Origin of the sequence: Methanolobus vulcani (genome assembly GCF_900100715.1) — an archaeon.
Classification (GTDB): Archaea; Halobacteriota; Methanosarcinia; order Methanosarcinales; family Methanosarcinaceae; genus Methanolobus; species Methanolobus vulcani.
The window spans coordinates 1-57,671 of record NZ_FNCA01000007.1 but is presented as its reverse complement, the minus strand read 5'-3'; the positions used below and the strand labels follow the sequence as shown (position 1 = coordinate 57,671).

Genomic DNA, 57,671 nt, shown 5'->3' with positions numbered 1-57,671 from the left:
TTTCTGGTTTCTATTGAAATCCCTCATTTATGTTTATAGATTACTTGAATATATAGAACACAAGGTAATATATAGGCACTTCCCCTTGCATAAAAATATATATTAGAGATTATATAATATCCGACTATGAGATTTTTGAGAATAAAACCGGATGATATGAAGCTTTTGAGAAAAATAATGCCATTCATATGTCTGGCCATACCATGGGAAGTTTACTTTTATTCTGCATATTCTCAAGGATGGGGAATCAAATTCTCTGTATTCTATGCTAATTTTGACATTATTTACGGGACGATCTTTGTCAGCATAATCAAGCAGATGACACTACTTTCAATGGGAGGGTTCCTGCCATCTATCAGGACACTTGGCTGGGTTATTGCATCTTTTATCTGTATAGGACTGGCTGCCTATGAACTTTTAAAAGATAATATTGAAAAAGAGATAGATACAAAGACCGCAGGGTACATACTCATAACATGCGGAATCCTTTCACTGATAAGCTCCCTTGCAGTATGGAACAGCAGTTTCAAAACACTACCAATAGCTCCTCTGTTTTTCGGAGCTTTCGGATACATTCTATTGCAAGCAGCAGGGAACGACACAATCGATTGAATTAATCCTGACTTTAATATTTGCAGGAGTTGTTTTTCTGAAGGATACTATCAATGCAGCAAAAGACATCCACCCTATCATGATGACTACCATTATACGCGGCCCATTTGCATGAAATGGGAGCTTTTTTACCTCATCAAGCAACCGGGAAGAAAAAGAGGATAAAAAAAGACCTTTCAAATGGATATACAGATTGCAGGACATCAACTATATAGTTGCATATAGAAGTAATGATTTCCTCATTTTCCGAACCCTTCAGGCAGAAATACAAGGACAGACCATAGACGTTTGAATTATAATAAGGAGCCACGCACCTGTTTTTAAAAGTTAAATCGCATACGGGAACTATATGCAAATCCAGAATATCATCTCCAATACCACCATACCATAATCCCGATGTTTAAAAATGGCAGATTTTAATGGTGTTACTCATATCTGCCAAATTTGCAAGCATGATGCAAAATGAAACTATTCGTATATATAGTAAATTTTCACTAACAATAGATTGATAGTTCTTTTTTTACTACCAGTATAAGCAACACCTACAAAAATTATATATACATAAATAATAATACCATAATAATTATAGAAGTTTACGAAGATGTTGCCTTAGTGGCATTCATATAACAGGTACAAACAAATAGTGCAGGCACTTTATAGCTGGTTCTTATCTCTGCCTGAACAATTATAGCGTTAGCTTTAGTAGTTCATTGATATAACATTATACTCAAAAAATAATATTAGATAGTTTGAGCCCTTTTATTGATATGAGCTCGAACTGCACAATAGGTCTTCCGGGTTTTTCAGTAAAGAAATACGAACAAAAATACAATCTGCCACGCATTAATCCGTCTCCTACGGTCAATCTTCTTAAAAGTTCCGTACTGGTCTCATTTTCAGGCGCATTGAGAATACATATTGCATTCCTGTTGCTCCATATACAATCAGTCTTTTTGAATTGTCTTGCAGGAGGATTGATAATTTATGCTGTCTACACTTTAGACAGGGCATTGGATTCCGAAGAGGATCTGGCCAACAGGCCGGAACTCAAGGGAGCTTCGAAAAAGACTGCCCTGATAATTTCACTGATCTGCTTTTTGGCCGGAGCTGCAATCCTTACGGTAAACGGTCTTATATTCTTCGCTTTTCTTCCTCTTGTAACAGGTTATCTTTACAGTAAAGGTGCAAAGATAGGTAAATTCAATCTCAAGCTTAAAGGCGGACTTGGGATGAAGAACATCGTTGTCGGCACAACATGGGGAGCTTTCATAGCAGGTATCGCAGGTATCTATGCAGCCGATCTGCTCGCACCTGCAATAGTCTTCCTTTATTTTGGCCTTAAGCTCTTTGTAAATTCTGCTATATATGATTTCAAGGACATAAAAGGTGACACACTGGCAGGAATCAAAACACTACCAGTTGTCCTTGGACAAAAGAAAGCAAAGATTATGCTGTTCAGTCTGCACATCCTGTCCCACATGATCTTGCTATTATCGATTATTACAGGAACGCTGGCATTTGAGCCTATAATACTTGGTTACAGTTTCATCATAGGATTGCTGTACATTAAGAGCTTTGCAGAACCTGTGAATGTTGAAACAAAGAACAGACTTGCCAGAAGACTGTTCATGATAGATGGTGAATCAACCACCATCGTCGGACTCAGAACAATTGCAAGCGGGCTTATAGCCTGAAGGATCAAATGGATGTGACCTTACGGGATTTACCCAGATAATAATCGAAAAGGTCACTTCCCCATTTTAATGCACCCTTATCATAGCCTACAAGATCATCTCTGGGATCATAGGTATCAGGATTAAAGAATAAGGACATGGAGAAGAACAGATCACTAACTACAAAAGCAAGCTTTACATCATCTATTACATGAAGCTCAGTTTTTGAAGCATTCAAATAGAACTCAAGTTTTTCACGGTGCTCATCCCTAACCTTTTGAAATACATTCTCAGTCAGTATCAAGGAGGTCGGCACATCCTTTTTAGCAAGCTCCACTACAAAATCAGGATATGTTGGTATGAAAATAGAGGAGACGCCTTTGATGGTTGATGATTTCAGGAGATTTTCCACAAATATCTTGTGAGACTCATAGATATTCTCTATGCTACCGGACACAACATTACACTCTTTCAAAGCTATGAGGTCGTTAAGCAAATGCTGGGGTATGTCATCCAGATAATGTTCTTCCCAGAAAGACTCATTTTTCTCTATTGTTTCAATAATATCCAGAAAAGGTCTGAAATGGTGGATTATAGCTTTACCAATGGGAGTTATTTGATAATCCTTATCTGTTTTTTCTATCAGGTTGTGCTCCAGCATTTCCTTAATTCGCGGGGAAATTTCCGGAGAGGATACGTTAAAATAATCTTTGATGTCGGATAAAGTACATGATTTTTCTTCAAGCAGGAATAATATATCCTTCCTTTTTTCTGAAAATGTCAATATACTTAAAAGCCCCTTAGACTTCAACTTTCCACCTCAATTTATATTGATTATGTATCCAACCAACCAATAAGCAAAACGTAACTAATTAATATAAAAGTTAGTTAATGAGTTATAAGTGTTTTTGCGTAAAAAGCAGCAGAAGACAATTTTTACATATTGTTTGTAAATTTTAATTGACATAGATATAAACTTTAATCAAAAGAAAAATGCAAAAAGCGCAAACTGCTGCTAAATAAAGATAACTTTAGATAGAATTTAGATAAAAAATAGAGAAACACTTCAATGCAAGAAGTGTCTCATTCCGGTGAATACCAATGATACGCCCAGTCTGTTAGCTGTATCAATGACTTCCTGATCCCTGATGGAACCTCCGGGTGAAAGAATATACATTATACCATTTTCTTCTGCGTGCACAACACTATCATCGAATGGGAAGAAAGCATCAGAAGCCATCACACATTTTGAGAAAACATCTTTGCAGTAATCCTCATATGACACATCTGGTTTGTCGCGATCATACATTACCTTGAGATTCTCGCGTGCTTTGGTTGCAGCAAGTTTTCTGATAGAGTCAACTCTGTTTGGCTGACCTGCTCCCATTGAAAGCATCATGTAGCAACCGTCATCATACTCATATGCAAGGGTAACTGCATTTGATTTGACACACTTACAAGCGTGAAGGGCAAACTCAGATACTGCACGAAGTTCTTCAGGATATGCAACATCGGTCACACAATCCCATTTGTCATAGATACCAACATTACATGACTGCTTCAGTATTCCACCAATAACGAACTTGTACGTGTCTTCAACTTCAAAAGGCTCGTTCAGTTCAGGCAGTTCAAGAAGACGCAGGTTTGCACTCTTATTTTTCAGATACTCAAGTGCATCAGGTTCAAATCCCGGAGCAAGAATGATCTCCACAAATTTGCCGTTAAGGAATTCTGCTGACTTCAGGTCAAAAACCTTATTCGAACAGATGATACTTCCATAAGCAGATATAGGATCGCCATCCCAGGCAGCACTGAGAGCCTGCAAAAGCGTTTTTCCGGTTGCAAATCCGCATGGGTTGTTGTGCTTTACAATCGTTACTGCCGGGTTGGAAGAAGAGAGCTCTTTTACGGTCTTGAGAGCATTGTCTGCATCAATATAATTGTTATAGGAAAGTTCCTTCCCATGAAGTTGTTTTGCATTTGCAAGTGAAGGACCGGTTATACCATCCTCTTTATAGAATTTCGCATCCTGATGCCAGTTCTCTCCGTATCTTAGAGTTACTCCATCTTTATAGCTTAGACGCAATACGTCCTCACCAAGAAGTTCCTTGCTAAGGTAAGTGTCTATGGTAGCATCATAATCTGCAGTGTGTCTGAAAGCTTTCACTGCGAGTTTTTCTCTTGATTCCTGTGACACAACTCCTGTGGAACGGATCTCCTTCAATATATGACCGTAATCGTCCGGGTCACACACAACACTTACATAACGATAATTCTTAGCTGCCGACCTGAGCATAGCAGGTCCGCCAATGTCAATGTTTTCAATAGCTTCATCAAGCAATACGCCTTCTTTTGAAACTGTTATCTCGAATGGATAAAGATTGACTACTACAAGGTCTATCATTTCTACTTCTGCTTTCTGGGCCTCTCCCATATGATCATGGTCATCTCTTATACTGAGAATTCCACCATGGATCCTTGGGTGGAGAGTTTTTACCCTGCCGCCCATCATTTCCGGGAACCCGGTTACATCAGACACGTCCATGACCTCAATACCTGAGTCACGAAGCATGCGGGCAGTTCCGCCGGTAGAGATAATCTGTATGTCAAGTTTCTCGAGTCCGCGAGCAAAATCTACAATTCCGGTTTTATCAGAAACGCTGAGCAGTGCTCTTTTTACCAAAAAATCACCGTATAAGATTGGCGAATATATACTAAAAGGTTTCTGGTCAGGATCAAGAATTGAACTTCACAACAGGACATACACCAATACATTCACCGCAATGTGTACATTTATCATTGATAATAGCCAAACCCTTTTTCATTCTTATAGATCTGTTCTGACACTTGCCCACACAAACACCGCAACCACTACAAAGAATAGCTCTTCTGACAGAAAGTTCCACTTTCTTCATGAGTTTGCGGGCATCCCTATCTGAATCAGCTCTGGCGGTCACACTACCTGAAGCAAAGACCTGAGCGCGATTCTCACCTTCAGTAACCATTGCAACGCCTTCCATGTATGAGGTATTTCCAACAGCTTCCAGCATTCCGGTGAGTTCCAGTCTGTTAATGTCAACAGGACCATCAAAACCACCTTCTGCGGAGATGCCACCCTGCTTGCATGGACGATAGCCAGTTGTCACAGTGAAATGCAGATTATGTTCGTTCTTGCATTGTGGAACAAGATTGATCTCCTTTTTCTTTGCAATCTCTTTCAAAGGAGCAGGCAGGTCCTTCCATCTCCAGAAGCCATGCTTAACCCATTCCTCGGAAAGACCCATACGTTCTGCATAGGAAAGCAGGTAGTTGTTAAGCTTTTTCTCCATTTCAGGGTGAGTTTCCTTGAGTCTGTAAAGATCGGCAACGGAACATGAAGGACACAACCAGCAACCAATTCTGTCAAAACCCTCAGCATAAAGTGGATTGTAAAGCAAATCATTCTTGAAAATATAGAGCCAGACATGCATTGCAGTCCAGTTCTGTATAGGAGCGGCTGCTACCTGATTGCCTACCCATGGATTCTTCCAGACACGTTCGCTCTTTGCCCTTGTGTCAGACTCATACTTTCTCTGTCCGATGAAAGTGAGACATCCGTTATCGTAATTATCATTGATTATCTGGGTAATCGGTCCAAGTTTACACACTTTACAGCACCAGCGAACCTCGACACTTGGTGGACCGAAACTGTCAACTGAATCCCAGAAAGCGTTTCCTGAGTCCAGCATATTCAGAGGTCTGCCATAAGCCTCTGCAACATCATGTACATTCTTAACGGTTTCAGGGAACTCAATACCTGTATCTGCAAACAGAAGGTCGTACTCATCAAGACACTCACTTACAAGATGCAGAACTGCAAGACTGTCTTTTCCTCCTGAATAGGATACTGTGACCGGACGATCTACTGATGAAGATACATTTTTAATGAATTTGTGGGAACGTTCAATGAAATCATTCATGTAGCTCTCGTTGGCTTTTACAACATCATCCCAGGTCTGTCCACCCTCTGGAACTTTAATTTCAGCGGGTTCCTCCTTGAACCTCACTTTTACACCAACGCCCTTTCCTCTTTCGAGCATCTTCTCCCCGGTCATGCGGGTGCGGCCTACACCAAGGACTTTCCCTTCATGTGTAAGGACAACTACTTCTTCAGCTTCCAATATAGAAGGATCAGCATCCTTTATACCTGGAGCAAGCACACTGGAGCCACCGAGAATGAACTTCTCGGCACCTGCATCAATCATAACCCAGTTACTCAGGGTCTTGTGATCCGCATTACCAAATATGCGTCTAGCACCATTAATTCTCAGAAGAAGGGTCCATTTAAGCTGCTCAAGCTCAAAACGTATGCTGCCTATGACCTCACCATCTACAATAACCTCTTCCATACGGTCGTCATAGGGAGACTTGTTAAGTACAACTGTGCGCTGGTCTGTGATAAGCGGTGCATTGAACTGTTCAACAGAGATCTTATTGATAAGCTCAATTTCATACGGAAAAGCAGGTCTGATATCTCCCGGAGGAGTAATAGTTACCTGTTTTGTCTTTGCCCCGCAGGAGCATTCTTTTCCAAGTACAGGAACGTTACATGAAGGGCACCAGTAAAGGAGCAGTTCACCAAGGTAAAGAGGTTTGGACATTCTGTCATCCTAGATATTTAAGTCTTAAATGCTTTTTGGCAAATTCAGCTTTATAGATATCCGGCCATTATATTCTATCAGTATATTGTGAATTACTTGAATGATCCCGAAGGGTCCGGCGAAGCCGGCACTTTCCAAAAAGACAAAACAAAATAATCTGCAAATACCTTGTACTTTCTTCTTAGAACTTCTGTAGAATTCTCTGTATAAAGGCAATAGTCTTTGTAATAATCTTCTGCGCAGCAGCATCGGAATACACCGCCTTCGGCGAATGGTTACTTTGTATTAGATTATAGGTTGTTTTTATGGAAACAAAAATGAGCAACATTTGTGTCACTCATATTTACATGGTTTTTACAGAGCAACAAACCCTAAATCAATAATTTTGCTCATCTGAACTTCCGATTCAAAGATTCATAATAACTTAGAAACAAGTGAAGCTTTCACGTTGCACATATCTGAAAATTCACAACTGGCGCACAATGCACTCTCATTTTTGTCCGGCATTTTACCATCTTTTATTTTCCTTGCACGACTGATTCCTTTTAAGACCTGCCTTCTGTCATTTGAATGGATGTTTACCTTTCTGAAATTACCTGATTTTGCATAGATCACAAGACCGGATTTTATAGGAATTCCATGCTTTTCTTCCGCAAGCATTGCAAAGGATGTAACATGTAATCTGTCGTTGTTCCAGACACCATTTTCAGGAGCTTTGGATGTTTTTATCATCACAGGAACAAAGAATCCATCAATGATGAGAAGCCTGTAAGGAACTCCTGTAACATTCAGCTTTTCAGACTGGAGATATGGTTCATCATCTGAAGAAGAAATTAATTCTGCAATTTTGGATATTTCCGGGTTTTCTGTCTGCTCAGAAAGATTCTCTTGAATCTCTGGCAAATAAGAGCGAACATTTTCAGCAATTTCGTTCATTTCTTCCGGCGTGACTCCTGAGACTTCATCAGGATAGATCATACTCAAGTCATCCATCACCTGCAAAAGCAGGGAATCTAAGTCTGTGGATAACACATCGTCTTTTGACGAAGAGCCATTCAACACCTCGGAATACCTCATAGCCATTTCCTTTAATACAAGGTGTTCTATATAGCTAAGAGAGGAAGAATGGAACTGCTCGTGGCCGCGGCATGAATAATATAATTTCCTTTCACAGGAAAAATACATGGATAATTCGGACACAGTTATTTTTATTTTTTCGTTTTTAAGAAACATATTTTTATAGTTGATATATAACATACTATAAATAAGGAAATGGTTTGAATCGAAATACATCGACAATAAACGAACTTGTATTCGTTAAATATATATGGTAATCAACCCTTAGGAATATAAAGCATGAGTGAAGACGAATCGCATGATATGGTTCGCCAGCGTCTTGCAGAAAAGATGGCAGGCGAGATTACGCTGTCAGAGAAGCCTGGCGAAGCCCTGAAAAAATGGCGATTGAACTTCGAGATCGCACAGACCGACCTTTCGGGTTATCTGAGTGTATCTCCTTCGGTCATCAGCGACTATGAAAGCGGCAGGAGGAAATCTCCGGGAACGCTTATTGTGAGCAGAATAGTCGATGCGCTCCTCGAAATTGACGCACAGAGGGGAGGACAGAAAATTCATGCTTATGAGGGGATACTTTTCGCAGACAAAAAGTCTAAGGCCATTTACGCCACCTACGAATACACATTTCCCATGCAGGTTGCAAAACTTGCCAATATCATTGAGGCAGACATCGTTAACAAAGGAATAGAGAAACCACTTTACGGTTTTACTGTTGTTGACAGTAAAAAGGCTATTCTTGAACTTTCATCCCATGAGTTCCAGAAACTCTACGGATGGAGTACTGAACGTGCAATGATATTCACCAAGGTCACGACTGGAAAATCACCAATGGTCGCCATAAGGGTTACAAACCTGAAACCCGGGGCTGTTGTAATACATGGCCTGCGAGGAAACGAAGTGCATCTGATGGCTAAAAAAATGGCTGAGATTGACAGGATCCCCCTACTTGCAACGACAATGGATATTGACGATATGGTAGAAGCGCTGAAGAAATACAGTGAATACCATGTAATCGAGTAAATACCACTAAATGCACATTTGAATGGTGTTAAGATGAGTGTAGGGATAGTCTCATATGGTGCCTATGTACCAAAATATAGAATAAAAGTAGATGACATCGCCCGCGTATGGGGAGACGATGCAGAGATTCTCAAAGCAGGACTGATGGTCAACGAGAAAGCAGTTCCTGATGTTGATGAAGATGCAGCTACTATTGCAGTGGAGGCTGCAAGGGCTGCAGTAAACAGGTCAGACATAGATGCGCAGAGAATAGGTGCGGTATACACCGGTTCTGAAAGCCACCCTTATGCCGTAAAACCTACCAGTACTATTGTAGCAGAAGCAACAGGAGCAACTCCGGTGCTGACTGCAGCTGATTTTGAATTTGCCTGTAAGGCAGGAACCGCAGCAGTCCAGGCATGTATGGGTCTGGTCAGCTCAGGAATGATCGATCTTGGACTTGCCATCGGTGCTGATGTGGCACAGGGTGCACCGGGAGATGCACTTGAATATACCGCAGCAGCCGGTGGTGTAGCATATGTCATCGGTAACAAGGAATCTGAACTTGTGGCAATTATCGAGGACACATACTCTTTTACAACTGACACTCCTGACTTCTGGAGACGTGAAGGAATGCCATACCCGGAACATGGCGGAAGATTCACAGGGGAGCCAGGATACTTCAAGCACGTAACAAACGCTGCAAAGGGACTCATGAACAAGCTGGAAACAAAACCTGAAGATTATGACTATGCAGTGTTCCACCAGCCAAATGGAAAGTTCCCAAGCCGTGCAGCCAAGATGCTTGGATTCAGCAAGGAACAGATAAAACCAGGACTTGTTGTTCCAAGACTTGGAAACACATATTCCGGCTCATGTATGATGGGAATTGCAGCAACACTTGACCAGGCAAAACCAGGAGACCGTATCTTTGCAACTGCATTCGGTTCAGGTGCCGGTGGAGATGCTTTCAGCATAACAGTCACCGACAAGATAGATGAGATACGTGACAATGCACCGAAAGTCGAAGAGCTTCTTGCAGACCCGATCTATGTAGACTACGCAACGTATGCCAGGCATAAGGGTAAGATAAAGATAGCATGAGGTGTGGAAAATGAGAGATGTAGCAATCATAGGTGTTAAGAACACAACTTTTGGTGAACTGTGGGACCGTTCTTTCAGAGACGTTGTAGTTGAAGCCGGTGTAGGTGCTGTAAGTGATGCCGGTGTTGTAGGTGAGAAGATAGATGCGATGTTTGTCGGTAACATGAGCGGCGGACAGTTTGTAGAGCAGGAACATATCGGTGCTCTTATTGCTGATTATTCGGGCCTTGCAAAAGACATTCATGTGCCTTCAACCCGTGTAGAAGCTGCCTGTGCTTCAGGTGGACTTGCACTCAGACAGGGAATATATTCTGTGGCTTCAGGAATGGATGACATCGTTATCGCAGCAGGAGCTGAGAAGATGACAGATGTACCTTCACCAAAGGCATCATCAGCTCTTGCAGCAGCAGCAGACAGGGAATGGGAAGGTATCATGGGTGCAACGTTCCCAGGACTTTATGCAATGATCGCAAGAATGCACATGCACAAGTACGGAACAACAAGCGAACAGCTTGCCCGGGTTGCTGTAAAGAACCACCAGAATGGTCAGCACAACCCTATTGCCCAGTACAAAACCCCAATTACAGTTGAGTCAGTACTCAAATCCATCATGGTGGCAGACCCACTTCATATATTCGACTGCTCGCCAATCACAGACGGTGCATCTGCTGTTGTGCTTGCACCTGCAGACGTGGCACACGAATACACAGATACTCCTATTTATGTGAAGGCAACCGCACAGGCGTCAGATACAATTGCACTGCACGACCGCAGGGACATTACAACCCTTGATGCAAGTGTTGCAGCAGGAAAAAGAGCATATGAAATGGCAGGTCTACAGCCAAAGGACATTGACCTTGTAGAAGTGCATGATTGTTTCACAATAGCTGAGATCTGTGCAATTGAAGACCTTGGCTTTGCTAAGAAAGGTGAGGGTGGAATCGTAACACAGAACGGTGAGACCGCAATTGGTGGAAGGATACCTGTAAACACATCAGGAGGACTCAAATCATGCGGACACCCTGTAGGAGCTACCGGTGTTAAGCAGGCTGTTGAAATCGTAGAGCAGCTTCGCGGAGAAGCAGGAAAACGTCAGGTTGACGGAGCAGAGATTGGAATGACCCACAACGTGGGAGGTTCCGGTGCGACTGCTGTTGTACACATATTCTCGAGGAACAGGTGATCATCATGTCAGTACCAAGATTTTGGAGAAAACAGATAGCCAGGTACAACCTTGTAGGTACGCACTGTAAGAAATGCGATGAATATTTCTACCCGCCACGTAACATGTGTCCTGCTTGCAGACGTGAAGGTGAGATAGAGGATTACAAATTCTCCGGCAACGGAGAGGTTGTGACGTTCACCGTGATCCACACTGCTGCTGAAGGTTTTGAGAACCAGACACCTTATGTCCTTGGAATTATCAAACTGGATGAAGGACCAAGCCTCACAAGCCAGATCATATGCGAGCCTGAGACAGTGAAGATAGGCATGAAGGTCAAACCTGTGTTCAGGAAGCTTGGACAGGCCGGAGAACGCGGTATGATCTACTACGGTACTAAGTTCGTACCAGAATAAGAAGTTGCACAAATGTTAGAAATTGAAGTTAAAGCCCGTGCCGACCACCAGCAGGTAAAAGAGCAGTTGTCGACCATGGGTGCTGTTTTTGTGGGTGTCCAGCACCACTGCGACACCTATTTTAATTCCCCGGACAGGGATTTTGCCAAAACGGATGAAGCTCTTAGGATACGCTCCGTTGATGGCAGGTCTGTCATGACCTACAAAGGCAAAAAACTGGATACTCTATCCAAAACAAGAGAAGAATTCGAGACCGAAGTAGACGGTGGAACAACCCAAAGCATCCTGCTTGCGCTTGGATTCCGTGAGTCCGGTGTTGTCAGGAAAACAAGAGAGATCTACAAGTACAAGGGTATGACCATCTGTCTTGACAAAGTCGAAGGACTTGGCGAATTCATGGAAGTGGAGATAGGTGCCGAATCCGATATAGAAGGCCACCGAAAACAGATATTCTCATTTTTGGCTAATTTTGAGATGGGAGAAGAGGATTCCATCAGGACATCTTATCTTGAGATGGTTTTGGAGGAAAAGTGAGACCTCAGGAACAAAAAAAATGAGAAATATCTGAAAAAACCCAACAATATCAGAAAAGGCAAGTTTGTTTATGTTGCTGATTTTTCAGAGCGTTATAATAGAAGTAACGAAAAAAGTAAAATATTTATAGAATGATCAGAGAAAAATCATTCTTTGCTCTCATAGATATCTTCCAACTCTTCCTTTGTTAAAGGACATTTTATTAGGTCATGTAACTGTTCTTTACTAAGATGAAGCTGGTTTTTCATTCTATTTAACAGAATATTACCATACTCCTTTTTTCCATGACTTATAAATGTCCTTGAAGCTATCTTTCCATCTTCTAAATAATAAACATATAAACGATGATGACTGTCCGGTTTAGCATGGAAACCTTTTTTAGATAACGCAGTTTCAATGTCCTTAGGTTTAAAGGTAACCACTAGAACCACCTGCAATTGATTTTAGTTTTTCTGAAAGAATCTCTCCGCTATCTGCTAGTTTATCATCAGTTAAAACATATTCTTTATAGAGTATAAACAACTGTTCTTCAGCTTCTTTTATTACGCCTTTCATACTATTACTTACAGCTAGAATTCCTAAGTCATCGTTTGAAGCAACATAACAGTCATCTTCTCTTTCCATCAAAAGTAGTACATCTTTTAGAAGTGTTTTCAGCTCATCTGTTACTCTCATTTGCTTAAGGGAATAATCAGTGCATTCTTCAATAGAGTCTTCGCTGTCAATATACATAGCATAATATTTATTATGCGGTTTCATTGTCCCCTTCACACTTACAAACTTACCAATATATTCTCTAACATCATTTTCTATTTCGCTATCATAGAAACAGTTTATTTGTCCCTCAGGAGTATCAACCATAATCTTCTTTTGTTGATCAACTCTCAAATCAAATACCCAACCAAATATTTCTTTTTCATATTCTTCGGCTGGTTTATTCATTAACTCATGTAATTTTTCTTTATGATAGGATGAAAGTTCAGTCGGAGTCTCACCACAAAAACCAATTGAAACTGTTTTGGATGAGCCTGTATCCGGACATATTGAATAGAATTCTTTTAGTAATTTATTGAGACGATGAGGGTCGTTTATTATAGGATACAATTCTTCTTTTGACATACTTTTTTTTGATATGGCTTTGAGAAGATCATTTGTGGCACATATTGCCATCTCCCCCAACGTCCCATCATCTGTAATACTAATTTGTTCATCGCCAATTATCAGCTCTGCATCAACACTGCCCATTTTGATATCTTTAAAAAGTAGAGTGCATGAATCCTTGACTTCCTGAGGAAAAACACCACTTGTACGACATCCATTTCCAAATACATAATCTCCTACATGATAAAGGATATTTTGCAGATGTTGAAGTGAATTAATGAAATCAATCGCTGGAACTTTTTTTCCACCATCGAGATACAAAGTTACATTTCTTTTCTCAGTACTCAAAGCCATACGTATACCTACTTATAACATGTTATAGATATATTTTTAGTTTTTGATTTTTGAAGAGATTACATAAAAAATTTTCACATATTATGCATAGGTTCTATAAAAAATAGAGATATAAATAAAAAATAGGATTCCGGAATTTGCAGAAATATCATTCATTCCCATCAACAGGAATCTCAAAGTAGAAACAAGAACCTTTACCCAGTTCACTTTCCACCCACACAATGCCATCATGCATTTCCACAAACTTCTTTACAAGAGCAAGTCCTAGTCCGGTTCCCTGATACTTGCGATTATGGGCAGAATCCACCTGAGTGAATTCGTGGAAAAGAGAATTCAGGTCAGACTCTGATATACCAATGCCTGTATCCTTTACTGAAAATATAGCATATTTTCCACTTTTTCGAACATCCACGATAACATTTCCATTCTCAGGAGTAAACTTCATCGCATTGCTCAGGAGATTGAGAAGTGTTTGTCTGATTTTAGTTCTGTCAGCTTTGATGATTGTCAGTTGCTCATCAATATTAGACTTAAGAGAGAGATTCTTTCTAACTGCGAGAGAGGAAATATTTCCTATAACCTCATTCACTAATTCAGAAACATCAACATCATCGGTATTCATCTCCATCATACCTGCCTCTATCTTAGACAGGTCAAGTATGTCATTAATTACATTAAGAAGGTGTTTTCCACTGCTTGAAACATTGTTAAGGTAACGTTCCTGCTTTTCATTGATATCACCAAATGACTTCAGGAGAAGCATGTCTGAAAAACCGATAATTGAATTCAAAGGAGTACGCAGTTCGTGGCTCATATTGGCAAGGAACTGGCTTTTTGCATGGTTAGCAGCATCAGCTTCGATCTTTGCATTCAACAAAGCTTCTTCATAAACCTTAGTTTCAGTTATATCCCGGATAATCACCTGAACCGTACCTTTTTCTTTATCAATCACCGAAGAACTGATACCTGCATGAATTTCTCTTTTGCTGGAAAGTTTCAGTTTAATCTCTGACCTGACAGAACCATCCCTAATTGTCTGCTCATAGATATCAGCCAGATTAGGAGAATATCCCTCGGGAGACAAAGAAGTGATATCAATCTCAAAAAGCTCAGGTTTCTCGTATTCAAGCAATTCAGAGGTCTTGGAGTTTGTATCAACCAGTGAAGCTCCCCGGCCAAAAATAATGATTGCATCATTTGACTGTTCAAAAAGAGAATGGTATTTTCCTTCCTTTTCTTCAAGTGATGTCAACATATTATTGATATCACCGGCCAGCCAGTTGACCTCATCATCACCTTCTATTTCAATTCTGGATGTGAGGTCCCCACTCTTCTGAATTTTTCCAAGTCCGTGAATAAGCTGGTTGAATTTGGCATAATTCATATTCTTTGCCAGATAGATATGAATATAAAGTTCAATAGAACTTATAGCTAATAATGAAAAAGCCAGTAGAGAAATCAATTGAATTCCTTCGGCTTCTGTCTGCCCCATTGTTCCTACTTTTAACATTTTGACAGGATGCCCCATGATATCATATAAAGTAATCATTCCTGCGGGACTTCCTTCTTCAAAACTACCAACAGAAGCTTCACCTGCTATATTACCTGGTACTTCTCCATTCATCTCAAAATGAGGATCGATATCTTCCAAAGCAATAGAAATTGCACCGTCTTGAGTAATACCTAATTTATTCAGATCAATTGTATGACAAACAACCATTACCATACTTGTTCCATTTGTTCCACTTCCAGAAGAAAAGCATTTCATTGCAACTACCAAGGTTCTTTCTGGAAGAAAGACAAGACCTGAAATTGAGCCAGTATCCATACATTTAGAAAATACTTCAGGATGGGATACTAAATAAGTTTCAAGATCTGTGGGAGAAGGAACTTCATCGATAGTATACTCAAAAAGAGGAGATTTCGAAGTCGTATTATAGATCAATAAAGATTCTACATTATGATTTACAAGCAATTCATTATTATACAGCGTATCCTCAAATTCATTGAAATCCGGGCCTTGTATTTCATATTGTGCATAAAGTGCCAAATTTGAAGCGCTTGACCTAAGAACCTGCACCTGGTCATCTTCTATGTCATCGATTACCATATGCGTATTATGCATAGCATAACGCTCCTCAATATTGTGAAAACTGGATGAAAAGATAAGATAACTGAAAAGGATCATCAAAAGAACTGAAGATACAAAAAGAATTATATGAAGGACAAGGTCCCTTTTTTCCATTTCCATTTTTGTAGCCTCAGTTAATCAATAGAACATAAAAAGAAGCAAAAAGAGCAACTTTGTAATTGTTCCGCATTAGTATATGCATTATATAAATTATTCATAAATAAAAATATCATACCAAAGAATAATACAAAGATTTATAGAAACTAAATTAAAAAGAGAAAATAAAGATAAATAGGTGCGGAATGCACCCCTGCCAAAAAGACAAAATTATCTGATGCAGGAACCGGGTCCCATATCCTTGTCAGTTGTCAGCAGTGAAACTCTCTCACCGGCATCTGCTGCCAAAAGCATTCCCTGTGATTCAACGCCACAGAGCTTTACAGGCTTCAGATTTACAAGAACATTCACTACCTTACCTACCATCTCTTCAGGCTCGTAGTACTCTGCAAGACCTGCAACAACCTGTCTTGGTTCCTCATCTCCTATATCAACCTGAAGACGCAGGAGTTTCTTTGATTTCTTGATCTTCTCAGCGGTAACGATCTTACCAACCCTGATATCAAGTTTTGCAAAATCATCATATTCTATTTCGTCTTTATATTCCATTATTTCTACTTCCTTAATGCCTGCTTCTTTTGCCATTGCTGCCTTTACGCGCTTTGATGATATTGCTTCCATCTGTGCTATCTTGTCATCCTCAAGCTTGGTGAACAGAATTTCAGGCTTGGCGAGTTTTGTTCCGCTTACAACAGGAACGGTTGCTTCCTCGTATGTAACTTCATGGACATCTGAATCCATGCCTATCTGCTTCCATGCAACTTCCATGCTGCCTGGTGTCATTGGTTCAAACAGCAGGATCAGTGCCTTAGCAAGCTGGATACAGTTCTTTACAACCTTTCCGCAGGCGGCTTTATCTTCTTTAATGAGCTTCCAGGGTTCGTTTGACTGGAAGTATGAATTTCCGTATGATGCAAGGGCCATTGCAGTATCAGCAGCCTTCTTGAACTCATATTCAGAGTTTGCTCTTATTACTTCTTCAATGGTTGAATTGATCTTCTCTATGACCTCCAGATCAATATCTCCCTCAGGAATCTCACCGAAGTTCTTGAAAGCGAAGAGCAGGTTCCTGTACAGGAAATTGCCCAGCACACCAACAAGTTCAGTATTGATCTTGTCCTGGAATATCTTCCATGAGAAATTGACCTCTTTGGTGTGTGAAGTGTAACTTACAAGATAGTACCTGAGAAGGTCCGGGTGGAAACCATGGTCAAGGTAATCTTCCTCAACCCATACAACATATCCGCGGCTCTTGGAGAATGTCTTGTCCTCAATTTTTAGCATACCTGATGCAACAACTGCAGATGCCTGGCTGTAGTCTGCTCCCTTGAGCATTGCCGGCCAGAAAATGCAGTGGTGGTAAATGATGTCTCCACCAATGAAGTGAACTATCGGACAGTCACCTTTCCAGAATTTCTCCCAGTCTCCACCGGTTGCTTCTGCCCACTCTTCTGTGAAAGCCATGTAACCAATAGGTGCATCAACCCAGACATATACGACAAGGTCATCGTGTCCCGGGAACCTTACACCCCATTCAAGGTTTCTGGTAATACACCAGTCTGTAAGTTCCTGCTTTATCCAGCCCATTGCATAATTACGTGCGTTCAGTGTGCCACCAAGGTTCTCAAGGTGTTCCATGAGGAAGTCCTTGAACTCGGACAGCTTGAAGAAAAAGTGCTCCTGTTCCTTGTATTCAGCAGGACCTTTACATATTGTACAAACGGGCTCCTTAAGCTCTCCAGGCTCCAGGTGTTTTCCACAACCCTGGTCACACTCATCTCCACGTGCTTTCTCACCACAGTGAGGACATGTTCCTGCAACATACCTGTCAGGAAGGAAACGGTCACATTGAGGGCAATAAGCTATCTCGATGACCTTTGGATACACATAGCCTTTATCAATAAGCTTGTCAACGATCTCAGTTGTACGGTTGTGGTTCTCTTTATCATCGGTTGTTCCGAATGCATCAAAGTTCACACCCATCTTCTTGAAAACTTCATCAAAATGAGTATGGTACTGCTGCACAAGCTCTTTAGGTGTGAGACCAAGTTCCTCTGCATTCACAACAATAGGAGTTCCGTGGGTATCAGAACCACATACAAATGTTGTTTCCTGTGAGTTCTTCTGGAGAGATCTCACAAAAATATCTGCGGGAATGTATGTTCTAAGGTGCCCCACATGCGCTTTTCCGTTCGCATACGGAAGACCACATGTCACAAGCACGGGTTTATCAGAAGGAATGTTTGACATTTATTATCTCCACTAAAAATATGATCAATATATAGTGTGTTGCATTGCGTGCAATTATAAAATATATTTCGCTCGCTAGCCACAAGGGAAGCTTTTTGAATGTGCAAATACATTTTATATGCGGGATGGAGCGAATAGATGAACGGAGATAATTCAGAAAAAAACACAGAAGATGATGTCGAATATCATCTTTACCCGTATAGTTATGATAAAAACGGGAACGACGAGATCCAGACCAACGTCGTATCCGAAGATACTGAAATAGAAGCAAGTGCTGAAGATGAGTCGTCTGTTAGAGTTGAAACTTCTGAACCTGTTCGGGTAGAAGCTGGAACTCAGGCGGAAAAGAAGACTTCAAACGACATTAAGAGTAGTGAAGCTGTAAATGCTGCTTCAGAAACTCCTGTAAAGGAGAAATTGGCAGAACCTACAACAAAAGCAGGAAGAGGTTATTACGAACCATCCCGTGAAACTCCTGTCGTTAAGAAGAAAAGCCGTAAATGGCAGTATATTGCCTTTGTCCTGGTTCTCCTGTTCGTCATCGGCGCAAGTTTTGCAGTTATTTACCAGTCATTCAACGGCAGCCTTTATTCTTCAAACGATAAGATAGCTGTTATTTACATAGAAGGAACTCTGGTTACTAGCAGTGTACCAGGCGGACTTGGCTACGCCAGCTCGGAAGATATCTCTGATAACATCAGAAAAGCACTGAATGACGGAGATGTGAAAGCCATAGTATTGCGTGTCAACAGCGGAGGAGGAGCTTCAACAGCTGGTGAAGAAGCATACGAAGAAGTTAAAAAAGCAAGTGAAAGCGGAGTGCCCGTAGTTGTCTCAATGGGAAGTACAGCAGCCAGTGCAGCCTACCACCTCTCATCACCGGCAGACCTGATCGTTGCTAACCCGTCAACAATGACCGGAAGTATAGGTACTATATGGCAATTCCAGAATCTGTCAGAATACTATGACAAAGAAGGCATACAATACTACATCGTAAAGTCCGGTGAGTTCAAAGACATGGGAAATCCTGCCAGAGGACTTTCCGATGATGAAAAAGAATACGCCAACAAGGTTGTAGAGGAAGTTTACAGCAATTTCGTCGCGGATGTGGCAGAAGGCAGGGATATGAGTGTCAGTGAGGTCAAAAGTCTTGCAGATGGTAGAATTTACACTGGCAGAGAAGCAAAGAAACTTGGGCTTGTGGATGAACTGGGTAATTTCTATGATGCTCTTGACATTGCAGCGGATCTTGCAGGAATAGAGGATCCGACAATAGTCTACATGAACAAGCCAACGCTTTCAAGTATGCTTTTTGGCTCAGAGACAAATGCAGATTCAACCTCTGAACTGGCGTATTACTATGAGGACAGCCCTTACGGATACATTACCTGATATGAATGCCCTTCACACCTTTTCATTTAGGACCGGCCTTTCTCCTCGGAGAACTCTTCGAGAAAAAGGTCAACCTTTTTTCTATTTTGCTTGGCAGTATCATAATTGATGTACGTGCAACTTACTGTCTTTTTACGGGCTGTCGGTCTTTGCATGGACCGTTTCATACTTTCCTGGCTGCAACTATTGTAGGATTAATACTTGCATGGGTCATTTTTTCGCAAAGAAGAGGGTTGCAGAAGATAACTGAAAAATTGAGAATCGAACAGAGTTACTCTTTAAATTCAATCATACTGGGTTCAATTATAGGAACATGGAGTCATGTACTACTGGATTCTCCTCTGTACACCGACATAACTCCACTCTGGCCTATGTCAGCCAATCCGCTATTATGGATCATGAATTCCGGTACAATATACGCACTATGTGCAGTTTCTTTCCTGCCTGCAATTGCTATATTTATTTACAGGTACCAGAAAAGAAAGCCAGGAAAGCAAAAAGAATGATCACTGCATTTTCCGGCATTCTTCATACCTGAAGCAATCCACCACATGGTCATTTACCATTCCCACAGCCTGCATGAAAGCATAGATTATCGTAGGACCCACAAAATTAAATCCTCTCTTTTTCATGTCCTTACTTATCTTTTCTGAAAGCTCGGTTTTTGCAGGAATATCCTGCATGGATTTCCATGAGTTCTGTATTGGTTTTTCATCAGGAAGGAATGTTCTGAGATAAGAATCAAATGAACCGAACTCATTCCTAGTTTCAATGAATGATTTTGCATTATTGACAGCAGAACGCACTTTCAGTTTGTTTCTGATGATCCCGGGGTCCTGCAAAAGTTCGGCAATTTTCTCTTCATCGTAAGCAGCGACTTTGTTGTAGTCAAAATCATCGAAGGCTTTCCTGTAATTCCCTCTTCTTTTCAGGATGGTGTCCCAGCTAAGTCCTGCCTGTGCGCCCTCTAGTATCAGAAACTCAAAGAGCCTTCGGTCATCATGCTCAGGAACTCCCCATTCCGTATCGTGATATGCAATTTCATGTTCGTTGGCTTCAGCCCACTCACATCTAACTTTCATATATTTCAAAGAGATATCAAAGCTTTTATAGTTTCTTTTAGAGAATCCTGTATGGGAATGGTGGGCATGAAAAAAACCGTTTATGACATCCATGCTAAGAACTATGATAGCTGGTACGACAGGAATTCGGCTGTTTACGCTTCTGAAATTGAAGCCATTCAAAAACTGATGCCATCCTGTTCTGGAAAAAACAGTATTGAGATAGGAGTTGGTACAGGTAGATTTGCGTCGAAACTGGGGATCAACTACGGAATCGATCCTTCTGTCAGTATGCTGGAAATTTCAGCATCCAGAGGAGTAAGATGTATAAAAGGAGTTTCAGAATGGCTTCCTGTTAAAAGTTCATCCATGGGACTTGCACTGATAGTTACAAGTTTCTGTTTAATGGATGCAAACATGACACTGGAAGAAGTGCATCGAATCCTGAGTACTGAAGGATACTTTATTATCGCTTTTGTCGAAAAGAACGGTATTCTGGGTGAGAAGTACCGTAAAAAAGCATCAAAAAGCAGATTCTACAGAAATGTTGTTTTTCGTACTACAGAGAATATAATATCAATGTTGAAAGAACACGGGTTCGGTGATATAACTGTCATGCAGACACTTTTCAAGCCCCTGAATCAAATTCAGCGGCCCGAAGAGGCAGAGGAAGGATTTGGAAGAGGTTCCTTTGTAGTTATAAAAGCAAAATGTATAAAGAACGGGTAGATAGTTAGTATGAGAACAGTGGGAGGATAGTATCTTGGGGAAAATTGGGAAAGAATTCATGGAAAAAACACAGTACCGGTATCTTGACAAATCAGATCAGTCAATGGGATATCCTAACCCTGATCTGGAACTTGGAACAGAAGAGAAGGACAAAATAATTGGTCTTCCTTGGCCAGGAGAAATTGAAATTGAAGACATCAATCTCAGAAAAGCTATTGAAAAGAGAACAAGTGTCAGAAATTACAGTTCTGAGCCGCTTTCACTGGAAGAGCTTTCCTATTTGCTCTGGTGTACTCAGGGAGTGAAGGAAGTTGTCAGGAATGAAGCTACTTTCAGGACAGTCCCGTCAGCGGGAGCGAGACACGCTCTGGAAACCTACATTCTCGCAAACAATGTCAAAGGACTTGAAAAGGGTCTTTACAGGTTCCTTCCAATTGAACACAAGCTTGTAGAAATAAACACTGAAAAGGATATTGCCACAAATATCAGACGTGGATGCCTCGACCAGCCTTTTGTCACCAGCAGTGCTGTAACTTTTATCTGGACAGCGGTTCCCTACAGGATGACATGGAGATATGGACAGAGAGGTTACAGGTACCTGCATCTTGATGCCGGTCACGTGTGCCAGAACCTCTACCTAAGTGCGGAATCCGTGGGCTGCGGAGTTTGTGCCATTGCAGCATTCCTTGATGAAGAGATAAATCCTGCAATGGGAATTGATGGCGATAACGAGTTTGTTATTTATGTTGCGACAGTGGGTAAAAAGTGATATTTGAGGAAGCCACGATGAAAGCAAAAAATGCGGATTCCAGAAATGAAATTGAAAACTATAAAGCCATTACAAAAGAACTAATAGTAATTCCCGGTGTTGGGAAAAAGATAGCTAACGACCTGTGGAATCTCGGTATCCGCAGTGTTTCTAACCTTAAGAACAGAGACCCGGAGGAACTCTACCAGCAATTATGTGATTTTCAGGGGATGCATTTAGACAGGTGCGTGCTCTATGTTTTCAGAGAAGCGGTTTATTTTGCATCCAATGAAGATCATGACCCTGAACTTCTAAAATGGTGGAACTGGAAAGACTGAGACTTTCCAGAAACTTGTAATTAGAACCAGAATGGTTTTTAAAGCTTAGATTCTCAGATTTGCATTTCAAGACCCAGATAATCCCTGAGAATTGTGAAAGCCATCGCAGGTGGGAAAGCACCGACTTCAGTGATTATGAGGTCAATATATTCTGCCGGAGTTACATCAAAAGCAGGATTTTTTACTTTGACATTTGGGAGCTCTTTGAGGATTTCAGAATCAATTACTTCATCACTTGCACGGTCCTCAATTTCAACCATCTCTCCAAGAAGAGTTCTGGGACTGAATTTATAGGTCTCTGCAGCCACAATCACATTCCTGCGGGCTTCCTGAGCTGCCATTGCAAGCTGTGATGTACCTATTTTATTTATGAGAGCACCGTTAACGGAAATAGAATCTGCACCGACAACAACAAGGTCAACTTCCTTCATGGTCAGCCTTACAGCCGAGTCAACGATAAGAGTTGTAGGAATTCCATAATCATTCAGTTCCCGGATTGTAATAAAGCCCTGTCTTCTGGGCCTCGATTCGGTGGCTATGACCGATATATCCTTTCCCTGATCAAAGGCTTTTTTGATGATTGAGAGTGCTGCATGGGAATTGCAGTGTGTCATAATGACATCGCCGTCATGGATACGCTCAGCACCTATCTTCCCAATTTTACCAAGTGCCTGCTCTGCATTTGTTATGAACTTCTCGGCGTTCTTTGTGATCTCATCAATTGCATCATAAACATTGGTTGCGCTGTGCCTTTTTGTAAGGGCAACTGCATTTGGGAGAGAGACTGCTGTAGGTCTGGTATCAACAAGTATCTTTGCAGCTTCTTCAAGTTTGACGTTGAACTCACTCATAGGTAATGATTTCAGTGACATTACATAAGCCCTGAGTGCTGCAGAAGCTGCAACTGCAATTCTTCCGGCACCCCTGATCTCCATCGTCTTTATCTTCTCTGCTGTAGTATTCAGGTCTTCCATAGCATTCATATTTATAAGTCGTAGTCAAAGAATTTATATTTAGCCAGTCAATCAATGGTAAAAAACGGAGACATGAAGCATGTACCAGCCTGATTTCCAGTATAACGACAGAATAGTGCGGTTACTAGCACGAATACATGCAGCAAGAGAGATAATTCTCAACACACATGTACCTCCTGCATGGGAAAGAAGACTGCAGATCAACAATCTTTTCAGACTCACATATCATGCCACAAGTCTTGAAGAAAACGGACTTTCCATCAGGCAGGTTACAAAACTGGTAAACGGACAGGATATTTTTGGAGATGAGAGTGATAAAAAACAGGTATTGAACTTCCTGGAACTAAATCAATACCTGCAGGAAATGGAAGATGAAGAAATTACCGAGGATACGATATTCGCACTCCACAGGATAGCCATGAGAGATATGGCTCCTGATGACGAGATAGGAAAGTATCGTACCACTATTGCAGAAGGTTTCATGGAACCGGAGAGAGTGAGATATTGCATCAGGGACCTTCTGGAGTGGGCATACGGAGAAGAATCTGAGGACATACTCCCAACACTGAAAGCGGGTATTGTCCTTTTTGAACTTTACCGGATGCATCCTTTTGAAAAAGGAAGCTGTACCATTGCCACAAATATTTCATCTTATATGCTTTCTCAGAATTTCAGAGAAGCAAAGAAGCTGTTCACCATAGAGGAGTTCTTTAACCAGAGAAAAAGAGACTTTTTTGAAAAACTTGAAGGAAGGAGCGATTGTAAACCTGACATCAATGAATGGTTGGAGTATTATCTCTACGGACTTGCTCTTAAGGTATCAAGGGTTGAGAATGCCGTACTGAACATCAGTCGTGATTACGGAACCGTTGGAAAATATATCCAGACAGGACTGAAAGACCGCCAGCTGGAAGCTATCAGGTTTGCCCGTGAAATGGGGAAGATCACTAATAAGGAACACCAGAAATTGTGTAATCTGAGTGTTTCAACCTCAAAACGTGACCTACAGGATCTGGTTCAGAAAAAAATCTTCATACAGGTTGGAAGAACCGGAAGAGGAACTTATTATAAACTCAGGTTTGACCATCTTGATGAACTCATATGAATATAGGTTTGAGATTTGAAAAATAAGATAAAAACAAACAAAAATGAAATTTAGATTACAAGCATTCTGTAACTATGCTTGTGTATATCTTGTTCATGAGAGTATAGTACCCTGAAAGTTCCTTGTATATTTCTTCTGCAACATCCTCATGGTATGTGTGAGTTGTCATGTTCCTGTCATCGGTCATGTATAATGCCTGCATACTTTCATTTTCATTTATAAGATGCATTTTGAAAGCTTCACGGAAGCATGACTTTGGAGAATTGCATATGACTCCTTCTCTTTCCAGAAGGTATTCTTTTACAAGTTTCCAGATGGCTTCAAAAGTGTATTCAAAACGCTGGATAGCAGCGTCCCTGATTATTACGGAATATGGTTCATCCATGATTTCCTGAAGAGTTTCAAGAGCTCTTTTTGCAACCTTTGCTTTCATTTCCAGTTTGTGCTGCCTTTCCCTTTCCATACTTCTCCCTCATTAAGCACCTGCTGCCTGAAATCCTCTGAAACTGTGGAAAGGTCTACAAGATCCACAGTATAGGGAATGTTCATCTCTTCTAATTCTGCTCTCAAGGCAGTTAGCTTTTTTCTGTCAAAAAAGCCTGATGGAAGGATTCCAATATCAATATCGGATGTACTGTGAGCATTTCCCTTTGCTCTTGAACCGAACAGGAATATTTTAACATCCTCATTTTCAAAAGCCTGAAGAACAGCAGCTTTGACTTTTTGGATGGACGTTTCGAATACTTCTGATATTTCAGGCATTTTGATTCCTATGATGAATTTGTAAATAAGATTATTATATTCTTTAGAAATTACAGCTTTAAATTATTTCCCGGCTGCATATGCAAATAAAAATACTCAAAACCGATTTTAACTAAAAGTCACATAGAATTATTGAAGATCATGTCTGGCAGAATCCCAGTTTCTGATGACTCCATCCTGACACGCTGGATGAGAATTGAAGTAGGAAAACTAAATGATGGACTTGTTTCCGAACGTAAGAGCCTTGCCCAGTTACTAACGGAAGAAAGACCTGTATCCAGAACAAAAGCAGGAGATGAACATGTCTTTGATAAAGATATACTGGAAGAACTGGGAAATAAACTGCCAACCGACCTGCAAAGGAACCTAAAGATACCCATCATCTTTTTTTCAGATAACAGGGTTCCTGACAGTTGTTATCTCAATGACCCCATAGCTCTTGAAGCTTTACAGATCTTAGGAGAAATGAGTAAAATGAGAAGGATGCAACAGGGAAAATTATGGATTGGCAAGTCCATAGCTTATACAATTATGAAGAAGTATTTGAGTGTTGTACAGATAGCTATGATGTAAGAATTAACCAGCAAATTAATAGATACTATTTTTCAGATCTTGTGTTAACACCGTTAAACAAAATAACGTCGTTGTTATTTCATACGCCATAATTAATAAAAATGAAATTAATTGATATAACTTGCAAACATAGAAAGGAAATGGAGTATGGGACTAAACACATGGGGAGTGGGTTTAGTGTATATTGATCATATAACAAAACCAGGTGGTACGGGGTTATATGATCAATATGCTTCAATTTAGTCTGATAGAGGGATTATAACATGGATAATACCAACCAACCAACCAACCAACTATCTGTGGTCTACACCAACCTCTATCAGACATATCATTCATTACTGCCTTATGGGGAAGAAATGTATTGTCCTCAGATACTTATAACAACCAACTTTTCCCACATAAGGCAACTCTTTTGATCTTGCGCAGACACTTTAACCATGTAGATGTAATCTGTGTTCTCTGGAATCATCGTGCAAATATTGCAATTAAACTCAGAGGATTATGTCAGATTGAGTTGTCTTAAAGAATAGATATTTATACATTATGTAAAGTATGTTTTACATAGCGATCAATATGAAAAATCAGGAAATCATATTATTAATAGCAGGACTGGTTTTATCAGGATTCGGGATTTACATTAAGATTTACGAGCCTGCTTGGGTTTCAAATACTGAAGATCCAGGTGGAGGACTTATTGGTGCAGGGGTTGTGCTCATATTAACTTCACTGAGAAATCGCCATTATAAAAAGAAAGGAATAATAACAGAAGATGAAAGAGACTACAGAATTGCAGAAAAAGCAAGCTATAGGTCATTTCAGATAATATTTATACTTCAGGGGTTTTTATTTTTCATTCTTGGAATCTCCGATATTCAACTAACAGCACAGTCTGTAATAGGAGTTCTCTTCGCAGCTAGCGGAATAGCTTATATTGGGTCCTTTTATTGGTATAGGAATAAAATGTAATTTGAGGAAAAAATGAAAAATAACATGAAGGTCTGGCGCGCTAAAAATAATCTGACACAGGAAGAATTAGCAAAAAAACTTAGTGTTACCAGACAGACTATTAATGCTATTGAAAGGGAAAAGTACGATCCAAGTCTGGAACTGGCTTTCAGGCTTGCATTCTTCTTTGAATGTACCATTGAAGATATTTTTACGTATGAGAAATAAACGGAGGATTATATTAAAAATAGATCTATTCTTAATTGCATTCAACAATAGCAAATATGTAAGATTTCAATCTAATAACATCAGAGGATTTACCATGACCACAATCTCATCCATTAACCCCACAACAGGAAAAGTTATCAGCGAAGTTGAAATGCATACCGATGAACAGGTGAGTCGGATGCTCAAGAAATCTGCTGAAACGTTCAGGGAATGGAAAAGAACTGATGTCTCAGAGCGTAATGAGCTTCTGAAGAACTTTGCTGAGATACTGAGAAAAAATAAGGGCAAATATGGAAAACTCATCACTACTGAGATGGGGAAGGTCATGAAGCAGGCTGTTCCTGAGGTTGCAAAATGTGCCGCTATGTTCGATTACTTTGCTGACAACGCAGAGAAGATGCTTGAACCTGAGCCTGCGGAAGAAGGTGCATGTGACCAGATGATCCATTACGAACCAATGGGAACTGTGCTTGCGATAAAACCATGGAACTTCCCGTTCTGGCAGGTTCTCAGTGCAGCAGCACATGTGCTGGCTGGTGGAAATGTAATGCTGCTCAAACATTCCAGTTATGTACCCCTGTGTGCACTTGAGATAGAGAATATTTTCCTTGAAGCCGGATTTCCTGAAGGTGTCTTCCAGACAATGATAGTTGATGGAAAGAACGCATCCTCACTTATTTCACGGGATGAGGTGAAAGCCGTGTCTTTTACCGGAGGATACGATGCCGGACAGAAAGTTGCTGAGCTTGCAGCCCATAATATGAAGAAATTCGTGCTGGAACTTGGTGGAAGTGACCCGTTCATAATTCTTGATGATGCAAATGTCGATATGGCAGCAAAAGTTGGAGTTCCAAGCCGCTTCATCAACACCGGGCAGACATGTATTGCAGCCAAGCGTTTCATAGTTATGGAAGAGCTTGCTGAAGAGTTCACGGAAAAATTCGTTGAAGGAACTCTTAATCTGCAAATTGGCGACCCAATGGACCCTGAAACAGATATTGGTCCAATGGTCAGGAATGAGCAGATGCTTGTACTTGAAGATCAGGTAAAGGACGCAATATCAAAAGGTGCACAACCTCTCGTACCTGGTGGAAGAATGGCAAGTCAGGGATTCATGTATTCTCCAACTGTTCTCAGTGGAGTTACAAGAGACATGAAAGTCATGACAGAGGAGACTTTCGGACCTGTGGCACCGATTATTACTGTAAAAACCGAAGAAGAAGCCATCGAACTTGCAAATGATTCAGAGTTCGGACTTGGTGCCAGTGTCTGGAGCCAGGAACGTGACAGGGCTATGAGAGTTGCATCAGAGCTTGAAACCGGAATGGTTGGAGTGAACTCATTCTGCACACCGCAGGCATGCCTGCCATTTGGCGGAGTTAAGAAAAGCGGAATGGGCAGAGAGCTTTCAAAGCACGGGTTCCTTGAGTTTATGAATATCAAGTCTGTTAAGATTATGTAAAGAGACTTTAAGCCTCATTTTTCTTTTATTATAAGTAACCGCACGCACTATATTCAGAAATGTTATTCGGCGTGAGCTCTACAATTTCAATACCACTCATTTCCCTTTCTCCACATAACCCGAAGATGCATAATTAGAACATTGTTGTAAAAAAGAAAAATGAAAGAAACAAAGATTTACTCACAGTCATAAGATTGTGTTAATCTTTTAAAGTCCTTGTCTCAGTGAAATCTATAGATGACATTAGATTCCGTGGAAGGTTAAAGGCTTGCTAAGCAATTATATATCATGCCAACTATTATATAAAAGATTGAATCTGGCTTGTAAAAGCCTTTATTGCAATAATAAGTGAGAGGAATTCCAATTGGGGAAAATTAAGTCTGTTAATCCTGCAACAGGGGAATTGAACGAAGAATTTGACCTCTATTCTCAGCAGGTTGTGAATCAAAAGATAGGAGATTCCCGAAAAGCATTTGCTCAATGGAAAAACGAACCTCTCTGTGAAAGAACTTTTTCTATCGAATGTGTAGGTGAGGTTCTCAGAGACAGAAAAGAAGAGCTTGCAGAGCTCATTACAAAAGAAATGGGCAAACCTATCAGGGAATCACTGTCAGAAATTGAAAAGTGTGCATGGACATGTGATTATTTTGCGAAGAACGCTGAAAGCTTTCTTGCATCCGAATTTGTGGAAACTGATGCTGAAATATCCGGGTACGTCTACGAACCTTCAGGTGTTATACTCAGTATCATGCCCTGGGATTTTCCATTCTGGCAGGCATTAAGATTTGGTATTCCAGCTGTTGCTGGTGGAAATACTGTGCTGCTGAAGCATGCCAGTAATGTTCCCATGTGTGCTCTTGAAATAGAGAATATTTTCATTGAGGCGGGATTTCCTGAAGGAGTTTTCCAGACACTCCTGATAGATGGCAATACCGCATCTTCACTGATCTCAAGGGATGAGATAAATGCTGTTTCTTTTGCTGGCAGCCGTCCAGGAGGAGAAAGAGTAGCAGGAGCCGCAGGAAAAAGCATCAAGAAATTCATCCTTGAACTTGGTGGCAGCGATCCTCTGATAGTGCTAGAAGATGCAGATGTCGATAAAGTTGCTAAAGCGGCAGTTATTGCCAGATTTCAGAACTGTGGACAAAGTTGTATTGCAGCCAAACGTTTACTTGTTGATGAGAAAATTGCTGCAGATTTCACAGAGAAATTTACAGAACACGTAAGAGATCTCAAAATCGGAGATCCAATGGACAATGCTACTGATATGGGACCTATGGCAGGTGAAAAACAACGCAACATCCTGGAAGAGCAAATACTACTTAGCAAAAATAATGGTGCAAAAGCCATTCTTGAAGGTGGCAAAACAGACGATGAGGGATATTTTTACAAACCCAGTGTCCTCAGCAATGTCAGCGAGAAGGCCCCTGTTGTTGTAGAAGAAACCTTTGGCCCTGTTGCACCTATAATAACTTTCAATAATGAGGAAGACGCTATTAAAATAGCCAACAACACTGAATTCGGGCTTGGAGCCAGCATCTGGAGCAAGGATAAACAGAAAGCTATGAGGATGACAAAACACATCGAAGCCGGTGTCATAACTATCAATAACATTGTGTCATCTGACCCAAGGCTTCCCTTTGGCGGAATGAAAAAAAGCGGTATCGGCAGAGAGATGTACCGCCACGGGATGCTGGAATTTATGAACGTGAAATCCATGAAGGTGTATTAAAAATGAAAGCAAGCGATCTTTTTGTGAAATGTCTTGAAAATGAGGGAGTAGAATACATATTCGGAGTTCCGGGAGAGGAAACAATAGACCTTACCGAATCACTCAGAAAATCAAAGATAAAATTCATCCCGACAAGACATGAGCAGAGCGCTGCTTTTATGGCAGACATGTATGGAAGGCTCACACACAAACCAGGAGTGTGTCTTGCAACACTGGGACCGGGAGCCACAAATCTTATTACCGGTATTGCAGATGCCCAGCTTGACAGGGCGCCACTTGTAGCAATTACCGGACAGTCCGCCCTTGAGAAAACACACAAAGAATCGCATCAGTATATCGATATTGTCACAGCTTTCAAACAATTCACAACATGGAACTCCAAAGTCACAAGACCTGATTTCATTCCAGAGATCGTTCACAAGGCTTTTGATATTGCAGCGGACAGACCAGGAGCCACTCATATTGAGCTCCCTGAAGACGTTGCAAAAGAAGAGACATCAAAGGAACCAATATCAAAGAAGCACTATCCTCATATTAGTCTTCTTGATGAAAGTGAGCTTAAGAAAGCTGCAAAGATGATCAAAGAAAGTTCAATGCCAATAATCCTTGCTGGTAATGGAATTTTCAGAGAGGATGCAGCCAGTGAACTCAGCAGACTTGTCCAGTTCTCAGGACTTCCCGTTGTTACAACATTCATGGGAAAAGGTGCAATACCTGCCGATGATCCTCACTATCTCGGTTCGATGGGAATCAAGGACCACGACCACATAATGTGTGGTTTTGAAATGGCAGACCTTGTAATATGTGTTGGTTTTGATTACGTTGAATACACACCAAAATTCTGGAACCCTGACAAATCAAAGAAGATAATTCACATTCATACCGACCATCCGGAAGTTGATGAGACCTACATTCCTGAAATACTTCTTGTCGGAAGCATCAGGCAGACGCTTTTCAGTCTCAGGCAGCAATGTGATTTTGAAAAGGAAATGCATGAAAGGTTCCAGAAGGTCCGTGCCAGAATGAAGGCTGAAATTGAGGATTATGCTGAAGACATGTCTTTTCCTATGAAACCACAGAAGATACTCTCCGATGTAAGAGATACAATGGACCGTGGAGATATACTCATCAGCGATGTTGGTGCCCATAAATTATGGATAGGGAGACTCTTCCCTGCATACGAACCAAATACGGTTTTCATTTCCAATGGACTTGCAACCATGGGATTTGCACTGCCAAGTGCCATTGCAGCAAGTATGATCAAACCTGAAAAGAAGGTCGTGGCAATTGCAGGGGACGGTGGTTTCCTTATGAACCTTCAGGACCTTGAAACTGCTGTAAGACTTGGATGCAATTTTGTTGTTGTCATTTTTGATGACTCAAAATACGGACTCATCGAGTGGCATGAGAGAAAAGCCTTCAATGAGACCATGGGAATTGATTTCACAAATCCTGATTTTGTTAAGCTTGCTGAGAGTTTTGGTGCAAAAGGTGTCAGGCTTGAAAATGCCGAAGATTTAAAACCAAAACTTGCCGCGGCTCTTGAAGCAGGCGGTGTCTGGCTTCTGGATGTTCCTGTGGATTATTCTGAGAACATAAAGCTTACAGAGAAATTGAAACATAATTTCTGCGAAATATAAGTTAAATTTAACATATGAGATCCACATATTTAAAATATCGAATATGGGGAGATCTCGATGAAAGAAGAATATGATGCTTTTGTGATCGGCACTGGGGCTGCCGGGACAACGTTTGCATATAAATTGAATGCTGCCGGATGGAAAGTAGGAATCGCCGATAACAGAGAATATGGTGGGACCTGTGCCTTAAGAGGATGTATTCCAAAGAAAGTACTTGCAGGTGTGTCCAATATAGTTGATGAACACAACAGAATGCTTGATAAGGGTATTAAAGGCAATAAAATTTTCATTGACTGGTCATCACTTGTAGATTACAAAAGAACTTTCACAGAGGCGCATCCTCAGCAAAGTGAAAAAGGATACATTGATGCCGGAATCGATACTTTCCACGGAACCGTACATTTTGAAGATGAATCCACTTTGTCCGTGGGAGAAAAAAAGATCACTTCCAGATACATAATTATCACAACCGGTTCAAAACCTCGCAGACTGAACATCCCGGGTGAGGAATATCTTGTAACAAGTGAAGAGTTCATGGAACTCGAAAAACTTCCGAAGAAGATCATTTTTGCCGGTGGAGGTTACATTTCCTTTGAATTCGCTCATATCGCAGCAAGAGCCGGATGTGATGTGACCATATTGCAAAGAGGAGACAGGGTCCTGAAAATGTTCGATGCCGATCTTGTGGACATGCTTGTCAAAGCTTCCGAAGATGCAGGCATCAATGTGGTCACAGGTAAAGAGCTCAAAAATATAGAGAAGACATCTGATGGCTTTAAGGTAACAACCTGCTGTAAGGACAGTGAAAAAGAGGAGACTTTCTTTGCAGATATGGTCGTTCATGGTCTTGGAAGAGTTCCGGCCATAGAAGAGCTGGAACTTGAGAAAGGAAATGTTGCCCTTGAAAAAGGAAACATAGCCCTTAACGAATATTTCCAGAGCGTTTCCAATCCCAGAGTATATGCAGCAGGTGACTGCATACGCCCGGGTCCTGCCCTTACTCCTGTTGTGAGTCTGCAGGCAGATATTGCTGCTACGAATATACTTGAAGGTAACAAAGAAAGGGCTGACTACACGGTCATACCATCTACAGTTTTCACGATACCTCCACTTTCAAGTGTTGGTATCACCGAAAATGAGCTATCAGAGGATCAGAAGGTACTTTTCTATGACATGAGCCAGTGGTATTCTTCCAGAAGGATAAATTCAGGATATGCTGCCTCCAAAGTAATAATAGATGAGTCCAGCGATCTTATACTTGGAGCGCATTTGCTTGCACCAAATTCAGAAGAGGTTATCAATCTTTTTGCAATGGCCATGAGATATGGCCTGACAGCAACTCAGTTAAAGTCAATGGTTTTCTCATATCCAAGCGTAGCATATGATTTAAACTACATGTTAAAATGACCAGCAATTTCCATAGAACATTAATATCCGAAATTGTTTTGGACAAAATCGGGAGGAAATAACAATGGCAATTGATTTGGAAGTGATTTAGCATGACACGGCATATAGTTCTTGGAAACCAGTCTCTTCTTGTAAACATTGACAAATGGTTACAGGTCAGGGACATATATTTTCCCTATGTCGGACAGGAAAATCACTTATCAGGGCATGCACAGAGGATCGGAGTATATGTTGACGGGAACCTTTCATGGATAAATGAGCCCGGATGGGAAAGAAAACTTGCCTACCGTAAAAGCACACTTATATCAGAAAACCATGCCATAAATCGGGATATTGGAATTGAGATTTTACTTGAAGAGTGTGTTCATTTTGAACATAATATATTCCTGCGTAAAGTAATCATAAAAAATATACGGGACTATCAAAGGGAAATACGCCTTTTTTTCAACCAGGATTTCCACCTTTATGGAAACGGCATCGGAGATACAGCGATCTACCAGATGAATCACAATGTAATTGTACATTATAAGAATTCGAGATACTTTCTCATAGGAGCACTGAAATCGAACAGAAGCGAAGATATTACAAGCGATATTGACGATTTTGCCATCGGACAGGCAGAATACAAGGGTCTACAGGGAACATTTAAAGATGCGGAAGATGGAATACTTTCCAAAAATCCAGTGGCACAGGGAACTGTTGATTCTACCATAGGCATTCATTTTGAAATACCTGCTGATGCGGAAAAAACCGTGTACTATTACATTATAGCAGGTGAGGATTTCCAGGATATATATGAACTGAACAGTTTCATCAAGGAAAACGGACCACAAAGCATTCTGGAAGAAACTGAGAAAGACAATCTTTCATGGTTATCCAAAATATCAATAGACTTCTCTGATCTAGATCGTGATATATCTGAACTATACAAACGTTCTCTTCTTACAATAAAAACACAAACCGATAAGGGAGGAGCTATTCTTGCTGCAAACGATTCCGATAACATGCAATTTAACAAGGACACATACAGTTATATGTGGTCCAGAGATGGGGCACTGACTGCTGTTGCAATGATAAAAGCAGGTTATCCTGAATTCACAAAGCCTTTTTTCCTTTTTTGCAGAGATGTACTCTGGTGGCCAGGTTGTATGCTTCATAAATACAATCCCGACAGGACACTCGGAAGCAGCTGGCATCCCTGGGTAGAATTTGATAAACCCTCTTTACCAATTCAGGAAGATGAAACAGCACTTGTTATCCATGCTCTCTGGCAATACTACGAAACAACAAAGGATATTGAATTTATAACGGAACTCTATGAACCTTTGATTAAGAAAGCGGTCTATTTTATGAACAGTTACCGCTATCCCAATGAACTGCCTCGTGAAAGCTATGATCTATGGGAAGAAAGAAGGGGTGTTTTCACATTCACTGCTTCCGCTGTCTATGCAGGACTAACGGCAGGAGAGAAACTAGCTGACCTCTTTGAAGACCACGAAACCTGTACTATTTGCAGGGATACTTACCTGGGTTTAAGGAGTGCTATAATCGATGAGCTGTATGATTCTGAAAATAAGATTTTCCTGAGAGGGATCAACTACACGGATGGTGACATCGGTAAAAAAGTAGTGGACAATACTGTTGATAGCAGTGTCTATACTGTTTTTGATTTCAATGTTCTGCTAGCAGATGATCCCAGAGTGGAAAGTACAATGATAAATCTGGAGAAAAAACTGTGGGTGGAGCAAAAAGGCGGCCTTGCACGGTATGAGAACGATCAGTACTATCGTCAAAGTGATACTATTCCCGGCAATCCGTGGGTAATTTGCACTCTATGGCTTGCAAAATGGTACATCGCAAAAGCCAAGGATCCCGAAAGTCTTGCAAAACCAATTGAACTTATCAAATGGGTGGCAGACTGCTCCCTTGAGACGGGAATTATGCCTGAACAGGTGCACCCTTTCACAGAGGAACCTTTGTCGGTAGCTCCTCTGACATGGAGCCATGCAGAATTTGTGGATACTGTAAATAAATATATTGAAAAACAAAAATCGTTTGTCTGACTCGATCTCACCAGATGATTATACATTAATAGATATTGGGAGGTGAAGATTAATGGAAACAAATACACATAATAAAGGAAATAAGTTTGAATGTGAAGTCTGTAAGATGACATTCCCCACTAAGGAAGAATATGAAAAACATATGCGAGAAAATCACAATCAATAAAAGGAGAATCTGACATTGGAATTTTTTCAAAATTAACATCCTGAAAATCAGATACCTTTATAAAAAGTGTACTTAATCTATCTTATAGGGAAGTCGTTGTGGTAATACGGTTACGGTAGGAAACGATTTTCGGGGAGGTTAACAATGAGAAGATCTATTCTGATACTTTTAGTTTTGGTTGTGGCCCTGGCTGCCAGTGGTTGTACAGATACCCCTGTTGATAACGGACAGGAAAAGGGAACGGTAGTTGTCGGTTCTAAACTTTTTCAGGAATCATATATCCTTGCCCATATGACAGCTCTTGTCCTTGAAGATGCAGGATACAAAACAGATGTAAAACAGGGTCTTGGTGGAACATTTGTGAATTTTGAGGCTTTGAAAGCAGGCCAGATACAAACTTACGCTGAATATACAGGCACTGCTTACAGCCAGATACTGAACCTGAGTCAGCTGGACAACTGGGACAGACAGGTCGTTTACAACATGACCGAGAAAGGTCTCAAGCAGCAGGACGGAGTAATGATAGTAAGCAATCTTGGTTTTGAGGATGCATACGCCATTGCCGTAAAAGAGGATTGGGCTGCCGAACACAATGTTACAAAGATAAGCGACCTTGAACCATATGCTGCAGAAATGACTATCGGTACAGATCCTGAGTTTGCTACCCGAGAAGATGGACTTCCACGCATTCAGGAAGTTTACGGTTTTGGCTTCAAGGATTATAAACAGGCTGTTGCTACTGTAATGTACGAGGCCATCAAGAACGATGAAGTTGATGCGATCTCAGCATATACAACCGATACCAGAAATGAGGTATTCAACCTGAGAGTTCTGGAGGATGATAAGAACGCACTGCCACCTTATGATGCTATCCTGATAGTTACAGAGGAATTTGCACAGAATAATCCTGATGCTATTACTGCAATGCAGAAACTTGACGGAGCTATCAGCACCGATGAAATGAGACAACTGAACTACCAGTTCGATATCGATCAGAAGGAACCAGGGGATATAGCACATGATTTCCTCGTTGAGAAAGGTATTATAGAGGGATAATTCTCCCTCATTTATTCCTAATTAAAATTAAACCGGGACTCACACATGCAAACAGAAAGACTGTTTGACAGGATTGATTCTATCCAGCTCAAAGGGATCACAAAGAAATATGGGGAAGGATTCGCGGTAAAAGATCTGGATCTGGAAGTAATTGGTGGAGAACTTCTGATCCTTATCGGGCCCAGTGGTTCCGGAAAAACCACAACTCTACGTATGATCAACCGCATGATAGAGCAGGATGAAGGTTCGGTCACTATCAACGGGATTGATACAAAAAACGTTGACCCTGTGCGTCTGCGCCGCAATATTGGTTATGTTATACAGAACATTGGCCTGTTTCCTCATATGACAATTGGAGAGAACATCGGACTTGTTCCCAAACTTGAAGGCTGGAACAAAAAAGAAATTGAAGAGCGTGTGAAAACGCTGCTGGAATTTGTTTCACTTCCTCCTGATATGTTCATGAACCGCTATCCAAAACAGCTTAGCGGAGGACAGCAGCAGAGAGTCGGTCTTGCAAGGGCCATGGCAATGGACCCTCCACTGTTCTTAATGGATGAACCTTTTGGTGCACTGGACCCTATATTACGCAAACAGCTCCAGAAAGAGTTCCTGAAAATAAAAAATGAGATCAACCGTACCATTGTTTTTGTGACCCATGATATTGAGGAAGCACTTGTACTCGGTGACAGGATAGCCATAATGGACCAGGGAGAACTCGTTCAGGTTGGTCCTCCGGAGGAACTCATATTCAATCCTGCAAACGAACTTGTTGCAGATATTGTTGATAATCAAAGAAAATTCAAGCACATGGATACTCTTAAGGTAAAGGATCTGATGTCACCTTTTGAAGATAAATATGTACTTCAAGCAAAAACAGAAGCATGTGATGCTGTTGATGAAATGACAAAGCGGGACCTTGAAACTGCTTTTGTATTTGATGAAGATGCACTTCTGGGACAGGTGGAAATTGTAGATCTTATGAAATGCAGGCACAGGGAAGAAAAACTCAGTGAACTTGCAAAACCCATCAAGACCTTCCAGCCAATGGATTCGGTTGCATTTGCATTATCAGAAATGAAAAACAGCGGGGAATACCTTGCAATTGTCATGAATTCAAAACATCCCGTTGGTATCCTTGTGTCTGATGAAGTATTACTGAAACTGATCTGATCAGATAAAAGCGGAGAACAGGTTATGTTGTCAATACAGGCTATAGCAAATGTCTGGGAAAGAAACCTGATGACAATGCGAACAATCGAGCATCTGCATATGTTCAGTATAGCCCTGCTCCTGTCGATAATAATTGGAGTCTCAGTTGGTATTTTCATCTACATGAAACCGAAAACTGCAAATCCTGTACTCAATTTCCTTAACATTGTTGAAACAATTCCGGACCTTGCACTGATCGTGCTTCTCCTGCCAATACTCAAACTCGGAGCGGGACCCACAATTGCAGCATGTGTACTTTATTCCATTCTTCCTATTGCAAGAAATACCTATACCGGACTGAAAAACGTGGATGAGCAATACACCTATGTTGCACAGGCAATCGGACTTTCTCCAAGAGAAGCATTGTTGAAAGTGAGAATTCCCATGTCACTCCCTCTTATTGCAGGAGGAATCAGGATCGCACTTGTGTTTTGCATGGGTGTTGTGACACTTGGAGGACTTGTTGCTGCAGGTGGACTTGGAACAGTACTGCAGAACGGTATCCAGCTTTACCAGAAAGATGCAATTCTTGTTGCTGGACTATGGACAGGACTACTTGCTGTTTTACTGGACGGCTTTGCAGGTCTGATCGAGAAAAAACTCCATGAGAGGTATGGAACATGGTAGTCCTTGAAACCGTTATTAATGCTACATGGGAACATATAGTCCTTGTTTACACCACACTTTTTGTAAGCATAATCGTTTCCATACCGCTTGCTTTTGGAGCAGTTTACAGCAAGAAACTGGAATTTGTTATAATGAAGTTTGCAAACCTTGTTCAGGCAGTTCCAAGCTTTGCTGTTGTTGCTATAATGGTCCCGTTCCTTGGGATCGGATTCACACCTGCAGTTGTTGCAATAATGCTGCGTGCCCTGCTCCCAATTATCAAAAATACATACATAGGTCTGAGCAACATTGATCCTGCGCTAATTGATTATGCAGAAGGTGTTGGTCTGAGTCAGTGGCAGATACACAGGTATATAAGACTTCCAAATGCATATCCTGCGATGTTTGCAGGAATAAAGTTTGCAGGAATTCTTGCCAACAGCATTGCAGTACTGACAGCTTTCATCGGTAGCGGTGGTCTTGGAGAGATAATATTCCAGGGACTTATAGGCTACAACACAAGCACTCTTCTTGCAGGTGCTATACCTGCCATCATGCTTGCAATTTTGATAGATACAACATTTACTATTCTGGAAAAAAAAGTAACTCCCGGTCATTCCAGTGAATAACACCGGGAAGGAAGCAATACTTTTAATCCTTCATTGCGTTAGAGCAAAAAGACAGAAAAATGAGTCTTAAGGATGATTTGAAAGGGATTATTCCTGAAAAAGAACTTGAAATCTTACCCAATCGTTTCGATATAATAGGTGATATTGCTGTTGTATCTATACCGGATGAACTGGTATTGTATAAAGAAGATATTGCCAGTGCTATTATGGGAAAGATGCAGAACATCAGAAATGTGCTGAACAAAGTCTCAAAACTTGAAGGAAACAGGAGAGTTGCAGATCTTGAGATAATTGCAGGAAACAGCACTGAAACTATCCATAAAGAGTTCGGATTCTCTTACAAAATTGACCTCAGAGAATCTTTTTTCAACGGAAGGCTCTCTTATGAGCGAAAAAGAGTGGCATCCCTTGTAAACGCAGGTGAAAAAGTACTTGTGCCTTTCAGCGGAGTAGGACCTTTTGCCATACCTGCAGCAAAGTCTGCAGATTATGTAGTTGCAGTGGAAATGAACGGGGCTGCCTGCAAATCTTTTACAAAGAACTGTAAGCTCAATAAACTTGAAAATAAGATACATATTATCAACGCTGATGCCAACAGCATACCTAATCTACTAAAAACTGAGTTTGAAAGGGCAATAATCCCGACACCTTATGGAATGGATCGTTTTCTTAAAACTATTTCTCCGCTTGTAAAACCCGGAGGATTCATTCATTTCTACACCTTCAAACCGAAAGAAGAAATTAAGGAACTCATTGGGAAATATGAGGATATGGGATTTGAAGTTCTGTTCCATCGAAGATGTGGCAATGTGGCACCTGGAATCAGCAGGTGGGTTTTTGACCTTAAAAAATGAGATTTGATTTAAAAAAGAAATGATATGAGAAAGATTCACTTTCTCACATTGATTCCGGTGCGCCGATACCAAGAGTATCGAGAGCATTTGCAAGGACTATCCTTGCACAGTTCACAAGAGCCAGCCTGCTTGCCCTTATGTCATCCTCTTCAGCACTTACAACAGGAACGAATCTGTAGAACTGGTTGAATGCATCTGCAAGTTCCCTGGCATAGATAGCTATTGTGTGTGGTTTTAAGTCCCGTGCGCAGACATCTATTATGCTGTCAAAGGCTGCCATCTTCTTGATAAGGTCAACCTCGGTATCCTCGGTCAGAAGTGAGGGGTCAATTTCCTCTGCAGGATTCCACTTACCTTCCTCTTCTGCCTTTTTGAGGATATTGCATGCCCTTGCGTGTGAATACTGAATGAAAGGTGCTCCCTGCTTCTCAAAGTCGAGCGCTTCCTTCCAGTCGAAGACTGTGGATTTCTCAGGCGATACCTTCACGATATCGTATCTTACAGCACCGATACCGACCATGCTTGCAACCTCTTTCTTGAAGTCGTCTTCCATCTCAGGTCTGCGCTTGTCGACCTCAGCATAAGCACGCTCCTCTATCTGGTCAAGCAGGTCATCAGCGGAAATGAACTTTCCACGGCGGGTGCTCATGGAACCTTCAGGAAGTGAGACGAATTCGAAGATAACAATTTCAGGCTCCTTCTTGCCAATTGCATTGAGAGTTGCTTTAAGCTGTCCTGATATGAGTTTGTGATCTGCACCCAGAACATCGATCATCCTGTCTGCACGCTCGCCTTTCCATTCATGGTAGGCAAGGTCACGTGTAGTATAAAGAGAAGTCCCGTCACTGCGCTGGATAACAAGAGTTTTTTCAAAGCCGTAATCTTCAAGATCTACTACAAGAGCACCGTTGTCATCTGAAGTTCTTCCTGTTGCTTTTATTTCCTCAACGATCCTTGAAACTGCACCGTTGCGGATGAAACCTGATTCATGTGGGAAACTGTCATGACTGACATTCATTCTCAGAAGAGTCTGTTTGATACCTGTTACAGCAAACTCCACTGCCTTATCAAAGCTCTGAATGGTTTCCTCATCACCGCTTTCAACAAGCTGCATGCGTTTGTCTATTTCTGCAACCTTGTCAGGTTCTTCGTTAAGAATTACATTTGCTTTGATGTAAACATCTGCTATGGCATGGTCTGGCTTTTTTGATGTATCGAACTCAAAAAGTGAGAGTGCCCATGAAACAATAGCAATCTGACGACCCATGTCATTGACATAGTACTGGGTCTCGACTTCATAGCCTGCCTTTTTAAGGATTCTGACAAGTGTGTCACCGATAATGGAATTACGTATGTGACCTACGTGAAGAGGACCGTTGGGGTTGGCAGAAGTGTGCTCAAGAAGTATTTTTCCTTCGCAGAAGTTGCCGCCAAAGTTTTCCTTTTCTTCAAGGATGGCTTTTACAGTATTATCGACGTAATTGCGCCCTGCATTGATATTGATGTAAGGACCAACTGTTTTGATATCACCTATCAGGATACTCTCAGGTAATTTGATTGCAGCGACTATTTTGTCAGCGAGTTCTTTTGGGTTGCACTTTGCCTGTGCAGCCAGCCTGAAAGCTACCTTTGAAGCAATATCTGCATGCTGTGATGGCTCAAGCCCGAGGTCATCTACCTCATATCCAAGGGACTTCAGGGCATTATTAAGAGCCTCTGTAACCTGTTTTTTAAATTCTATGAACAAGAAAAACACCTACACTAATATTAAGATCATACACCAGTACTGAATCTCAGAATTGCTACTATTCCACCGAATGCATTCAGAAGCTGGGAACCTTCGTCAAAGTCTGTTGATATGAACTCCACCTGTGTTGCCATCTGGTCAGCGAGTTCTGAGAGTTCATCCACAATATCTACTCTTTCTAATAATTCCATATTGGAACCGCACACAGGGCATGGAATACTGGAAGTATCCTCTTCTCCCGGTTTGAAATTTCGGGTAATTCCACCTTCGTAGTCTCCGTTGGGACATTTAAGAGTGAGTCTCTCAGCTCTTAATCCCTCTGAGATCATAAGGATCTCTACTGCACCTATGTTCAGGTTTTCACGGACCTGTGCTTCTCCGTATGCAGCCTTGCCGGAATCGGAAACAAGTTCTGTGAAGAAACGTTGCATGAGCTTTTTCTCAACCATAAGGTCAAGGTCTGAAAGTCTTTCACTGGCAGCGTTCACCAGTTCAGAGAGACCGGATTCATCGGTATATGCTACATCAAAGAGACCAAGTACCTTTTTCTGGATCTCATGGTGCAGGAACTCTCCTGATTCGAATTCTTCCTTTGTGGGGGAAGGACCACCGATAAGGACACCTTCAAAATCCTTGTGGTCGATTGTCAGGAAGACATCACTGGCTGCATCACCGATACGTTTGTAGAAATCATGAATTGCAATAAGCCTCAGTTGCTGGAACCTGTGAGCACTCTGACCTCCTTTTCTCTGTTTTCCCGGTACAGTAGATGTCAGATTTCTGTGAGCTTCTATGCGCTTTCCTACAAGAAGACCAACTGTTGCTTCTCTTCTGTCAAGAACCAGAAGACCGTATGTCTTCGCATCCTTAAGCATTTCCTCAAGTGGTTCAAGGAAGAATGCGGAATCACAGTGATACCTGTATGTGATAATTGGCTGAGGAGGCTCTACTATGCGTGTTTCCATATTAGTCTTGTTAGCACCGATGTCCACAGCACCTGTGAAGAAAACGATACCATTCTCAGGAACTTCCACATATCTGAGCCTTGAAAGCAAGGATTCCAGTGCACCCTGCACATTGTCACGTGTTACTTTGGATTTGATGTTAGCAGCCTGACCGTGCTCGGTCCTGAGCTGGGAGGTTACATCTGATATTTGCTTTGTGGGGGGGATATACAAAGAGATAAGTTCAGTACCACGTCCCTTTTTGGTACGGAGCTCCTCTAATGTTTTTTTGAATTCATATTTTGAATGAGCAGATTGTTCTGACATTGTGTGAATACTCCATTTAAATAAAGTGATTATCTATATCTTCGATTATTTTGGTTGCTTATCTATGCCGTTGCTATAAATATAAGTTGTGACAGATTGTGGCAGTTACTGTTACAGAAATTACATACAGTGTGATGAGACTGCAATAATAGAATGTATTAAACATGGTATATAGACTCCATATCAAAAAAAATGTATTTTGTCAAAGAAGATGTGCAACTGAACCATCTTTTGACAATAAAACTACCCTGCTGACCTCAACGTCACCGGCTACTTTGTAACCAAGATGTTGCGCCAGTTCTTCTGAAAATTGCATTACCTCATCATGTGAAGGCATTGCTTCACGTGGTAATCTCTTACGTGAAAAACCAAGATGCATATAGGCTTTGACCTCAATGTAATCAGGTTCTGCTATTTTAATGAGTTTCGCATAACCTTCAGGGTCGAACATGTTGACGCCTTTTACAAGCGTGATGCGGATTACTGTTCTTGTTTCCTTACTCTTAAGTATTTCCAGGGATCTGAGAATATTGTCCCAGAGTACAGGAGATTTCGGCTGGCATACCTTTTCATAGGTTTCCCTGTCAGGAGCATCAAGGCTCATGTATAACTGGGCAGGGTTTATCTTTGCCATCATTTCAGGAACAGTCCCGTTGCTTACAACAAAAGTGGTGAATCCCTGTTCTTTGAACTCATCGATAAGTTCGTCGAGATGAGGAAAAAGAGTAGGCTCTCCTGAGAGAGATATAGCAACATGCTTTGGATCATTGCCTTCTTTCCAGCGTTCAAGGGGTGCAGAACCTCCAAAACCAGATAAAAGTTTTCTTTGTGACTCAATTGAAGACCCCACTATTTCCACTGGAGAGTCCCATCCAACAGGCATAGGAACATCTACTTCCGTGGGTCTCCAGCAGTGCAGACATTTCTGGTTACACATAAGAGTCGGGGTCATCTGAAGACAGCGATGGGATGTGATACCATAAAATACAGATTTGTAGCATTCACCTTCATCTTTTATTGACCTGCGAAGCCACATGCATGTCTTGACAGCGCTATGCCTGCCTGCAAGACTGTAACCCTGTTTTCTTAACAGGCTCTTAAAATCTGTGATTTCTGATTCATCATCACTGGAATCTTTATTTTTGTTCTTTCTTCTGCGAGCCATCTCTGCGTCTAGTAGAATTTCAGTATATATAAATGTGTGGAAAATATGGGAATCTTAATTTTGTCTAAAATACAAAGAGAAGGAGATAGCAGACACCGACCCGGAAATGTTAAAGCGAGCCGGTGCTACGGAGGGGAAACAAGGTGTTAGCTCATTTCAACTAAAATTACACATCTTTTAGTACTTGTGACTCTTCGCCACTTCAATCATTGCCTGGAGATTGACGGTTGGTGTCTTGCTTACAGTACCACATCCCGGTGCAAGCAGATCGATACCCGCATCAATGACCTTCTGTGACTGTTCCCTGATGGTTTCAGGTGTCTGGTTCCAGAGCATGTTCACAGGGTCGAGGTTTCCTACAATGACAGCTTTTTCAACATTAGCGACTGCTGCTGCTGCATCAACATTCTGGTCAACACTGATAGCGTCTACACCGGTTGATTCCATGAGGGCAAGACCCTGGGTTGTGTCACCACATATGTGAAGAACTACAGGCACATTGACTTCATGCATAGCATCGATGATCTTTTTGTGGAAAGGAACTACGAATTTTTCGTAGAATTCAGCACCAATGAGCTGGTAACTTGCTGTTGGGTCGATGATGACCATTGTGTCAGCACCATTCTCGACCATTTTCTGAGCGTAAGCAACACAGAAATCGGTTGTGAACTCCATGAGTGCAAGGCCGAAGGCTTCGTCTGTGAAGATAGCCATGAACCACTCATCACCGTTGATGTGCTGTGCGAGTGAGAAAGGACCTATCATGCTTCCCATGATCGGGAGTTCTTCACCGTATTTATCTGCAAGTATCTTGATAGCATCGCATACAACACCGATTCTTCCGTGATCAAGGTTGTAGCCCTTGAGTTTCTCGATATCTTCTAATGTTTTTACTACATGACCTACTACGGATGGTTGCTGCTCCTTTGTTCCGGCCTTGATCTCACAGCCGAAGAACTCGGCTTCCGCAGTAATGTCAAAAGGCACACGTACAGCCTCAAAACCAACTACTGTGTGACCTGCTTCGGCAAGTGTTGCCATTTTTTCTGCATCGCTGTTAGCCTCTGGCCAGAATGCACCACAGGCTTCCATCTGCTCAACAGTGCCTGTCTGGGTAACACAGACAGCAGGCATCCTGTCAACAGATTGACCGGTGAGTGCACGGGATAATCTCTCTTTGGGGGTATATTCGGACATGGTTTAGCTCCTGAAGAAGAGATGGCTGGCAGGTTAATACCAGCCATCGGGTTGGAGGGTGTTTTTCTGTCTAATCGATTCATCTTAGAATGAAAGTCCGAACTCTTCGAGCTTCCTGCGTGCATCATCGTAGACCTTCATGTACTCGTCAGTTGGTGTGACGGTAGCTACATCGTAACATTCCTGGAAGGTCTTTCCTGCTGGTGCATTCGCATAGTTGCCCTCGTAGGAGCTTACAAGAAGATCGAGGACCTTGTTGACATCTTCGATGTTCATTCCTGCTGTTGCTCTTGCAACTTCTCCCATCATCCTTGCTTCCATACCGGTTGTCTTGTCCTGAACGACACCCTTTGCAGATGCAACACCGGAGAGGATCTCACGGCCGGATGCTGTGTCAGTGATAGACTGAGCGGATGCTTCCAAAAGACACATCTCGGTACATGGACCTGCACATGGATAGTACTGGTTACCGGAAAGCATGTCAGTAAATTCAGAAATAGTTGCACATGCCCATCCTGCGATCATGAGGGTCTCACGGGTATTGGTTGATCCCCAGCGGATGTGGACTGGTCCGTCAAGGTGCCAGCTTGCATTGCTCATTACAAAAGCGTTGATATGGGTTGCGATGTTGACTACTGTGGTTTCTTCTATGCCACCGGCATATCCACCAAAGATAGGCATCTGTTCATCCATGATGATGTCACTGTTGCCCTGATAATGTGCCATTACACTGATAGCATCAAGGTCGATCTTAAGCTCGTTGAGCTGTGATACTTCGTGACTGTCACTGCAAACCATGCCACCGGCACAGTCAGCAGAGATATTTCCCTGAGCGGACAGGGAAGTCTCTGGTCCCTATATGCCCATGCCTGGCCTTCCGGCCATTGCGGCTGCATTCTTAATGAGCCTTGTCTCTGTCTTTGCTGCAAGAACCTCGTATGGGCTCTTTGGAATTGGTGGCTTGCCACGGACTGTCATCATGACACCATTGACAATTGTGTCGACTTCCTTCTCAAGAGCATAGCTCATGTGAACTGGCATGAACATGTTCTCGGAAATTGGGGAACCTGTTGGACCACCCTGTACGATTGGCTTTCTCCTGTCACCGACACTTCTCTTGTGCACCCTTACAGCGTCTCTGCCGGTACCTAGTGTGAATTCCTTCTGGACATTGTTGATAGCGTCCCATATCTCATCTTCTGTGTACTTTACTACACGGCTGGTGTCTGTACAGAAGATACCACAGTCAAGGAGCATCTCAAAACCTGCTTTGAAGAGGTTTTCCATCATGTCCTTGTCAGTTGGTACGAACTCGCCCTTGAAATCAAGGTTGTATTTCTGTTTGAGCTCCATTGCCTTCATTGGGATTGTCATAAGATCCCAGTCATCCTGGGTTGTCTTCTCTCCCTTCTTTGCTCTCTCATAGAATTCAAAACAATCAAGTGATCTTGCAAATGTCATTATTATACCTCTTTACTGCATAAGGCTGAGTGCAACTCTTGCTGCGTCTGCTGCATTCTCTGCTGTTGCATCTGCTCCGATCTCTGTGATCCATGCATCAGATACTGGTGCTCCACCGAACATGATCTTGACAGAATCTCTAAGACCTTCTTCTGCCAGCATTGCTACGGTATCCTTCTGTCCAAGCATTGAGGTTGTCATGAGTGCTGAACCAACGAGCAGGAGTTTCTTGCCCTTGTTCTTTGAAACTTCTTCTGCAACCTTTTCGTTTGGTACGTCTACACCCATGTCAACGATCTTAAAACCGTTTGCTTCAAGCATGGTTGTTACAAGACGGTGACCGATATCGTGAATGTCTCCTTCCTGGACGTAGGTGATTGCAAGACCTACACCATCGGTGTTTCCTTTCTCTTCTTCCAGTACTGGTAAGAGAAGCTCCATTGCCGCGTTCATTGCCTTTGCAGACATCATGATCTGTGGAAGGTAAATTTCTGCTGCCTCGAATTTGTCTCCGACGATCTTCATTCCCGGGGAAAGACCATCATTTATGATCTCAACTGCACTAAGTCCTGCGTCAAGGGCTGCCTGAGTAGCTTCTGCACAACCGTTGATGTTCTGAGTGACAACTGTGTCTCTCAATGTGTCTAACATTTCCTGATTTGACATATTTAGCCTCCGTAATTTGGTTGCTAGTTCGTAGCAAGGCGATAACCTACGTTTTTCAAGATAGTGACTCGCAACTTGCTACAATAGATGGTATACGGTAGTCTTTTACCGTGTTACTAATATTTATATTTTCCTCTTAAAAAAGAATGATTTAGGGAAAAGAAGATATGATACTACAAATTCCAAATGTGTTGACTACATTGTTTTTTTCTTTTACTTTGACTAGATGCAATATGGGACAAAATATAAATATTGAATATCAAAGCTTGCAGAAAACCTATTGAAACCATTATCAATTGCATAAATTCTGCAAGAATAATCACTGTCTATGGAAACATATTGAAGTTTTATTAACATACAAAATCACATGAATTTAGAGGTTCTACAGAGCCAATATCACTTCAACTTTAATCAGCAAGGAGAGAAAGTATCCTAAATACAGCAAGTCAACAAATCTTAGGCATTTCATTCTATGAAGAGAGCATATATGAAAGATATTTTTTATCTGGGTACCCTGATCGAAGTGGCATTTAAAAATAAATCATAAACTCTGTAAAAATACCCATTGATTCTGAATTTAGAATGTAGAAATGGACATTGTCCTTTTATCGAACTATTACAACGCTGTTATAATCATACAATGAGATTGTAATTTTAACATGCGTATATTATAAACTAAAATGATTCTAAACTAAAATCAGCACAGCAGGAATTCCCCCAAAATCCAAAACTGAACCAATAAAGGACCCTGAAAATGGAATGGAAGAACAAGTCACTGAAACTCAAACTTATCCTGTACATAGTCACAGGTACATTACTTGTACTTTTAGCAAGCACCGCAATGACTGTTTCCACTGTTAGCAGCCAGGAAGAAGAACTTGCCTACAAGCAGTCTATAGAGATGGCTAGGAACTATGCCAATGAGTTCAACGGTGACATGCAGACCGACAGTGCCATCGCCAAGACGATTGCCGTCAGTATGGCCAGTTATGATTCCATGAACAGGGAGGAAGCAAACAACATGCTGTACAACCTGCTGGTAGAACATCCCCACTTGCTTGGTACCTATGTGGCCTATGAGCCAGACGCGTTCGATGGAAATGATAACTTATATGTGAATTCCCAAGGAAGTGATGCCACCGGGCGATTCATTCCATACTGGAACAAGATAAAAGGGCCTATAAATCTCGATCCGCTCCTGAACTATGATACACTGGATTACTATCAGTTACCCAAAAGAACGGAGGCTGAAGTAATTACAGAACCTTATTACTACGAAGGCTTATTCATCGTAAGCTACGTTTCTCCCATCATGAAGGATGGGGAATTCATCGGGATAGGGGGAGTGGACGTATCCCTGAACTACCTAGATGAGGAGATCAGTGAAGTAAAGGCATTCGATACCGGCTATGCTTTCATGACCGGTAACACTGGCATCTTTCTTTCCCACCCCACCAACAAGGAATGGATCGGAAAAAAAACGCTTTATGACCTCGGTAACGAGGAGATCTCAAATGCTGCAGATGATATACGGGAAGGGAAAAGCGGTCACGTTGAAACTATCGACCCAATTACAAGGGAAAAGGTAGTAATGTTCTATGAACCCATAAGGACAGGTAATTTCTCATTCGTTCTAGTCATCCCTAAGGATGAGATGCTGGCAGGAGTTAACACCCTCAGTAACAAGCTTCTCCAGATATCCTTTGCAGCCATAGTTTTCATGGCAGTTATCTCTTATTTGATAGCTCTGTCATTCACAAGACCTATAAAGGAGATAGTCAGCGACTTCAAAAGCATATCCAAGGATGCCGTCAGGGGAAAGCTTGACTCAAGAGCTGAAACAGAGGTGGAAGCCGATTTCACGGAGATACCCAAAGGTCTCAATGAAATCCTGGATGCGGTGATAATGCCCATACGTGACACCATAAGGCTGACAAATGCACTTGCCAGGGGAGACCTTGACGAGAGGTCACATCTGGACGTACATGGAGAATTCAGGCAGCTATCAAATACCCTGGACAACTTCGCTGAATTGCTCGATACGATAATAAAAGACTCGAACCAGGTACTGACCGCGGTCCAGAATAACGATTTCTCCAGAGAGGTTAGAATATACGGAGAGGGTGATTTCCTCATCCTGACCGAAGGGATAGAAAAAACAAGGGCAACGCTGTCAAGAATGATAGATGAACGCAAGAAGATAGAAGAGATACGTAAGAAGGAAATCCACCATCGTATAAAGAACAACCTTCAGGTTATCTCAAGTTTGCTTGATCTTGAATCCGATAAGTTCGAGGATGAGAACGTGATCGAGGCTTTTAAGGAAAGCCAGAACAGGGTGATATCCATGGCCTTGGTGCATGAGGAACTTTACAGATCCCAGGACATGGAAAGCATAGATTTCTCCGATTACATTGTCAAACTCGTCAATGAGCTTTCATATTCATACGCTATCAACAAAGAGGGTATCAACGTTAAGATCGATACAGAGCAGATTTTCCTTGATATGGATACTGCCATTCCTCTGGGAATGATAGTGAATGAACTTGTTTCGAATTCATTCAAACATGCCTTTAAACAGAGAAAAGAAGGAGAGATATATGTGAACCTGGGACTTGAGAAAGGGAAACTGAACCTGATCGTAGGGGACAACGGTCTTGGTTTCCCTGAGAACATCAATTTCAGAGAAACTGATTCTCTGGGACTGCAGCTGGTCACAACCCTCACATCTCAGATAGACGGTACGATAGAACTTGAAAGAGACAAAGGTACAAAATTCAGGATTATCCTAAAATAACAAAAACTAAGGTGTACTCATGGAAGATGTAAAAATCCTTGTGGTAGAAGATGAAAACATCATCGGGCTTAATATAAAGAAAAAACTCAAAAGTTTCGGATATACCGTGCCAGCCATAGTTTCGACCGGGGAAGAAGCTATAAAGATGGCTGAAATTACCTTCCCTGATCTAATATTGATGGATGTCAGACTGAAGGGAAATATGGACGGAGTTGAAGCAGCTGGGGAAATCCGAAAGAATTTCGACATACCAGTGGTCTATCTGACCGCATATTCGGATGATGAGGTCCTTGAAAAGGCAAAAAAGACAGAGCCTTACGGGTATATTGTCAAACCCTTTAAGGCCAACGATCTGAAAAGCAATATTGAAATGGCACTTTACAGGCACAAGATGGAAAAGGGGACCCATGAAAGTTCATGCCGCAACAACGTGTGACTCCTCTGAAGAAGAAACATCATAAGGTCAGATATCATAATTACAAATTGGATATAGTTGGTATCAATGAAAAGTTCGCTAATAGATATAATCCTGAATTCTGAAAAGCGGAAGAACGTGCTTCTTCTTTTGATGGAAGGTGAAAAGAGCCGGGAGGAGATCAAAACAAGCCTTAACGTGACCTCCACAGCTCTTATTCCCCAGATAAAGAAACTCAAGGAACACGGTCTTGTCATACAGAACGGGGATCATTATATCCTGACCAACATGGGAAAGGTACTGGTAGCTAACATGCTGCCTCTTTTGAATGCGGTGGATGTCTTTGAGGAGAACAGCAACTATTGGCTTAATCGCGATCTTAGCGGAATCCCAGAATCCATACTGAAGAGATTCGGCGAGCTTGGTAACTGTGTCATAATCGAACCTGATCTGAATTACCTTTTTGAATTCCCAAAGGAGTTCACCGAGAATATTGTCAAGTCCAGCTATGTCATGGCCTTTAATGCTTATTTCCATCCTGAATATCCAGCCTTGTACTCAAGTCTTGCTGAAAAGGGTATCGATGTTTCCCTGGTTGTAACAGCTCCTGTCCACGAAAGGATGGAAAAGGACTATTCAGATGACATTCAAAAATTCATGACTTTTGAGAACACCGAAATGTTCGTTTCAAATGAAATGACAAGCTTGGCAACCCTTGTTACCACAGATCGTTTTCTATTTCTTTGTTTCTTTAACAAGCATGGGCAATATGACCATACAATCCTTATGAGCTTTGACAACAATGCGCTTCAATGGAGTAAGGAGCTGTTCCTGCACTTTAAGGAAAAAGCTGAAATCATTGCATGAATTCAATTTCCTGAAAAGAGGACATGGTAGCCTTTTAGTTATGAGACTACCAGATCGAACTGTTTATGCACAATTGGAGGCATGCATTAATAAAAATTGTTATGCAGTAAACATACTCTTAATACTTACTGCAGCTTCTTGTTTTAGGCCGCCTGTGCTTCCATCGCCACCTTTGCTACATGGTTTTCATGCTGCGAGTAATACCACATAGGTATGTACAGACCCAATACAAGTATTCCAACACCAGTTGAGAACCAGCTTCCCTCAATACTGTTGAGGTAAATTATACCGATCAGGCAGAGAGGCAGATTGAACATCCCGAACAGGAGTGCAACATTCTTCCAGCCGGATGGTGCCTTGAAAGGCCTGTCAAGTCCTACAAGGTGAGGAGCCATCTTTGCTTTCACGTATGCAAAAAGGCTGATACCGTTAGCACAGACATATCCTATTGCAGATGCCGCCAGGATGGCTGTCGGGGTACCCATGGAGATGAGTGCCAGGTTAAAGATCCCTATAATGACCATTGCCAGTATAGGTGTACCATGAGAATTCACCTTACCGAATACTGTTGGAAGGTTTCCTTCAACTGCCATGGAGTGCATCGCCCTTGCAGAACCAAGGTATGCGGTCTGGATAATAAGGACCATTGCAGCAATGAGCATTACAATAGCAACCGTTGAACCTGAATCACCTAGAGCTGCCTGTGCAACAGGAAGCATAGGGTCGATAGGTGCATTTGCAATACCATCAATACCCAGCACACCAGTAACTGTAGTCTGCACGATCACAAATGCCAGAAGACAGATAGCACCACAGGTGAAAAGTGCCTTTGGCACATCTTTGCCTGGGTTCTTGTATTCAGGACCATAGATAGCTGCTGTTTCCCATGCACAGGCACTCCACTGCGCCATTGCAAAGATACCCAACAGGATAAGGATACTGTGCATACTCCATACCCAGTCAGTAGGCAGCCAGGTGCTTGTGATATTTGCAAGCACAAAATCGCCCGTTGCATATGGTGCTAGTGCAATTATGACCAGAGGAACGAATGCAAGTGCTGCAAGAATGTAACCTACCATTGCGCCGCTAGAGACACCACGATAGTTAATAAGTATAAGAGCTCCGAATATAACAATGCCTGCAGCCAGTGAAAGCTGGTATTCGCTAAAAGTAGCTGCCAGTGCAGGGAACAGGCTGTGCAGGTAAAAACCTACAAGGATAGCAAAGATAGCAAGTACGGGATTCCAAGCGAACCAGTAACTCCATGCACTGAATCCACCTATAAGCTTACTCTTGTCATATTTTCCCTTGTAATTGGGTGTCTTAAAGACATTCTGTGCAAATCCTGGAAGACCGGATGCCTTGGGGAAAGTCGTTGCAAGTTCACCATAGGCCAGGTTCTGCATGAAACCCTGGAATACGGATAGACCCCATACGATAATAGCAGCTGACCATAGCCAGCCTGAAAAGTATCCGATCGATGGCAGGATCAGCAGAGGTACACCCACAGCAATGGCAAGACCCTGTTTCCAGTCGATGGAACGTTCAAGTCCACTGTGTTCACCATTCTCACATACCACTTTTGAGCACTGTTCTGCATGCTGCCAGTCTATTCCTTCCTCTTTCTTTTCCATTTATTTATCACCCCTTCTTTAATGATATTTGGCACCTGCACTTCCCAAAGGGATAATTACAGGTGTCTTCAGTATTTTCCGTACCCTGCCAATGGTCAGGTTACCGGAAAGAGAAAAATCCTTACTTAAGCTGTTACAACATCTTTTTTGCATGTGACAACAGCATCTGAGAGTTCTTTGAACATTTCTTCTTTAATAATTGTAATACCTCCTCACTCTTTGCCTTCATTGATACATAGAATTTACAAGTTGAAGAGCAATCAGTTATAATAAAACATAAGAAGAAGACGTATATATCATAAACTCGATTAAATGTGCCTGCTGAATCTGAATTCATAAAGAGAAAAATAATATTCACTTATGCCTGAATCATTACAACGCGGTTATAATCTTAGAGGGAGATTTAAATTAACTATTGATATTGAAATGAATCTCACTATCGTAAAATATCTCCTTTTCAACAGAAATTCAAAAATAATTCTGTACAGGCAAAATCCAGAAAGATGAACTAGAATGCAAACATATTACAAAATCATCACATGGTAAATAAGGGACTAACAACCATATTTTCAGATTTTATACAATATGCACCAAAAAAGCCTTAAATCCTATAAAAAATCAGGATTCTTGAAGATATAGGCACACAGACCACCAATTGCCAAAGTTTCAAGCACTGTGATTCCTGAAGGAAGAGGATTAGTCGCTGCATAGATGAAAGAACTTGCTATAATAGCAATAACGAAATTAGCAATAACTAAATCTTCAATTTCCATTTTTACACCAAATGAATAGACAAAAAAGCCCGTTTTTTAGTTTTTCTATTTTTCAATTCTTGAGTGATATACCCGAATCTTAAAAAATAATCCTGATAACTGGATATCAGGATTATGTGTTACTCACGTATTTAGTTTTGCTCAGTCTTCCACCGGAATAGGTTCGGGTTCAAATATACCATGCTCCCTGTGTCCTGCCACTGCAGGTATCTTGTTCCTGTTCTCACGCTGTGAGTATATCCAGAGTGGTATGAAGAGGCAGAGCATGAAAAATCCAACACCTGTTGTTGCCCATCCGAGTTCAAGGCTGTTGAGGTAGATGATACCTATAAGGAAGAACGGGGTGTTCAGTATAGTGGTTGCAAGAGCAACACTCTTCCATCCCTTTGGAGCCTTGAAAGGTCTTTCAAGCTTTGAAAGCTCAGGGTCGTTCCTGACCTTTACATAGGTATAAAGGCTGATACCGTTTGCACAGATATAACCAATTGCAGAAGCTGCAAGGATAGCCGTTGGTGTTCCAAGGAGAATTAGGAACATGTTGAATGCTGCATCAGCAAGCATTGCATTCATTGGATGTCCGTGTTTATTCAGCTTGCTCAGGAACGATGGCAGGTTACCTTCAACTGACATTGAATAAATGGAACGTGCAGATGAAAGGAAAGCTGTCTGGATGATGAGAAGCATTGCACCTATCAGCATTATAATAGAGATTGAAGCACCCATGGGACCAAGTGACATATTTGCCAGCGGAAGCATTGGTGAGATAGGTTCTGCAAGAACTCCGTCAACCCCAAGAGCACCGATGACGGATGTCTGTACGAGTACATAAAGAACAAGGCATATTGCTCCGCAGACCAGCAGTGCCTTTGGGATATCTGAATTTGGTTTTTTATACTCAGGACCATATATCGCAACAGTTTCCCATGCAGCAGCACTCCATTCAGCCATTGCAAGAAGTCCCAGGAGGATCAGTATATGTTCCCAGTCCCAACTCCAGTCTGTCGGGAACCATGAACTTGTGATGTTCGACATCTGGAAATCGCCTGTAAAGAATGGTGCAATGGTGATGACCAGAAGCGGGATAAGTGAGATTGCAGCAAGTATGAATCCGGCAGCTGCTCCATTCTTCAGTCCTTTTGAGTTGATTATGGCAAGGGAACCGAAGATGAAACCTCCTACAATAAGTGCCAGAATTGTTGAGTTTATTCCTGAAAGTGCAGGGACCATTCCCTGAAGATAATCCGAGATCAGAATAGCATAGATAGCAAGGACGGGACTCCAGCCGAACCAGTAACTCCAGGCACTGAAACCACCTATGAATTTACCGAACTTGAACTTTCCTTTGTTATTCTTGTCTTTATCTGAACCAAAGACCGTCTGGGTATAACCTGGAAGACCTGAAGCTTTTGGGAAGACTGTTGCCAGTTCTCCGAACGCGAAATTCTGTAAGAACCCAAGAAGAACCGTCGCTCCCCAGATAACTATTGCAAAAGACCATACGTAACTTGTAAGATAGCCGATGGAAGGAAGGATAAGCAGAGGAACACCAAGTGCTATTGCAAGGCCCTGTTTCCAGTCAATGGATCTCTCAAGTTCCTGAGGGTCGCATATATTCTTAGCACACTGTGCACTATGCTCCCAATCAATTCCTGGAGAGGCATCTTTCTTGTTGCTCATGCACTCACCCCACAATACTTCAGACTTGTTTTGCAGAAAAGAGGCATACCCATCGGGTTGCCGTTCTCAACCTATATTCCATTTACAAGACAATTCTCATGGACCTCATGATCCATGAATTCTTTTATAGTTGTTTCTTTGCTCATAATTTCACCTCAGAATTTATGATTGTATAACCAATTAGCATTCAGTAACGTTAGTTTTATAACTTATTTACAACTGCGCTACTTATATATTGCGGATGGATACTTCCTTTAGTTATTATTTAAAACTATCGATAAACAAATATGTTCCCGAATCTTATTGACAAAAAATGTAATGTAGTATTCTTTTTTCTGCATATAGAAAATGTCTATTGTACATGTTTTTAGAGAGGGAGAACAAAATATTGACTCTGCTTTGTAAGATTACAACGGCTTTGTAATCTTAAGCAAGGTTTAGGATAAATAGACACAAACTCTTCTATTTCTCAGTAGTAAAGACCAGACACTTCCATAATTATACGAAAGTAATAGACTTGATATTGTTCAAACAATAATAATAACCAAAAACTACATATACTACTTTATTTTCTTTCGTTTAGAAAACTTTAAATACAGTAGAATATGAGCAATATATATATATGTCGATGACTAAGACTAAAATGTTCCTATAATCGGACAAAATCCGGGGAATTTACTCAATAACAAAATCAACGGAAACAAAATCATGACACCAAACAACAAAAACCACAATTGGATACTCGAATATCTGGGATTTTAGGAATTGATCGGAAAAAAGCTTAGACTCCAGGAGCTGTTAGCATGGAAAGAAAGCCACTTGATACACTTATTAGCAAAAATGGATTATGGGTGTCACGCAACGGACATCTTCACGGGGTGAAGAATTGCGAGACATCACAGAAGTACATAAGAATAGAAATGGATTGCGGAGAGATTATCACTGTACGCAATTCCAGAACAAGCAGGTCCGCAAGGGCCCTGAGGAACCATAAGTTCCACAAACCCTGCAAGCGCTGTCGCCTGTCAGACGACAGAATTAACGAATTCTCAAAAAAGATCTCGAGAAAGGATGAAGCTGAGATAAAAATTGTCCGCTCGTTCAGACTTCCACCTGAAAAACCTGCCGAGACTGTTAACGTTAAGCCCGTAGCAACTGTTGAAACCAGTACAAATGCAACTAACATTCATAATGAATCACGGGCTGGGATGACTGCCGATAGTTCCACCTACCACAGATCAGCTTCGAAACACAACACAAGCAATTCCAGCCCTTCCAAACCTAATTCTAATTCTAACACTAAGGCTAAGAAGACAGCTTTCCAGCCACAGCAACCTAAGTCAAAGAAAACTGAGTTCACACCTCTGCAAAAGAACAGGATACTCTCACTTTTAGGTCCCGGAGAAATGATATCATTCTCAAAGGAAAAAAGGTCCTTTGCAGAACTTGAATCCACCCTGACCCTCCAGCGTAAGAAGGATATCAGGGAGATGTACGAAGACAGCCGTGAAAATCTGCTTGGAAAACTTGAGAGAACAATAACAGAGTTTTTCGTGGATATGGGCTTCCTCGAAGTAAAATCTCCAATTCTCATTCCATTCGAATACATGGAAAGGATGGGAGTTGGTGAGGACAAGAAGCTCTCAGAGCAGATATTCAGGGTTGGAGACAACATGTGCCTGCGACCAATGCTTGCTCCCGGACTCTACAACCACCTGAGAAAGTTCGATAATGTGCTTCCTGATCCTGTCAGGATTTTTGAGATTGGCCCCTGCTACCGTAAGGAATCTGACGGAAACAGCCACCTTGAAGAATTCACAATGCTCAATTTCTGCCAGATGGGATCCAACTGCACAAGGGACGAGCTTGAGTACCTGATAAAGGAACTACTGGATTTTCTGGGAATAGAATTTGAGATCGTTGCAGACAGCTGCATGGTCTATGGTGACACCATCGATGTGATGCACAAGAATATGGAACTCTCATCCGCTGTCGTAGGCCCCGTTCCAATGGACATGGACTGGGGAGTTAACAAACCCTGGATAGGAGCCGGTTTTGGTCTTGAAAGGCTGCTAAAAGCGAAACATGATTTCAAGAACATCAAACGTGCAGCCAGATCAGAATCATACTACAACGGAATAAGCATCAA

General features: G+C 41.5%; 51 protein-coding genes and 1 pseudogene (1 of these 52 running past the window's edge). 30 read left to right on the top strand and 22 right to left on the bottom strand.

All coding sequences use genetic code 11. The features are described 5' to 3' along the window. A protein-coding gene (locus BLP52_RS10580; protein ID WP_091710458.1) for a phosphate uptake regulator PhoU crosses the window boundary here: on the bottom strand, window positions 1–14 show its beginning. It extends 985 nt beyond the left edge of the window; 14 of the gene's 999 nt are visible here — the first part of the coding sequence; it begins with the start codon at window positions 12–14; its stop codon lies beyond the left edge, outside the window. A gap of 163 nt (window positions 15–177) precedes the next feature. On the opposite strand from BLP52_RS10580, the gene BLP52_RS10575 reads away from it, so the two are divergent. Both BLP52_RS10575 and BLP52_RS10570 read left to right on the top strand, forming a co-directional pair. Next, a complete protein-coding gene (locus BLP52_RS10575; RefSeq protein WP_162272975.1) occupies window positions 178–612 on the top strand; it encodes a hypothetical protein in 435 nt (144 codons plus the stop codon). A 767-nt stretch (window positions 613–1,379) separates the two neighbouring features. After that, window positions 1,380–2,306 (top strand): UbiA family prenyltransferase, encoded by a 927-nt coding sequence (locus tag BLP52_RS10570; protein ID WP_091710456.1) that lies wholly within the window; start codon window positions 1,380–1,382, stop codon window positions 2,304–2,306. Between the two features lie 4 nt (window positions 2,307–2,310). Here BLP52_RS10570 and BLP52_RS10565 read toward each other — a convergent pair whose 3' ends face one another. The 4 genes from BLP52_RS10565 to BLP52_RS10550 all read right to left on the bottom strand — a co-directional run bounded on the left by BLP52_RS10565 (window position 2,311) and on the right by BLP52_RS10550 (window position 8,125). Next, on the bottom strand, window positions 2,311–3,096 hold the full coding sequence (locus tag BLP52_RS10565) for a helix-turn-helix transcriptional regulator (RefSeq protein ID WP_091710455.1): 786 nt from the start codon (window positions 3,094–3,096) through the stop codon (window positions 2,311–2,313). 255 nt (window positions 3,097–3,351) lie between these two features. Beyond that, window positions 3,352–4,968 (bottom strand): bifunctional phosphoribosylaminoimidazolecarboxamide formyltransferase/IMP cyclohydrolase, encoded by a 1,617-nt coding sequence (gene purH, locus BLP52_RS10560; protein WP_091710454.1) that lies wholly within the window; start codon window positions 4,966–4,968, stop codon window positions 3,352–3,354. A gap of 52 nt (window positions 4,969–5,020) precedes the next feature. After that, on the bottom strand, window positions 5,021–6,925 hold the full coding sequence (locus BLP52_RS10555) for a phosphoadenosine phosphosulfate reductase domain-containing protein (RefSeq protein ID WP_091710453.1): 1,905 nt from the start codon (window positions 6,923–6,925) through the stop codon (window positions 5,021–5,023). Window positions 6,926–7,339: 414 nt separating this feature from the next. Then, window positions 7,340–8,125, bottom strand: a complete 786-nt coding sequence (locus BLP52_RS10550; protein WP_162272974.1) for a CRISPR-associated protein Cas4 — start codon at window positions 8,123–8,125, stop codon at window positions 7,340–7,342. A gap of 156 nt (window positions 8,126–8,281) precedes the next feature. Here BLP52_RS10550 and BLP52_RS10545 point away from each other — a divergent pair, with 156 nt between their 5' ends. The 5 genes from BLP52_RS10545 to cyaB are packed head-to-tail and all read left to right on the top strand — an operon-like array spanning window position 8,282 to window position 12,217. Further along, on the top strand, window positions 8,282–9,022 hold the full coding sequence (locus tag BLP52_RS10545; RefSeq protein ID WP_091710451.1) for a helix-turn-helix domain-containing protein: 741 nt from the start codon (window positions 8,282–8,284) through the stop codon (window positions 9,020–9,022). A 33-nt stretch (window positions 9,023–9,055) separates the two neighbouring features. After that, window positions 9,056–10,105, top strand: coding sequence for a hydroxymethylglutaryl-CoA synthase (locus tag BLP52_RS10540; RefSeq protein WP_091710450.1), 1,050 nt, complete (start codon window positions 9,056–9,058; stop codon window positions 10,103–10,105). A 10-nt stretch (window positions 10,106–10,115) separates the two neighbouring features. After that, entirely contained in the window at window positions 10,116–11,288 is a 1,173-nt protein-coding gene (locus tag BLP52_RS10535) for an acetyl-CoA acetyltransferase (protein WP_091710449.1), read from the top strand. Between the two features lie 5 nt (window positions 11,289–11,293). Beyond that, the gene (locus BLP52_RS10530) at window positions 11,294–11,683 is read left to right on the top strand and encodes a Zn-ribbon domain-containing OB-fold protein (protein ID WP_202905780.1); all 390 of its coding nucleotides are present in this window, start codon (window positions 11,294–11,296) and stop codon (window positions 11,681–11,683) included. Between the two features lie 12 nt (window positions 11,684–11,695). Next, the gene (gene cyaB / locus BLP52_RS10525) at window positions 11,696–12,217 is read left to right on the top strand and encodes a class IV adenylate cyclase (RefSeq protein ID WP_091710448.1); all 522 of its coding nucleotides are present in this window, start codon (window positions 11,696–11,698) and stop codon (window positions 12,215–12,217) included. Between the two features lie 146 nt (window positions 12,218–12,363). On the opposite strand, the gene BLP52_RS10520 is transcribed toward cyaB, so the two are convergent. From BLP52_RS10520 to metG, 4 genes are all read right to left on the bottom strand, one after another. Next, window positions 12,364–12,639, bottom strand: coding sequence for a hypothetical protein (locus tag BLP52_RS10520; protein ID WP_091710447.1), 276 nt, complete (start codon window positions 12,637–12,639; stop codon window positions 12,364–12,366). Continuing rightward, the gene (locus tag BLP52_RS10515; RefSeq protein WP_091710446.1) at window positions 12,626–13,672 is read right to left on the bottom strand and encodes a hypothetical protein; all 1,047 of its coding nucleotides are present in this window, start codon (window positions 13,670–13,672) and stop codon (window positions 12,626–12,628) included. The genes BLP52_RS10520 and BLP52_RS10515 overlap by 14 nt, the downstream gene beginning before the upstream one ends. A 148-nt stretch (window positions 13,673–13,820) precedes the next feature. After that, window positions 13,821–15,923 (bottom strand): sensor histidine kinase, encoded by a 2,103-nt coding sequence (locus BLP52_RS10510; protein ID WP_091710445.1) that lies wholly within the window; start codon window positions 15,921–15,923, stop codon window positions 13,821–13,823. A gap of 207 nt (window positions 15,924–16,130) precedes the next feature. Next, a complete protein-coding gene (gene metG / locus BLP52_RS10505) occupies window positions 16,131–18,170 on the bottom strand; it encodes a methionine--tRNA ligase (RefSeq protein ID WP_091710444.1) in 2,040 nt (679 codons plus the stop codon). Between the two features lie 138 nt (window positions 18,171–18,308). Between metG and sppA the strand changes: the two genes are divergently transcribed. Further along, entirely contained in the window at window positions 18,309–19,562 is a 1,254-nt protein-coding gene (gene sppA, locus BLP52_RS10500) for a signal peptide peptidase SppA (RefSeq protein WP_091710443.1), read from the top strand. 5 nt (window positions 19,563–19,567) lie between these two features. Then, entirely contained in the window at window positions 19,568–20,068 is a 501-nt protein-coding gene (locus BLP52_RS10495) for a metal-dependent hydrolase (protein ID WP_091710442.1), read from the top strand. Here BLP52_RS10495 and BLP52_RS10490 read toward each other — a convergent pair whose 3' ends face one another. Further along, window positions 20,069–20,644, bottom strand: a complete 576-nt coding sequence (locus BLP52_RS10490; protein ID WP_091710441.1) for a DNA-3-methyladenine glycosylase I — start codon at window positions 20,642–20,644, stop codon at window positions 20,069–20,071. A gap of 66 nt (window positions 20,645–20,710) precedes the next feature. Between BLP52_RS10490 and BLP52_RS10485 the strand changes: the two genes are divergently transcribed. From BLP52_RS10485 to BLP52_RS10475, 3 genes are read left to right on the top strand one after another with little or no spacing between them, the layout of a single operon-like run. Next, window positions 20,711–21,352 carry a class I SAM-dependent methyltransferase gene (locus BLP52_RS10485; protein WP_162272973.1) on the top strand — a complete coding sequence of 214 codons (642 nt, stop codon included), beginning with the start codon at window positions 20,711–20,713 and terminating at the stop codon, window positions 21,350–21,352. Between the two features lie 34 nt (window positions 21,353–21,386). Further along, a complete protein-coding gene (locus tag BLP52_RS10480) occupies window positions 21,387–22,121 on the top strand; it encodes a SagB/ThcOx family dehydrogenase (RefSeq protein WP_238380798.1) in 735 nt (244 codons plus the stop codon). 17 nt (window positions 22,122–22,138) lie between these two features. Continuing rightward, window positions 22,139–22,438, top strand: a complete 300-nt coding sequence (locus BLP52_RS10475; RefSeq protein ID WP_091710438.1) for a helix-hairpin-helix domain-containing protein — start codon at window positions 22,139–22,141, stop codon at window positions 22,436–22,438. Window positions 22,439–22,491: 53 nt separating this feature from the next. Here the strand turns inward: BLP52_RS10475 and BLP52_RS10470 are convergent, their stop codons facing one another. Then, window positions 22,492–23,412 carry a ribose 1,5-bisphosphate isomerase gene (locus tag BLP52_RS10470; RefSeq protein WP_091710524.1) on the bottom strand — a complete coding sequence of 307 codons (921 nt, stop codon included), beginning with the start codon at window positions 23,410–23,412 and terminating at the stop codon, window positions 22,492–22,494. 79 nt (window positions 23,413–23,491) lie between these two features. Here BLP52_RS10470 and BLP52_RS10465 point away from each other — a divergent pair, with 79 nt between their 5' ends. Continuing rightward, window positions 23,492–24,517, top strand: coding sequence for a Fic family protein (locus BLP52_RS10465; RefSeq protein WP_091710437.1), 1,026 nt, complete (start codon window positions 23,492–23,494; stop codon window positions 24,515–24,517). A 55-nt stretch (window positions 24,518–24,572) separates the two neighbouring features. Here the strand turns inward: BLP52_RS10465 and BLP52_RS10460 are convergent, their stop codons facing one another. Then, complete coding sequence (locus BLP52_RS10460) at window positions 24,573–24,980, bottom strand: HI0074 family nucleotidyltransferase substrate-binding subunit (protein WP_091710436.1); 408 nt, start codon at window positions 24,978–24,980, stop codon at window positions 24,573–24,575. Beyond that, window positions 24,947–25,279 carry a type VII toxin-antitoxin system MntA family adenylyltransferase antitoxin gene (mntA, locus tag BLP52_RS10455; protein WP_091710435.1) on the bottom strand — a complete coding sequence of 111 codons (333 nt, stop codon included), beginning with the start codon at window positions 25,277–25,279 and terminating at the stop codon, window positions 24,947–24,949. Before mntA ends, BLP52_RS10460 begins: the two co-directional genes overlap by 34 nt. A 141-nt stretch (window positions 25,280–25,420) precedes the next feature. On the opposite strand from mntA, the gene BLP52_RS10450 reads away from it, so the two are divergent. The 13 genes from BLP52_RS10450 (at window position 25,421) to BLP52_RS10385 (ending at window position 39,852) form a co-directional block, all read left to right on the top strand. Next, window positions 25,421–25,852, top strand: coding sequence for a DUF61 family protein (locus tag BLP52_RS10450; RefSeq protein WP_091710434.1), 432 nt, complete (start codon window positions 25,421–25,423; stop codon window positions 25,850–25,852). 573 nt (window positions 25,853–26,425) lie between these two features. Beyond that, window positions 26,426–26,818 (top strand): DUF2178 domain-containing protein, encoded by a 393-nt coding sequence (locus BLP52_RS10445; RefSeq protein ID WP_162272972.1) that lies wholly within the window; start codon window positions 26,426–26,428, stop codon window positions 26,816–26,818. A 12-nt stretch (window positions 26,819–26,830) separates the two neighbouring features. Further along, window positions 26,831–27,025 carry a helix-turn-helix transcriptional regulator gene (locus BLP52_RS10440; protein WP_091710432.1) on the top strand — a complete coding sequence of 65 codons (195 nt, stop codon included), beginning with the start codon at window positions 26,831–26,833 and terminating at the stop codon, window positions 27,023–27,025. Window positions 27,026–27,119: 94 nt separating this feature from the next. After that, the gene (locus BLP52_RS10435; protein ID WP_091710431.1) at window positions 27,120–28,487 is read left to right on the top strand and encodes an NAD-dependent succinate-semialdehyde dehydrogenase; all 1,368 of its coding nucleotides are present in this window, start codon (window positions 27,120–27,122) and stop codon (window positions 28,485–28,487) included. A 364-nt stretch (window positions 28,488–28,851) separates the two neighbouring features. After that, on the top strand, window positions 28,852–30,219 hold the full coding sequence (locus BLP52_RS10430; RefSeq protein WP_091710430.1) for an NAD-dependent succinate-semialdehyde dehydrogenase: 1,368 nt from the start codon (window positions 28,852–28,854) through the stop codon (window positions 30,217–30,219). Between the two features lie 2 nt (window positions 30,220–30,221). After that, window positions 30,222–31,859 carry an acetolactate synthase large subunit gene (locus BLP52_RS10425; protein WP_091710429.1) on the top strand — a complete coding sequence of 546 codons (1,638 nt, stop codon included), beginning with the start codon at window positions 30,222–30,224 and terminating at the stop codon, window positions 31,857–31,859. A gap of 57 nt (window positions 31,860–31,916) precedes the next feature. Beyond that, complete coding sequence (locus tag BLP52_RS10420) at window positions 31,917–33,266, top strand: dihydrolipoyl dehydrogenase family protein (RefSeq protein WP_091710428.1); 1,350 nt, start codon at window positions 31,917–31,919, stop codon at window positions 33,264–33,266. A gap of 92 nt (window positions 33,267–33,358) precedes the next feature. Continuing rightward, window positions 33,359–35,329, top strand: a complete 1,971-nt coding sequence (locus tag BLP52_RS10415; protein WP_091710427.1) for a glycoside hydrolase family 15 protein — start codon at window positions 33,359–33,361, stop codon at window positions 35,327–35,329. A 310-nt stretch (window positions 35,330–35,639) separates the two neighbouring features. Further along, window positions 35,640–36,551 (top strand): glycine betaine ABC transporter substrate-binding protein, encoded by a 912-nt coding sequence (locus tag BLP52_RS10405; RefSeq protein WP_091710425.1) that lies wholly within the window; start codon window positions 35,640–35,642, stop codon window positions 36,549–36,551. 45 nt (window positions 36,552–36,596) lie between these two features. Beyond that, window positions 36,597–37,724, top strand: coding sequence for an ABC transporter ATP-binding protein (locus BLP52_RS10400; protein WP_091710424.1), 1,128 nt, complete (start codon window positions 36,597–36,599; stop codon window positions 37,722–37,724). 24 nt (window positions 37,725–37,748) lie between these two features. Then, window positions 37,749–38,390, top strand: a complete 642-nt coding sequence (locus BLP52_RS10395; RefSeq protein ID WP_238380797.1) for an ABC transporter permease — start codon at window positions 37,749–37,751, stop codon at window positions 38,388–38,390. After that, on the top strand, window positions 38,384–38,998 hold the full coding sequence (locus tag BLP52_RS10390; RefSeq protein ID WP_091710423.1) for an ABC transporter permease: 615 nt from the start codon (window positions 38,384–38,386) through the stop codon (window positions 38,996–38,998). The genes BLP52_RS10395 and BLP52_RS10390 overlap by 7 nt, the downstream gene beginning before the upstream one ends. Before the next feature lie 59 nt (window positions 38,999–39,057). Beyond that, window positions 39,058–39,852: a class I SAM-dependent methyltransferase gene (locus BLP52_RS10385; RefSeq protein ID WP_091710422.1), complete on the top strand. Its 795-nt coding sequence runs from the start codon at window positions 39,058–39,060 to the stop codon at window positions 39,850–39,852. A 43-nt stretch (window positions 39,853–39,895) separates the two neighbouring features. On the opposite strand, the gene argS is transcribed toward BLP52_RS10385, so the two are convergent. The 6 genes and pseudogenes from argS to BLP52_RS10355 all read right to left on the bottom strand — a co-directional run bounded on the left by argS (window position 39,896) and on the right by BLP52_RS10355 (window position 47,359). Next, complete coding sequence (gene argS / locus BLP52_RS10380; RefSeq protein WP_091710421.1) at window positions 39,896–41,599, bottom strand: arginine--tRNA ligase; 1,704 nt, start codon at window positions 41,597–41,599, stop codon at window positions 39,896–39,898. 26 nt (window positions 41,600–41,625) lie between these two features. Continuing rightward, window positions 41,626–42,870 carry a peptide chain release factor aRF-1 gene (prf1, locus tag BLP52_RS10375; protein WP_091710420.1) on the bottom strand — a complete coding sequence of 415 codons (1,245 nt, stop codon included), beginning with the start codon at window positions 42,868–42,870 and terminating at the stop codon, window positions 41,626–41,628. Between the two features lie 202 nt (window positions 42,871–43,072). Next, on the bottom strand, window positions 43,073–44,035 hold the full coding sequence (twy1, locus tag BLP52_RS10370) for a 4-demethylwyosine synthase TYW1 (RefSeq protein WP_091710419.1): 963 nt from the start codon (window positions 44,033–44,035) through the stop codon (window positions 43,073–43,075). Between the two features lie 177 nt (window positions 44,036–44,212). Further along, window positions 44,213–45,232: a methylcobamide:CoM methyltransferase MtbA gene (gene mtbA, locus BLP52_RS10365; protein ID WP_091710418.1), complete on the bottom strand. Its 1,020-nt coding sequence runs from the start codon at window positions 45,230–45,232 to the stop codon at window positions 44,213–44,215. Between the two features lie 84 nt (window positions 45,233–45,316). Beyond that, window positions 45,317–46,693, bottom strand: a pseudogene (locus BLP52_RS10360) (monomethylamine:corrinoid methyltransferase). A 12-nt stretch (window positions 46,694–46,705) separates the two neighbouring features. Further along, on the bottom strand, window positions 46,706–47,359 hold the full coding sequence (locus BLP52_RS10355; protein WP_091710417.1) for a methyltransferase cognate corrinoid protein: 654 nt from the start codon (window positions 47,357–47,359) through the stop codon (window positions 46,706–46,708). Window positions 47,360–48,113: 754 nt separating this feature from the next. Between BLP52_RS10355 and BLP52_RS10350 the strand changes: the two genes are divergently transcribed. The 3 genes from BLP52_RS10350 (at window position 48,114) to BLP52_RS10340 (ending at window position 51,438) form a co-directional block, all read left to right on the top strand. Next, entirely contained in the window at window positions 48,114–50,156 is a 2,043-nt protein-coding gene (locus BLP52_RS10350) for a histidine kinase dimerization/phosphoacceptor domain -containing protein (RefSeq protein ID WP_091710416.1), read from the top strand. Between the two features lie 19 nt (window positions 50,157–50,175). Next, entirely contained in the window at window positions 50,176–50,592 is a 417-nt protein-coding gene (locus BLP52_RS10345) for a response regulator (protein ID WP_091710415.1), read from the top strand. A gap of 66 nt (window positions 50,593–50,658) precedes the next feature. Continuing rightward, on the top strand, window positions 50,659–51,438 hold the full coding sequence (locus BLP52_RS10340) for a helix-turn-helix transcriptional regulator (protein ID WP_091710414.1): 780 nt from the start codon (window positions 50,659–50,661) through the stop codon (window positions 51,436–51,438). A 143-nt stretch (window positions 51,439–51,581) separates the two neighbouring features. Here the strand turns inward: BLP52_RS10340 and BLP52_RS10335 are convergent, their stop codons facing one another. The 3 genes from BLP52_RS10335 to BLP52_RS10330 all read right to left on the bottom strand — a co-directional run bounded on the left by BLP52_RS10335 (window position 51,582) and on the right by BLP52_RS10330 (window position 55,522). After that, window positions 51,582–53,072: an APC family permease gene (locus tag BLP52_RS10335; RefSeq protein WP_091710413.1), complete on the bottom strand. Its 1,491-nt coding sequence runs from the start codon at window positions 53,070–53,072 to the stop codon at window positions 51,582–51,584. Between the two features lie 608 nt (window positions 53,073–53,680). Continuing rightward, a complete protein-coding gene (locus BLP52_RS14440; RefSeq protein ID WP_154717852.1) occupies window positions 53,681–53,845 on the bottom strand; it encodes a hypothetical protein in 165 nt (54 codons plus the stop codon). 141 nt (window positions 53,846–53,986) lie between these two features. Further along, window positions 53,987–55,522 (bottom strand): APC family permease, encoded by a 1,536-nt coding sequence (locus BLP52_RS10330; RefSeq protein ID WP_091710412.1) that lies wholly within the window; start codon window positions 55,520–55,522, stop codon window positions 53,987–53,989. 803 nt (window positions 55,523–56,325) lie between these two features. Here BLP52_RS10330 and pylS point away from each other — a divergent pair. Beyond that, window positions 56,326–57,671, top strand: a 1,346-nt coding sequence (pylS, locus tag BLP52_RS10325) for a pyrrolysine--tRNA(Pyl) ligase (protein WP_154717851.1), incomplete at its 3' end; no start/stop codon positions are given.

Coding starts and splice junctions, on each gene's coding strand:
- mntA (WP_091710435.1), bottom strand. CDS start 25,279: ATGCCTGAAATATCAGAAGTATTCGAAACGTCCATCCAAAAAGTCAAA.
- BLP52_RS10510 (WP_091710445.1), bottom strand. CDS start 15,923: ATGGAAATGGAAAAAAGGGACCTTGTCCTTCATATAATTCTTTTTGTA.
- BLP52_RS10570 (WP_091710456.1), top strand. CDS start 1,380: ATGAGCTCGAACTGCACAATAGGTCTTCCGGGTTTTTCAGTAAAGAAA.
- BLP52_RS10440 (WP_091710432.1), top strand. CDS start 26,831: ATGAAAAATAACATGAAGGTCTGGCGCGCTAAAAATAATCTGACACAG.
- BLP52_RS10435 (WP_091710431.1), top strand. CDS start 27,120: ATGACCACAATCTCATCCATTAACCCCACAACAGGAAAAGTTATCAGC.
- twy1 (WP_091710419.1), bottom strand. CDS start 44,035: ATGGCTCGCAGAAGAAAGAACAAAAATAAAGATTCCAGTGATGATGAA.
- metG (WP_091710444.1), bottom strand. CDS start 18,170: ATGTCAAACATTCCTTCTGATAAACCCGTGCTTGTGACATGTGGTCTT.
- BLP52_RS10490 (WP_091710441.1), bottom strand. CDS start 20,644: ATGAAAGTTAGATGTGAGTGGGCTGAAGCCAACGAACATGAAATTGCA.
- BLP52_RS10385 (WP_091710422.1), top strand. CDS start 39,058: ATGAGTCTTAAGGATGATTTGAAAGGGATTATTCCTGAAAAAGAACTT.
- BLP52_RS10495 (WP_091710442.1), top strand. CDS start 19,568: ATGCCCTTCACACCTTTTCATTTAGGACCGGCCTTTCTCCTCGGAGAA.
- BLP52_RS10545 (WP_091710451.1), top strand. CDS start 8,282: ATGAGTGAAGACGAATCGCATGATATGGTTCGCCAGCGTCTTGCAGAA.
- BLP52_RS10555 (WP_091710453.1), bottom strand. CDS start 6,925: ATGTCCAAACCTCTTTACCTTGGTGAACTGCTCCTTTACTGGTGCCCT.
- BLP52_RS10420 (WP_091710428.1), top strand. CDS start 31,917: ATGAAAGAAGAATATGATGCTTTTGTGATCGGCACTGGGGCTGCCGGG.
- prf1 (WP_091710420.1), bottom strand. CDS start 42,870: ATGTCAGAACAATCTGCTCATTCAAAATATGAATTCAAAAAAACATTA.
- BLP52_RS10465 (WP_091710437.1), top strand. CDS start 23,492: ATGTACCAGCCTGATTTCCAGTATAACGACAGAATAGTGCGGTTACTA.
- BLP52_RS10340 (WP_091710414.1), top strand. CDS start 50,659: ATGAAAAGTTCGCTAATAGATATAATCCTGAATTCTGAAAAGCGGAAG.
- BLP52_RS14440 (WP_154717852.1), bottom strand. CDS start 53,845: ATGGAAATTGAAGATTTAGTTATTGCTAATTTCGTTATTGCTATTATA.
- BLP52_RS10355 (WP_091710417.1), bottom strand. CDS start 47,359: ATGTCAAATCAGGAAATGTTAGACACATTGAGAGACACAGTTGTCACT.
- BLP52_RS10405 (WP_091710425.1), top strand. CDS start 35,640: ATGAGAAGATCTATTCTGATACTTTTAGTTTTGGTTGTGGCCCTGGCT.
- cyaB (WP_091710448.1), top strand. CDS start 11,696: ATGTTAGAAATTGAAGTTAAAGCCCGTGCCGACCACCAGCAGGTAAAA.
- BLP52_RS10400 (WP_091710424.1), top strand. CDS start 36,597: ATGCAAACAGAAAGACTGTTTGACAGGATTGATTCTATCCAGCTCAAA.
- BLP52_RS10475 (WP_091710438.1), top strand. CDS start 22,139: ATGAAAGCAAAAAATGCGGATTCCAGAAATGAAATTGAAAACTATAAA.
- BLP52_RS10445 (WP_162272972.1), top strand. CDS start 26,426: ATGAAAAATCAGGAAATCATATTATTAATAGCAGGACTGGTTTTATCA.
- BLP52_RS10395 (WP_238380797.1), top strand. CDS start 37,749: ATGTTGTCAATACAGGCTATAGCAAATGTCTGGGAAAGAAACCTGATG.
- BLP52_RS10450 (WP_091710434.1), top strand. CDS start 25,421: ATGTCTGGCAGAATCCCAGTTTCTGATGACTCCATCCTGACACGCTGG.
- BLP52_RS10485 (WP_162272973.1), top strand. CDS start 20,711: ATGAAAAAAACCGTTTATGACATCCATGCTAAGAACTATGATAGCTGG.
- BLP52_RS10535 (WP_091710449.1), top strand. CDS start 10,116: ATGAGAGATGTAGCAATCATAGGTGTTAAGAACACAACTTTTGGTGAA.
- mtbA (WP_091710418.1), bottom strand. CDS start 45,232: ATGTCCGAATATACCCCCAAAGAGAGATTATCCCGTGCACTCACCGGT.
- BLP52_RS10390 (WP_091710423.1), top strand. CDS start 38,384: ATGGTAGTCCTTGAAACCGTTATTAATGCTACATGGGAACATATAGTC.
- BLP52_RS10425 (WP_091710429.1), top strand. CDS start 30,222: ATGAAAGCAAGCGATCTTTTTGTGAAATGTCTTGAAAATGAGGGAGTA.
- sppA (WP_091710443.1), top strand. CDS start 18,309: ATGAACGGAGATAATTCAGAAAAAAACACAGAAGATGATGTCGAATAT.
- BLP52_RS10460 (WP_091710436.1), bottom strand. CDS start 24,980: ATGGAAAGGGAAAGGCAGCACAAACTGGAAATGAAAGCAAAGGTTGCA.
- BLP52_RS10515 (WP_091710446.1), bottom strand. CDS start 13,672: ATGGCTTTGAGTACTGAGAAAAGAAATGTAACTTTGTATCTCGATGGT.
- BLP52_RS10575 (WP_162272975.1), top strand. CDS start 178: ATGCCATTCATATGTCTGGCCATACCATGGGAAGTTTACTTTTATTCT.
- BLP52_RS10350 (WP_091710416.1), top strand. CDS start 48,114: ATGGAATGGAAGAACAAGTCACTGAAACTCAAACTTATCCTGTACATA.
- BLP52_RS10345 (WP_091710415.1), top strand. CDS start 50,176: ATGGAAGATGTAAAAATCCTTGTGGTAGAAGATGAAAACATCATCGGG.
- BLP52_RS10415 (WP_091710427.1), top strand. CDS start 33,359: ATGACACGGCATATAGTTCTTGGAAACCAGTCTCTTCTTGTAAACATT.
- BLP52_RS10540 (WP_091710450.1), top strand. CDS start 9,056: ATGAGTGTAGGGATAGTCTCATATGGTGCCTATGTACCAAAATATAGA.
- BLP52_RS10470 (WP_091710524.1), bottom strand. CDS start 23,412: ATGGAAGACCTGAATACTACAGCAGAGAAGATAAAGACGATGGAGATC.
- BLP52_RS10330 (WP_091710412.1), bottom strand. CDS start 55,522: ATGAGCAACAAGAAAGATGCCTCTCCAGGAATTGATTGGGAGCATAGT.
- BLP52_RS10335 (WP_091710413.1), bottom strand. CDS start 53,072: ATGGAAAAGAAAGAGGAAGGAATAGACTGGCAGCATGCAGAACAGTGC.
- BLP52_RS10530 (WP_202905780.1), top strand. CDS start 11,294: ATGTCAGTACCAAGATTTTGGAGAAAACAGATAGCCAGGTACAACCTT.